This window comes from Nostoc cycadae WK-1 (assembly GCF_002897135.1).
GTDB lineage: Bacteria > Cyanobacteriota > Cyanobacteriia > Cyanobacteriales > Nostocaceae > Nostoc_B.
Genome location: NZ_DF978422.1, coordinates 478,492 through 530,542, shown reverse-complemented (window position 1 = coordinate 530,542; position 52,051 = coordinate 478,492). Strand labels below are relative to the sequence as shown.

Annotated in this window: 50 protein-coding genes; 22 read left to right on the top strand and 28 right to left on the bottom strand. The window is 39.8% G+C overall.

Annotated elements, in window-relative coordinates:
* The coding region (locus NCWK1_RS04355) for a leucine-rich repeat domain-containing protein (protein WP_146033940.1) at positions 1-516 on the bottom strand (516 nt) is incomplete at its 3' end.
* A 378-nt stretch (positions 517-894) separates the two neighbouring features.
* Here NCWK1_RS04355 and NCWK1_RS04350 point away from each other — a divergent pair.
* From NCWK1_RS04350 to NCWK1_RS04325, 6 genes are all read left to right on the top strand, one after another.
* Positions 895-1,182: a TIGR02450 family Trp-rich protein gene (locus NCWK1_RS04350; protein WP_103123847.1), complete on the top strand. Its 288-nt coding sequence runs from the start codon at positions 895-897 to the stop codon at positions 1,180-1,182.
* Positions 1,183-1,758: 576 nt separating this feature from the next.
* A complete protein-coding gene (bchL, locus tag NCWK1_RS04345) occupies positions 1,759-2,625 on the top strand; it encodes a ferredoxin:protochlorophyllide reductase (ATP-dependent) iron-sulfur ATP-binding protein (RefSeq protein WP_222838762.1) in 867 nt (288 codons plus the stop codon).
* A gap of 31 nt (positions 2,626-2,656) precedes the next feature.
* Positions 2,657-3,436, top strand: a complete 780-nt coding sequence (locus tag NCWK1_RS04340) for a DUF5331 domain-containing protein (protein ID WP_096579905.1) — start codon at positions 2,657-2,659, stop codon at positions 3,434-3,436.
* Between the two features lie 328 nt (positions 3,437-3,764).
* Positions 3,765-5,168 (top strand): ferredoxin:protochlorophyllide reductase (ATP-dependent) subunit N, encoded by a 1,404-nt coding sequence (locus tag NCWK1_RS04335; protein ID WP_103123846.1) that lies wholly within the window; start codon positions 3,765-3,767, stop codon positions 5,166-5,168.
* Between the two features lie 844 nt (positions 5,169-6,012).
* The gene (locus NCWK1_RS04330; protein ID WP_103123845.1) at positions 6,013-6,378 is read left to right on the top strand and encodes a Mo-dependent nitrogenase C-terminal domain-containing protein; all 366 of its coding nucleotides are present in this window, start codon (positions 6,013-6,015) and stop codon (positions 6,376-6,378) included.
* A 22-nt stretch (positions 6,379-6,400) separates the two neighbouring features.
* Positions 6,401-6,673 (top strand): cupin domain-containing protein, encoded by a 273-nt coding sequence (locus tag NCWK1_RS04325; protein ID WP_103123844.1) that lies wholly within the window; start codon positions 6,401-6,403, stop codon positions 6,671-6,673.
* A gap of 174 nt (positions 6,674-6,847) precedes the next feature.
* On the opposite strand, the gene psaK is transcribed toward NCWK1_RS04325, so the two are convergent.
* Positions 6,848-7,108, bottom strand: a complete 261-nt coding sequence (psaK, locus tag NCWK1_RS04320; protein WP_096579914.1) for a photosystem I reaction center subunit PsaK — start codon at positions 7,106-7,108, stop codon at positions 6,848-6,850.
* A 252-nt stretch (positions 7,109-7,360) separates the two neighbouring features.
* Entirely contained in the window at positions 7,361-9,466 is a 2,106-nt protein-coding gene (locus NCWK1_RS04315; RefSeq protein ID WP_103123843.1) for a M3 family metallopeptidase, read from the bottom strand.
* Positions 9,467-9,713: 247 nt separating this feature from the next.
* Here NCWK1_RS04315 and NCWK1_RS04310 point away from each other — a divergent pair, with 247 nt between their 5' ends.
* Complete coding sequence (locus NCWK1_RS04310) at positions 9,714-10,502, top strand: dienelactone hydrolase family protein (protein WP_103123842.1); 789 nt, start codon at positions 9,714-9,716, stop codon at positions 10,500-10,502.
* A 104-nt stretch (positions 10,503-10,606) separates the two neighbouring features.
* Here the strand turns inward: NCWK1_RS04310 and NCWK1_RS29390 are convergent, their stop codons facing one another.
* The gene (locus NCWK1_RS29390; protein ID WP_187308047.1) at positions 10,607-10,759 is read right to left on the bottom strand and encodes a hypothetical protein; all 153 of its coding nucleotides are present in this window, start codon (positions 10,757-10,759) and stop codon (positions 10,607-10,609) included.
* Between the two features lie 408 nt (positions 10,760-11,167).
* Here NCWK1_RS29390 and NCWK1_RS04305 point away from each other — a divergent pair, with 408 nt between their 5' ends.
* From NCWK1_RS04305 to NCWK1_RS04270, 8 genes are all read left to right on the top strand, one after another.
* Positions 11,168-12,565: a nicotinate phosphoribosyltransferase gene (locus tag NCWK1_RS04305; RefSeq protein ID WP_103123841.1), complete on the top strand. Its 1,398-nt coding sequence runs from the start codon at positions 11,168-11,170 to the stop codon at positions 12,563-12,565.
* Positions 12,566-12,569: 4 nt separating this feature from the next.
* Positions 12,570-13,169, top strand: coding sequence for a nicotinate-nucleotide adenylyltransferase (locus tag NCWK1_RS04300; RefSeq protein ID WP_103123840.1), 600 nt, complete (start codon positions 12,570-12,572; stop codon positions 13,167-13,169).
* Positions 13,130-13,876: an NUDIX hydrolase gene (locus NCWK1_RS04295; RefSeq protein ID WP_096579924.1), complete on the top strand. Its 747-nt coding sequence runs from the start codon at positions 13,130-13,132 to the stop codon at positions 13,874-13,876. The genes NCWK1_RS04300 and NCWK1_RS04295 overlap by 40 nt, the downstream gene beginning before the upstream one ends.
* 84 nt (positions 13,877-13,960) lie before the next feature.
* Positions 13,961-15,667: an NAD+ synthase gene (locus tag NCWK1_RS04290; protein ID WP_103123839.1), complete on the top strand. Its 1,707-nt coding sequence runs from the start codon at positions 13,961-13,963 to the stop codon at positions 15,665-15,667.
* A 252-nt stretch (positions 15,668-15,919) separates the two neighbouring features.
* Entirely contained in the window at positions 15,920-16,825 is a 906-nt protein-coding gene (locus NCWK1_RS04285) for a peptidoglycan-binding domain-containing protein (protein WP_103123838.1), read from the top strand.
* Between the two features lie 318 nt (positions 16,826-17,143).
* Positions 17,144-17,644: a helix-turn-helix domain-containing protein gene (locus NCWK1_RS04280; protein WP_103123837.1), complete on the top strand. Its 501-nt coding sequence runs from the start codon at positions 17,144-17,146 to the stop codon at positions 17,642-17,644.
* Entirely contained in the window at positions 17,629-18,216 is a 588-nt protein-coding gene (locus tag NCWK1_RS04275) for an IS630 family transposase (protein WP_340641195.1), read from the top strand. The genes NCWK1_RS04280 and NCWK1_RS04275 overlap by 16 nt, the downstream gene beginning before the upstream one ends.
* On the top strand, positions 18,188-19,108 hold the full coding sequence (locus NCWK1_RS04270) for an ABC transporter ATP-binding protein (protein ID WP_103123835.1): 921 nt from the start codon (positions 18,188-18,190) through the stop codon (positions 19,106-19,108). The genes NCWK1_RS04275 and NCWK1_RS04270 overlap by 29 nt, the downstream gene beginning before the upstream one ends.
* Positions 19,109-19,110: 2 nt before the next feature.
* Here the strand turns inward: NCWK1_RS04270 and NCWK1_RS04265 are convergent, their stop codons facing one another.
* Positions 19,111-19,791: a tetratricopeptide repeat protein gene (locus tag NCWK1_RS04265; RefSeq protein WP_096579932.1), complete on the bottom strand. Its 681-nt coding sequence runs from the start codon at positions 19,789-19,791 to the stop codon at positions 19,111-19,113.
* 426 nt (positions 19,792-20,217) lie between these two features.
* Here NCWK1_RS04265 and NCWK1_RS04260 point away from each other — a divergent pair, with 426 nt between their 5' ends.
* The gene (locus NCWK1_RS04260; RefSeq protein WP_096579934.1) at positions 20,218-20,544 is read left to right on the top strand and encodes a YbjQ family protein; all 327 of its coding nucleotides are present in this window, start codon (positions 20,218-20,220) and stop codon (positions 20,542-20,544) included.
* 337 nt (positions 20,545-20,881) lie between these two features.
* Positions 20,882-21,517 (top strand): hypothetical protein, encoded by a 636-nt coding sequence (locus NCWK1_RS04255; RefSeq protein WP_096579936.1) that lies wholly within the window; start codon positions 20,882-20,884, stop codon positions 21,515-21,517.
* 63 nt (positions 21,518-21,580) lie between these two features.
* Here the strand turns inward: NCWK1_RS04255 and NCWK1_RS04250 are convergent, their stop codons facing one another.
* The 4 genes from NCWK1_RS04250 to sufR form a co-directional block, all read right to left on the bottom strand.
* Positions 21,581-22,165 (bottom strand): YbhB/YbcL family Raf kinase inhibitor-like protein, encoded by a 585-nt coding sequence (locus tag NCWK1_RS04250; protein WP_103123834.1) that lies wholly within the window; start codon positions 22,163-22,165, stop codon positions 21,581-21,583.
* A 31-nt stretch (positions 22,166-22,196) separates the two neighbouring features.
* Positions 22,197-22,514 carry a YciI family protein gene (locus NCWK1_RS04245; RefSeq protein ID WP_096579940.1) on the bottom strand — a complete coding sequence of 106 codons (318 nt, stop codon included), beginning with the start codon at positions 22,512-22,514 and terminating at the stop codon, positions 22,197-22,199.
* 40 nt (positions 22,515-22,554) lie between these two features.
* Positions 22,555-22,815, bottom strand: coding sequence for a hypothetical protein (locus NCWK1_RS04240; RefSeq protein WP_103123833.1), 261 nt, complete (start codon positions 22,813-22,815; stop codon positions 22,555-22,557).
* 139 nt (positions 22,816-22,954) lie between these two features.
* A complete protein-coding gene (gene sufR / locus NCWK1_RS04235; protein WP_103123832.1) occupies positions 22,955-23,656 on the bottom strand; it encodes an iron-sulfur cluster biosynthesis transcriptional regulator SufR in 702 nt (233 codons plus the stop codon).
* Between the two features lie 225 nt (positions 23,657-23,881).
* Between sufR and sufB the strand changes: the two genes are divergently transcribed.
* The 4 genes from sufB (at position 23,882) to NCWK1_RS04215 (ending at position 28,830) form a co-directional block, all read left to right on the top strand.
* Positions 23,882-25,321, top strand: a complete 1,440-nt coding sequence (gene sufB, locus NCWK1_RS04230) for a Fe-S cluster assembly protein SufB (protein WP_096579944.1) — start codon at positions 23,882-23,884, stop codon at positions 25,319-25,321.
* Between the two features lie 77 nt (positions 25,322-25,398).
* Positions 25,399-26,187, top strand: coding sequence for a Fe-S cluster assembly ATPase SufC (gene sufC, locus NCWK1_RS04225; RefSeq protein WP_096579946.1), 789 nt, complete (start codon positions 25,399-25,401; stop codon positions 26,185-26,187).
* Positions 26,187-27,533, top strand: a complete 1,347-nt coding sequence (gene sufD / locus NCWK1_RS04220) for a Fe-S cluster assembly protein SufD (protein WP_103123831.1) — start codon at positions 26,187-26,189, stop codon at positions 27,531-27,533. The genes sufC and sufD overlap by 1 nt, the downstream gene beginning before the upstream one ends.
* Before the next feature lie 34 nt (positions 27,534-27,567).
* On the top strand, positions 27,568-28,830 hold the full coding sequence (locus tag NCWK1_RS04215; protein ID WP_103123830.1) for a cysteine desulfurase: 1,263 nt from the start codon (positions 27,568-27,570) through the stop codon (positions 28,828-28,830).
* A 94-nt stretch (positions 28,831-28,924) separates the two neighbouring features.
* Here the strand turns inward: NCWK1_RS04215 and NCWK1_RS04210 are convergent, their stop codons facing one another.
* The 18 genes from NCWK1_RS04210 to NCWK1_RS04125 all read right to left on the bottom strand — a co-directional run bounded on the left by NCWK1_RS04210 (position 28,925) and on the right by NCWK1_RS04125 (position 49,184).
* On the bottom strand, positions 28,925-30,256 hold the full coding sequence (locus NCWK1_RS04210; protein WP_103123829.1) for a sensor histidine kinase: 1,332 nt from the start codon (positions 30,254-30,256) through the stop codon (positions 28,925-28,927).
* Between the two features lie 259 nt (positions 30,257-30,515).
* Positions 30,516-31,511, bottom strand: a complete 996-nt coding sequence (gene cheB / locus NCWK1_RS04205) for a chemotaxis response regulator protein-glutamate methylesterase (RefSeq protein WP_103123828.1) — start codon at positions 31,509-31,511, stop codon at positions 30,516-30,518.
* 3 nt (positions 31,512-31,514) lie between these two features.
* Positions 31,515-33,755 (bottom strand): hybrid sensor histidine kinase/response regulator, encoded by a 2,241-nt coding sequence (locus NCWK1_RS04200; protein WP_103123827.1) that lies wholly within the window; start codon positions 33,753-33,755, stop codon positions 31,515-31,517.
* Positions 33,755-34,468, bottom strand: a complete 714-nt coding sequence (locus NCWK1_RS04195) for a chemotaxis protein CheW (RefSeq protein WP_103123826.1) — start codon at positions 34,466-34,468, stop codon at positions 33,755-33,757. The genes NCWK1_RS04200 and NCWK1_RS04195 overlap by 1 nt, the downstream gene beginning before the upstream one ends.
* Before the next feature lie 47 nt (positions 34,469-34,515).
* The gene (locus NCWK1_RS04190; protein WP_103123825.1) at positions 34,516-36,183 is read right to left on the bottom strand and encodes a methyl-accepting chemotaxis protein; all 1,668 of its coding nucleotides are present in this window, start codon (positions 36,181-36,183) and stop codon (positions 34,516-34,518) included.
* Positions 36,184-36,487: 304 nt separating this feature from the next.
* A complete protein-coding gene (locus NCWK1_RS04185) occupies positions 36,488-37,726 on the bottom strand; it encodes a CheR family methyltransferase (RefSeq protein ID WP_103123824.1) in 1,239 nt (412 codons plus the stop codon).
* A 21-nt stretch (positions 37,727-37,747) separates the two neighbouring features.
* Positions 37,748-38,218, bottom strand: a complete 471-nt coding sequence (locus tag NCWK1_RS04180) for a chemotaxis protein CheW (RefSeq protein WP_103123823.1) — start codon at positions 38,216-38,218, stop codon at positions 37,748-37,750.
* An 84-nt stretch (positions 38,219-38,302) separates the two neighbouring features.
* The gene (gene cas2, locus NCWK1_RS04175) at positions 38,303-38,593 is read right to left on the bottom strand and encodes a CRISPR-associated endonuclease Cas2 (protein WP_103123822.1); all 291 of its coding nucleotides are present in this window, start codon (positions 38,591-38,593) and stop codon (positions 38,303-38,305) included.
* A 48-nt stretch (positions 38,594-38,641) separates the two neighbouring features.
* Complete coding sequence (cas1d, locus tag NCWK1_RS04170; protein WP_103123821.1) at positions 38,642-39,646, bottom strand: type I-D CRISPR-associated endonuclease Cas1d; 1,005 nt, start codon at positions 39,644-39,646, stop codon at positions 38,642-38,644.
* A gap of 80 nt (positions 39,647-39,726) precedes the next feature.
* A complete protein-coding gene (cas4, locus tag NCWK1_RS04165; protein WP_103123820.1) occupies positions 39,727-40,320 on the bottom strand; it encodes a CRISPR-associated protein Cas4 in 594 nt (197 codons plus the stop codon).
* Positions 40,321-40,401: 81 nt separating this feature from the next.
* On the bottom strand, positions 40,402-41,229 hold the full coding sequence (gene cas6 / locus NCWK1_RS04160; protein ID WP_103123819.1) for a CRISPR-associated endoribonuclease Cas6: 828 nt from the start codon (positions 41,227-41,229) through the stop codon (positions 40,402-40,404).
* A 40-nt stretch (positions 41,230-41,269) separates the two neighbouring features.
* Positions 41,270-41,881, bottom strand: a complete 612-nt coding sequence (locus NCWK1_RS04155) for a 2OG-Fe(II) oxygenase (protein ID WP_103123818.1) — start codon at positions 41,879-41,881, stop codon at positions 41,270-41,272.
* Between the two features lie 24 nt (positions 41,882-41,905).
* Positions 41,906-42,571 (bottom strand): type I-D CRISPR-associated protein Cas5/Csc1, encoded by a 666-nt coding sequence (gene cas5d / locus NCWK1_RS04150; RefSeq protein ID WP_103123817.1) that lies wholly within the window; start codon positions 42,569-42,571, stop codon positions 41,906-41,908.
* A 3-nt stretch (positions 42,572-42,574) separates the two neighbouring features.
* Entirely contained in the window at positions 42,575-43,627 is a 1,053-nt protein-coding gene (gene cas7d / locus NCWK1_RS04145; protein ID WP_103123816.1) for a type I-D CRISPR-associated protein Cas7/Csc2, read from the bottom strand.
* Positions 43,627-46,608: a type I-D CRISPR-associated protein Cas10d/Csc3 gene (gene cas10d / locus NCWK1_RS04140; protein ID WP_103123815.1), complete on the bottom strand. Its 2,982-nt coding sequence runs from the start codon at positions 46,606-46,608 to the stop codon at positions 43,627-43,629. The genes cas7d and cas10d overlap by 1 nt, the downstream gene beginning before the upstream one ends.
* Before the next feature lie 3 nt (positions 46,609-46,611).
* Positions 46,612-48,612 carry a type I-D CRISPR-associated helicase Cas3' gene (gene cas3 / locus NCWK1_RS04135; RefSeq protein WP_103123814.1) on the bottom strand — a complete coding sequence of 667 codons (2,001 nt, stop codon included), beginning with the start codon at positions 48,610-48,612 and terminating at the stop codon, positions 46,612-46,614.
* A gap of 88 nt (positions 48,613-48,700) precedes the next feature.
* Positions 48,701-48,901 (bottom strand): DUF433 domain-containing protein, encoded by a 201-nt coding sequence (locus NCWK1_RS04130; protein ID WP_422730833.1) that lies wholly within the window; start codon positions 48,899-48,901, stop codon positions 48,701-48,703.
* A 76-nt stretch (positions 48,902-48,977) separates the two neighbouring features.
* Complete coding sequence (locus NCWK1_RS04125) at positions 48,978-49,184, bottom strand: hypothetical protein (protein ID WP_103123813.1); 207 nt, start codon at positions 49,182-49,184, stop codon at positions 48,978-48,980.
* Positions 49,185-49,633: 449 nt separating this feature from the next.
* Here NCWK1_RS04125 and NCWK1_RS04120 point away from each other — a divergent pair, with 449 nt between their 5' ends.
* Positions 49,634-50,500, top strand: a complete 867-nt coding sequence (locus NCWK1_RS04120; protein ID WP_103123812.1) for a WYL domain-containing protein — start codon at positions 49,634-49,636, stop codon at positions 50,498-50,500.
* 7 nt (positions 50,501-50,507) lie between these two features.
* On the opposite strand, the gene NCWK1_RS29385 is transcribed toward NCWK1_RS04120, so the two are convergent.
* Positions 50,508-52,051, bottom strand: a 1,544-nt coding sequence (locus NCWK1_RS29385; RefSeq protein WP_187308046.1) for a hypothetical protein, incomplete at its 5' end; no start/stop codon positions are given.

The window sequence follows — 52,051 nt, the reverse complement described above, 5'->3', positions numbered from 1 at the left end:
GGTTAAATTAGCGAGCGCCTCTGGTATCTCGGTTATTTTGTTGTTATAGAGGATAAGAGTAGTCAGATTGGATAATTTAGCGAGCGCCTCTGGTATCTCGGTTATTTTGTTGTTATAGAGGATAAGAGTAGTCAGATTGGTTAAATTAGCGAGCGCATCAGGTATTTCAGTTAGCGCTACTCGAATTAAAATAAGTTCCTCTAAATGTAGTATTTGCGTTACCACATCGGGAATACTCTCTAATGGATTGCCACTAATATCCAACTTACGCAAATTAGGCAAACCTAATAGTTCGAGAGGAAGGGTTTTTAAATTATTGCCGGAAATCTTTTTAAGAAAGCGGCCTCCTACTCGTTCATAACCTTCAACCTTCTTTCCCAAAATCAAAGACTCAAGCTGCTGCAACTTACCAATTTCCCCAGGTAACTCAGTCAACTTTTGCCCCGACAAGTCTAACTCTCGCCAACCCTCAGCCGCCGCTTGCTTTATCAGTGCCAACAACTCATCCTGCGTCATAATTCCAAGCCAAAGGGTAAAAGGAAAGAAGACTTTTGAAGATGATTTTAGCGGATGAAGGCAAAATTATATACCATAACTTTGTAGCGATAGCTCATTGAGATGATGGCTAAAGGCGATCGCATATTATACCTGTGATTAATTCTTGGCATTCTTTATCAAAACGAGCGATCGCATCTATAATTTTCCGCCAAGAGCGATCGGACTTTGACTACTTAACACTCAATTAGAACCACACAAACTTTGCGCTTCTCTGCGTTTACCTTTGCGCTACTTTGCGTTTAAACTTTCACCATCTCTTACTGACATTCACTTCACATTATCAGTAAGCCAAGTAAATAAAGCATAATTTTAACTATGGACTATTGACCATTAACAATGACCAAAAAGCAAAAATTTCCTTACCTAGTAGGTTCTAAATGGACAGCACAGCAAAAAGTAGACGGTTGGCGACACTTTCAAGTCGTTAACCGCAAAAATCAAGGTAAGTGGGTTTATGCCGAAATGGTTGCTTCCTGTGACCCCAATGTTCGCTTCTGGATTAACGCCAAACTCTTACAAGACTGTTCTCAGTGGCTGGCTGGCTGGCAATCATTACAAGAAATGGAAGCAATTTATCACAATTCTAATTTTAGTGAGACACCTTTAGTTGAGCTTAAAGACTAAAGACTAGAACCGACACATAGCTAATTGAGCATAAATACTCAAAACACAGAAATTTTAGTTAAAAGCATTAATTTTATAATTTTTCACAAATGAATTATTCAGCCTGAAAAATCAGTACTCAGATAGTCCATTCAGTAGCAAAGTAAGGCTAATTTCGTCTCTAAAAAACTTTCATTGCCAGTTTTAGTATCAGATTAGGCATTTATCTCTTGACTGCCAACCCTATACCCATCGCCATTAGGCATCATCATCAACAGATTCTATAGAAACCATATAGAAAGAGAGTTTCCATATTTTTGTTTATTGCAACTATTTTTATATAAATTAAAACATAAATTTTTATAAAAAATATTTTTAGAATAAATAAAGGTTTTAATAACTAATTTTATTTATAAAATGATTAACTGTAACCTTATAAGCTTGATAGCTAGGTTTTTTATATTTTAGCCCCCTTTATTTTCTATGTAATTTCGACAATAATGACACTCAACTACCTCACACATTGCCATCGGCGGCTAGGTGAAGGCCAATGTTTGAGCCAAAAGTTTGATAAAAAACTATAAGAGGCAAACAACAGTGAAACTAGCAGTCTACGGAAAAGGCGGTATTGGCAAGTCAACAACTAGCTGTAATATATCTGTCGCTTTAGCCAAACGGGGCAAAAAAGTACTGCAAATTGGTTGCGACCCCAAACATGACAGCACTTTTACCTTAACAGGGTTTTTGATTCCTACAATTATTGATACTCTTCAGTCAAAAGACTATCACTACGAAGATGTTTGGCCAGAAGATGTCATTTACAAAGGCTATGGCGGTGTTGATTGCGTAGAAGCTGGCGGCCCACCTGCGGGTGCTGGGTGTGGTGGATACGTAGTTGGCGAAACCGTAAAATTACTGAAAGAACTCAACGCCTTTGATGAGTACGACGTAATTTTATTTGATGTACTGGGTGACGTAGTTTGCGGCGGCTTTGCGGCTCCTTTGAACTATGCAGATTACTGCATGATCGTTACTGATAATGGTTTTGATGCTTTATTTGCTGCGAATCGGATTGCTGCTTCCGTCAGAGAAAAAGCTCGGACTCACCCACTGCGTTTAGCAGGGTTAATTGGCAATCGGACTTCCAAGCGCGACCTGATCGAGAAATACATAGAAGCAGTCCCCATGCCAGTTCTAGAGGTTTTACCATTAATTGAAGATATTCGCGTATCTCGCGTTAAAGGCAAAACATTATTTGAAATGGCAGAGTCAGATCCTTCCCTGAACTACGTTTGCGAGTATTACCTCAACATTGCCGACCAAATTTTAGCTCGGCCAGAGGGAGTAGTCCCAAACGACACACCAGATCGGGAATTGTTCTCTTTGTTATCTGATTTTTATCTAAATCCGCGTAAACCACAGGTTCCTAATCCAGAAGAGGAATTAGACTTGATGATTGTATAAATCACCAAGTTCTCAGGATGAGGAACGGAATATGGCTTTCTTTAATAGTTTTACAGATTCGATCAGACAAAAGTGGTTGCAATTCTTCCAGGCGAATCGTGACTGGATCACCTTGCACATGGAAGTAGAGTCAGTGTACACCCCTGATGGCGGGAAGCGACCACCTTCTTACCTCATCCTGGGAGTCGTGAACGCGCTAGAGCCAAAACTAGCGCAGTTAATGATGCCATTTTCCAAACTGAATGCTGACGCTGACACCTTAATTGACGTGTTGGAGTTGCATTTTGACCCAGATATCGCCCTTGGTAATCGCTTGAGTAATCCTCCAGTAGAACCAGAAACCAGCCAATACGAGTCAACAGTAGTTGTTGCAGATGATAATGCTGATGACAATGTTGACGATGAAACTTTAGCAATTTCTCACCTTAACGGTTTTGCCTTAGATGTCAGTGATTCACAGGAAAACGACAATGGATTAAGTGATATTTCCTTATCCAATGGCCAGAACGGCAAACATGAGTTTCCCGCAGCGATGCCTTTGGCAACGTCTTCCACGAACGCACCAGAGACTGATGATTTTGGTGATGTTTCTTTTGATAGTGATCCCACATCAACAACCAAGCTAGATGAAGAAATGCTTGGTGATTTAAACACACCAGATGAAGCGGCTTTTAGCGATGTTTTGTCTGATGTCTGGGGTGATGAAACCGGATTGCAAAAGGGTGAAGAAAATAATGATTTTTTAGGGGAAGAATTACCAACTGGTGTTTTTGATGATTCAGAAATTGCCCGTCTCTTCCCCAACAGTTAAAAGTTGCTGTTTAAGTTGAATTTAGGGATTACTCACTGGTGCTATGTGCCGAAAAGCAGGGAAGAGCCACTGCATTGCGGTGAACAGCAGTCCGTTGAGAGGCTTTGCCGACTTGTACCCCTACGGGGAAGCAAGCTACGCGCAGCGTCTTTGCCAGGAGAAGGAACTGCGAACCCGAAGGGAGGTAAACTCCGTTGTTGCCAGTGGCGTTAGGGAGTGAGGAATAGAGAGTGGGTAATCATCCTCTCACTGCTATTCACTCCCCAACTCTTCTTGTTGCTGACCCTATATTCATCTGCCGTTAAATAACAATGGGGAGAAAACCAAAATGACTGTCGCTCAACAACCAGAAGCTTTAAACTTTGAGTGCGAAACTGGGAATTACCACACTTTCTGCCCGATTAGCTGCGTGGCGTGGTTATACCAAAAAATTGAAGATAGCTTCTTTTTGGTGATTGGGACAAAAACCTGTGGCTATTTTCTCCAAAATGCAATGGGGGTAATGATTTTTGCTGAACCCCGTTATGCAATGGCAGAGTTAGAAGAAGGTGATATTTCAGCACAGTTGAATGACTACGAAGAATTAAAGCGGTTGTGTGATCAAATAAAACGCGATCGCAATCCCAGTGTGATTGTCTGGATTGGCACTTGCACCACTGAAATTATCAAAATGGACTTGGAAGGTTTAGCACCTAAGTTAGAAAGCGAAATTGGCATTCCTATTGTTGTAGCCCGTGCCAACGGCTTAGATTACGCTTTTACCCAAGGTGAAGACACCGTTTTAGCCGCAATGGCTAATCGTTGTCCCAGCCAAGCACCAACAACAGAAAATGAAAAAAATGAACGTAATGCCATTCAAAAGCTGCTCAACTTTGGCAAGAAAAAAGAAGATGTAGTTCAAGAAGAATCAGAATACGTAGATCATCCACCTCTAGTTCTTTTCGGTTCCCTACCTGATCCTGTTGTTACCCAGTTAACCCTAGAATTAAAGAAACAAGGCATCAAAGTTTCTGGTTGGCTACCTGCTAAACGCTTTACTGAATTACCAGTGCTAGAAGAAGGGTATTACGTTGCTGGTGTTAACCCCTTCCTCAGCCGCACTGCTACCACCTTAATGCGTCGCCGTAAGTGCAAATTAATTGGCGCACCCTTCCCCATCGGCCCTGATGGTACTCGCGCTTGGATAGAGAAAATTTGCTCAGTATTTGGCATTACACCCAAAGGTTTAGATGAACGGGAAGCACAAATCTGGGCAGGTTTAGAAGATTACGTAAAACTCATTCGTGGCAAGTCTGTATTCTTCATGGGCGATAACTTGCTAGAAGTTTCCTTAGCACGGTTCCTGGTGCGCTGTGGAATGACTGTACAGGAAGTTGGCATTCCTTACATGGATAAGCGTTACCAAGCTGCGGAATTGGCATTTTTAGAGAAAGCTTGCCAAGAAATGGGTGTACCTTTACCCAAAATTGTTGAAAAGCCAGACAATTACAACCAGGTACAGCGCATTTATGATTTAAAACCAGACTTAGTAATTACAGGTATGGCTCATGCTAACCCCTTAGAAGCACGCGGCATTAATACTAAGTGGTCAGTAGAGTTTACCTTTGCTCAAATTCACGGTTTTGGCAATGCCCGTGACATTTTAGAATTAGTTACTCGCCCACTGCGTCGGAATAACAATTTGAAAGACTTGGGTTGGGATAAGTTGGTGAGAGAAGAAGCCAAGATTTAAGATTGACTTTGTGAATAATTTCATACAATTATGATTTTTGAGGCGAACTAAACAAAGTTCGCCTTTTTTATTTTTGTTCACCCAAAAATGCAGAGATAGAGAAGAGTGCAGAAAGGTTACGTTATTTTTTAGTATTGCATACACTAAAGTGAGCCGATTGATTTAAGTATTATGTGAAGATAGCGTGAAGATTTTACACTATTGGGCATAGATATTTATTTCAAACATAGCTGGTTGTTAAACATCTCTTATCCTGACTACTTCATAATTAACCATCTTGATAGATTTAATTTGCGTCCCTGATGTTCTGTTTGGTTACTTACACAACATTATTAGTCTCTGCTTATGAAACGATTTTGAGGAACTAATTAAATAATATTTGGGTCTACTTATGTAGCCTACATAACAATTTATTTGATACTCAATATCCTAAAATTATTTAGCTTTCGGAGGTAATTCCTGAGAAGTCTAGCTGAAGTCAGAATAAAGCTGCGCTTTCGTTCGCAAAAGTCACTCTCTGGATACTGTATAGTTTCCGAACGTGTGATCTAAATTAAATATATGAAATTGCTATTTCCTGTATCAGCAATCAATAAGTTAAAAAAATCCCACTTTTATATTTTCTTTGTTATTTTGTAGTTAACGGGACAGTTCTCCACCATACGGTGGGTTTAAATATCAATTAAGTCAACGTTTACTCGCATTTTGTAAACCAAATAAGCATTTTGTGCTTACAGAAACTTATCTCTGCAAGCGCGAAATAAACTGCTGGAATCAATTGCGAGAGCAGACTAAAATCTGTAGCCTGCTAGTGTATCAAACTCAGAAAAAATCACTAACGATCATGCTCAAAACAAATAATCTATCTATTATTCTGACTGCTTTCATTCAGCCTGAAACTTTAGAGCAAAATGCAAAATTAGCTCACAAAAACCCCTTAGCATCATCTCGACATGATATTCTGCAACCATTACGTCAATGGCTGGATGAACTCGAAATTCAAAATCGTAAAGTAGCACACTTTATTGCTAAATTGATTCCAGCACAGTGTCCTTTCGAGCGTGATATTGTTTTATTCGGCCGCACAATAGCTCACATTCCACCTATGTGCAAACTGAATCCTCTTTATGATCAATTTGTTGGCTTGCGTTTTCGGGCGTTGTGTTATTTAGTAGATCACTGTGGCGAAGATATTCAGTCCTACTGTTAAACGCAAACTGAGAACACAAAACATGGAAATTAAAATTGAGCATCAACCCAGTCAAGAATATTTGCAAGATTTGGGAGTGTTCAAATGGGCGATTTGGCAAAAGGAAGTCTCCAAGTTTCCCTGGACTTATGATACTGAAGAAACTTGCTATTTTTTGGCAGGTGATGTGATTGTTACGCCGGATGGCGGACAACCAGTGCAGATGGGTAAAGGAGATTTGGTGACTTTTCCTGCTGGTATGTCTTGTATGTGGGAAATTATTAGCGACGTAAAAAAGCATTATTATTTTTTTTAATACAAATAGGCTATTCAGACATATAGTGTTGAGTGATAAGTCTTGACATCAGATATGATATCAACAAGGTCTGGCTCTATTCTTGTAATTAAAAAAGAGCCAGAAATGTTAATTTCTAGCTCAAATTGTTGAGACAAAACAGTATTGAACTAAATGCAAACCGAGGTATAAAACTTAGAATCTACCCAGGTTATGCAATCCTAAGATGATACCTACACCTAAAATGTGACCAAAGGCTGTCGTTGCAAGTAGCGCAGGTACACCAAAACCACCAAAGAAATTTGCTGAAGGTAAAGCTGGCTCAGAATTGGGATACTTAATGCTAGATTTGCCAAAGGCAATAGCTATGACGTTAGCAAGAATCATGATGATGCCAATGGAAGGACTCCATTGTAGGGGTGCGGTTGCTGCTGCTAATAATGTGGAAGTCAGCACTAGATTTACTCCTGAATGTGTGAATGATTGAAATTATCATCGGGAAATCTAGGAAGATTATTCAAGGAAAACTCCTATTTTGCAGCAATATTTAACAGTTATTCTAAATCCTTAATATAAACAACTACCTAATTATTCCTACTGAAGGAGATGTTTATGGTAATTAGTAATACCTACAGCAAAGTATTAACAAAATACCCAACTTTAAAAAAAAGTTGGGTATCTAAATCTAATACCAATTCACCAACTTCTCTAAGCTGCTGTGTTTAACAAACCATTATGCCGTAGCAACGAAACTGTACTGGGTTCCCGTCCCCGGAAAGCTTTGAATATTTCCATTGGGTGCTTGCTACCACCAAGCGCCAGTACGGTATCCCGGTAGCGTCTACCTGTTGTTTGAACTGCTGCTTCATCATCTAAGCCAGCTTCTTCAAAGGCGGCGAAAGCATCAGCACTGAGTACCTCAGCCCATTTATAGCTGTAATAACCTGCTGCATAACCACCTTCAAAGATATGCCCAAACGCACACAAGAAAGAATCTTCGGGTAGGGGTGGTAAAACTGTTGTTGTCTTGGCAATACGCTGGCGCACTTGTGCAGGAGTTTCATCACCACCAGGACGATAGCGATCGTGTAGTTCTATATCTACAGTGCTAAAGTGAATTTGCCGCAATGTGGCGCTACCACTCATATAATTGCGGGAGGCTAACAGTTTTTGGTAATAATGCTCTGGTAAGGGTTCGCCAGTTTCATAATGCTTGGCCATACCAAACAAAGTTGGTCTTTCATAGCACCAGTTTTCCATGAATTGGCTGGGCAATTCTACAGCATCCCACTCAACATTGTTGATTCCGGCGGCGCTGGTGTAATCAACTTTGGTAAGCATGTGATGTAAACCATGACCAAATTCGTGAAATAAGGTCTCTACTTCATAGAAGGTCATTAAACTAGGCTTGCCATCCACTGGTGGAGTTTGGTTACACACCAAATAGGCTACAGGCAAACGGACAGAGGTTGCACCATTATCATTAATTTTGCTGCGGTTAATGCAGACATCCATCCATGCACCGCCGCGCTTCTCCGCAGGACGGCTGAAAGGATCAAGGTAAAAGTAGGCGATGGGTTTACCTGTTTCATCGGCAATTTGGAAATATCTGACATCCTCATGCCAAACTGGTGCTTGCCCATCAGCTGGGGTGACAGTGACACCAAACAGCCGCTTAACTAGTCCAAATAAGCCGTCTAAAACTTGGGGTAAGGGGAAATAAGGACGTAATTCTTCGGTTGTAAAGGCAAATTTTTCTTCTCTTTGGCGTTCTGCCCAAAAGCTAATATCCCAATGTTGTAAATCTGTGGCTTCTGGTGCGCCTTTAGCAGCAGCAAAGGCTTTAAGTTCGGCTAATTCTTTGGTAGCCGCATCATAACTTGCACTCCGCAGTTCTTCGAGTAGTGCTTCTACTGCTGCTACATTAGGAGCCATTTTACTCGCAAGGCTCAATTCGGCAAAGTTTTTGTAGCCTAATAAATTTGCTAGTTCTTGCCGTAATTCCAAAATCCGCACAATTAAAGGATTATTATCTAACTCACCAGAAGAAGCGCGGGTGATATAAGCTTTGTACAGATGTTCACGCAAGTCTCGGCGGGTGCTGTGCTGCATAAACGGCCCGTAGCTGGGAAAATCTAAGGTGATGCGCCAAGGGCCATTTTCGGGGGTGGCGTTTTCTTCACCAGCGGCACGGGCAGCTTGGGCTGCTAGACTGAGGGAACTTTGGGGTAAGCCGTCAACTTCTGCTTGAGTTGTCAGGGTTAAGCTATAAGCTTTGGTGGCATCTAATACATGGTTAGAGAATTTTGTCGATAATTCTGCTAACTCCATTTGAATGGCATTATAGCGATCGCGTGCTTCTCCTGATAAGCCTACACCAGACAATTCTGCATCTCGGATGGCAGAGTCAACAATGCGCTGTTGGGCTGGTTCTAGGGTTGCCCAGGTCTCACTAGCCCGGAGTTGTTTAAAGGCGTTGTAGATAACTTGACTTTGACCCAGTTTATTGCTGAACTGTACGACTTCGGGTTGGACAGTTTCATAAGCTTCGCGCAGCTGGGGACTATTCTTCACTCCCATTAAATGACTGACTATGCCCCAAGTCCAGTTCAGCCTTTCTGTGAGTTTTTCTAATGGTTCGACTAAACCGTTCCAAGTCGGCTGGACATTAGTTTCTATTGTAGTAAGTTGCTCATCCAGTTCTTTTAACAACTGAGTGAAGGCTGGAATTACTTGTTCTGGTTGTATCTCGGTGAAGGGCGGTAAGCCAGTACCTTTAAGCAAGGGATTTTGGGGAATAGTGGCTGCACTCATAGGGTTATGTTAATGCCGATAAATATCCATATATCTTCTAATGTAGCGATCGCTGTGATTTTTAGCTTTGCCAAAATGCCGAAATAACCGAATATACATAGCAGAGAATAGGGAATAGGTTACAGGTTACAGGTTACAGGTTACAGGTTACAGGTTACAGGTTACAGGTTTATTTTTTAGGCCTATCGTTTTTGTCTTTTTTCCAGGCATAATCATCCCAGATTAATTTTTTCCTAGGTGTCCTGTGATGAAATTACAACTATGCGCTTTGATTACACCTGTTGCTGTATTGTTGGCTGCTACCCAAACATTAGCCGCGATTAAAACCAAGAACGTTGAGTATAAGCAAGGAAATACGGTTTTACAAGGCTATTTAGCTTACGATGATGCAATTAAAGGTAAACGTCCTGGGGTTTTGGTGGTGCATGAGTGGAATGGACTGCAAGCTTATGCGAAAAAACGCACCGAACAATTAGCCAAGCTGGGTTATGTTGCTTTTGCTGCGGATATTTATGGTAAAGGTATTAGACCAAAGAATCCTGAAGAGTCGGGTAAGCAAGCGACTATTTATCGGAATGATAGACAATTGTTGCGCGATCGCGCTAATGCTGGGTTAAAAGTATTACAAGCCAACCCACTAACTGATGTTAAACGCATTGCGGCGATCGGTTATTGTTTTGGCGGTGGTACAGTCTTAGAACTTGCCCGTAGTGGTGCAAATATCGCCGGAGTAGTCAGTTTTCATGGCAATCTCGATACACCAAACCCTAACGATGCTAAAAATATCAAAGCCAAAGTTTTAGTATTACATGGTGCTAATGACCCATTTGTTCCAGCCGAACAAGTCACAGCTTTTGAAAACGAAATGCGCCAAGCAAATGTAGACTGGCAGTTAATTTCTTATGGTGGTACAGAACACGCTTTTACTAACCCAGAATATAAAGGGGAGTTAAAAGGAGCGCTATATAACCCTATTGCTGATAAACGTTCTTGGGAAGATATGCGGCAATTTTTTGCAGAAATCTTTCGGAAATAATCTGGGGAAATAAAAAGTTAATATTTTCCCTATTTTCACACAATAAAAAGGCTTAAGTTTTTAGCTCAAGCCTTTACCTCACTCATCTTGAAATATTTCATGTTCTACCAAATATCAGCTGTTCCTTTCTTATAAGGTTCACCCGTAAAAGGTTGCACCCCAGTATTAGGATATTGATCATCTGTAGGGCCAAAAATTCGCATTGCGGCTTCAGAGATATACTCGGTTATCCTAGCGATGATATTGGAAATACCCATATTTTTAGACTCCTGATTTTTGAGTCAATTTAATTGTTATCTTTCTACTTTAATGCGATATTCTCCTATCGCTCAGACTCTCAATATATTGAGAGTTTACGCAATACTTTTTTAAATAGCTTTGCAATACTTTAGGTTGGGAAAAAAGTTTAAACTTTTGCTGCAATTCTAATTATAACAGAACTCTTGATTACACCTGTTTCTCTTATAGATATGGATGTTTTAGAGAATTTGATTTATGGAAAATAAACTATTAAAAAAGATTAAATATTGGCATAACTTATGATTATTCTCATCTGATTATGTTGTTTTGATGAAGTAGACAACTTAATTTTTTTTAGGAGTTGACATTATTTATGGTAAAAACTACCATAATAGAAAGCAGCATTCTTGTAAGGAAGCTCTTACATGACAACTATCCCAGACTTGGGCAGCTACCAGCACCAAGACCTGACAATCTCTGCGGCTGATTACAGCTTGCTTACAGACCTTTACCAGCTAACAATGGCAGCTTGTTATGTAGGTGAAGGAATAGAACAAAAAAAAGCGAGTTTTGAGTTATTTGTAAGGCGATTGCCAGAAAATTTTGGCTATCTCATTGCAATGGGACTAGAGCAAGCTCTGGCATATTTAGAAAAGTTAAGTTTTACTCATTCACAAATTGCCGCGCTACAGGCGACAGGAATTTTTGCCCATGCAAGCGATCGCTTTTGGTCTTTACTTGCTGATGGTAAGTTTACTGGTAATGTCTGGGCAGTTCCCGAAGGCACAGCCGTATTTGCTAATGAACCATTTTTGCGAATCGAAGCGCCGCTGTGGCAAGCGCAACTCATAGAAACTTATCTATTAAATACACTCAATTATCAAACTTTGATTGCCACCAGGGCGGCGCGTCTACGTGATGTTGCTGGTGAACAAGCGAAACTTTTAGAGTTTGGTACACGTCGGGCATTCAGTCCTCAAGGGGCTTTGTGGGCAGCACGGGCAGCCTTAGCGGGGGGATTAGATGCCACCTCCAATGTGTTAGCAGCGCTACAACTAGGTCAGCAGCCAAGTGGTACGATGGCTCACGCTTTAGTTATGGCGTTATCAGCAATGGAAGGTAGTGAAGCAGAAGCTTTTACAGCATTTCATCGCTATTTTCCCGGTGCGCCATTGTTGATAGACACTTACGATACCATCGCAGCGGCTGAACAGTTGGCAATAAAAGTCAAAACCGGGGAAATGGAATTATCGGGTGTCAGATTAGATTCTGGGGATTTGATAAGTTTATCCCAACAAGTGCGATCGCTGTTACCAAATGTGCCAATTGTTGCAAGTGGCGACTTGGATGAATGGGAAATTGCCCGACTCAAGGCGGCTGGGGCGGCTATTGATGGTTACGGCTTAGGAACGCGACTCGTTACAGGTACACCTGTCAATGGCGTATATAAACTGGTAGATATTGATGGCATTCCAGTCATGAAAAAGTCCAGTGGTAAGGCGACTTATCCAGGACGCAAGCAGATTTTTCGGTCATTTGTCGGCGGTAAGGTCAAAACTGATAGGTTGGGGTTAATTACAGAAACGCCGTTATCAGAAACACCTTTATTGCAATTGGTCATGAAAGAAGGTCAGCGGGTGCAATTGCCAGAAAGTTTGGCGGAAATTCGCCAGCGGACTGCGGCGACAGTAGCAAGTTTGCCAGAGGAGACACGACGGTTAACTAATCCTGTGGCTTTACAGGTGGAGATTTCTGCTGGGTTGCAGAAGTTGACTGAGGAGACTAAGGAACTAACCGCAAAGAACGCAAAGGGCGCGAAGTAAGATCATGAGAATTGCTTTATTTGGTACAAGTGCTGATCCCCCAACCGCTGGGCATCAAGAGATTTTAAGATGGTTGTCAGAACGTTATGATTGGGTGGCAGTTTGGGCGGCAGATAATCCGTTTAAGTCGCATCAAACCCAGTTAGAACATCGGGCGGCGATGTTGCGACTGTTGATTGCGGATATGGATGCGCCAAAGCATAACGTTGCAGTCACACAAGATTTAAGTAGCTGGCGGACACTAGAAACAGTAGAAAAAGCTAAACAGCATTGGGGCGAAAAGGCTGAATACACCTTAGTAATTGGCTCAGATTTGATCAATCAACTACCACGCTGGTATAGAATTGAAGATTTATTACAGCAAGTAGAACTATTGATTGTCCCAAGACCGGGATATGGAATAGCAGAAACTAGCTTAGAGGCAATCAAAAAACTGGGAGGAAAAATTGCGATCGCCACCCTCACAGGTTTAGATGTATCCTCAACAGCTTATCGTGAACATGGAGATACTGAAGCCCTCATAGCTCCCATTGTTGCTTATATTCATCAACAGCATTTGTACAAATGCCAGGACGCAACCACAAAAAGATTCCAACTCCGCTAAATCAACAACCTTTGGCTGATTTTAAGGTAGGTGTTGATAATGTAATTTTTTCTGTAGATACTGCTCAAAATCGACTTTTGGTTCTCCTCGTCATGCGACAGCAAGAACCATTTTTAAATTATTGGAGTCTTCCGGGGACATTAGTGCGTCAAGGCGAATCTTTAGAAGATGCAGCCTATCGCATCATGGCAGAGAAAATCAGAGTCAACAATCTTTATTTAGAACAGTTGTATACCTTTGGCGGGCCGAACCGTGACCCCAGAGAAGCAACAGATAGTTATGGTGTGCGTTATCTATCAGTGAGTTATTTTGCCCTCGTCAGATTTGAAGAAGCCGAATTAATTGCTGATAAAGTTGCGGGAATTGCTTGGTATCCCGTCAAGCAAGTGCCACAATTAGGATTTGACCATAATGAACTTTTAACCTACGGTCACAGACGACTGCGAAATAAATTAGAGTACAGCCCGGTAGCTTTTGAAGTTTTACCAGAAATGTTTACTTTAAACGATTTGTATCAACTATATACAACCGTTTTAGGAGAAAACTTCTCTGATTACTCTAACTTTCGGGCGCGTCTACTCAAGTTAGGTTTTTTGTGCGATACCGGAGTAAAGGTATCACGCGGTGCAGGTCGTCCAGCGAGTTTATATAAATTCGACGCTGAGGCTTTTGCACCCTTTAAAGATAAACCTTTGGTGTTCATCTAAAAGTCCAGAGTCAATAGTCAATAGTCCATAGTAATTGATTTTGACTCTTGACCCTTGACCCTTGACCATTGACTATTAACTAATATGAAAATTGCGATCGCTCAACTTAATCCGACAATTGGTGATTTACCTGGAAATGCCCACAAGATTCTAGAAGCAGCACAACAGGCGGTAAAAACAGGCGCACGTTTATTGTTAACCCCAGAACTTTCTTTGTGTGGTTATCCACCACGGGATTTATTATTAAATCCGAGTTTTGTCTCTGCTATGAGTATGACATTACAACAATTAGCCAGAGATTTGCCACCGGAATTAGCTGTGTTAGTCGGTACTGTTGAACCAAATACGAAATCTCATATCACTGGCGGTAAAAGTTTATTTAATAGTATTACTTTATTAGAATCAGGCAAAGTCAAGCAAATTTTTTATAAGCGGCTGTTGCCTACTTATGATGTATTTGATGAAGACCGCTATTTTGAACCAGGGTTACAACCTAATCATTTCACTTTAGATGATATTCATATTGGCGTAACTATTTGCGAAGATTTATGGAATGACGAAGAATTTTGGGGCAAACGGAGTTATGCCGTCAATCCTATTGCAGACTTAGCAATTTTAGGCGTAGATTTAATTGTTAATTTATCCGCTTCACCTTACAGCGTTGGCAAACCACAGTTTCGAGAATCGATGTTGAAACATAGCGCGGTGCGTTTTCAACAACCGATGATTTACGTCAACCAAGTAGGCAGTAATGATGATTTGATATTTGATGGTTATAGCTTTGCCTTGAATGGCCAAGGCGAAATTGTGTGTCGCGCCCGTGGTTTTGCTACTGATTTGATAAATGTAGAATTTAACGATAAACAACGAGATTTAGAGTTAAGTTCTTTAATCCCTGCTTGCGAATCAGCAGAAGAAGAAATATGGCAAGCTTTGGTTTTGGGTGTGAAAGATTATGCGCTGAAGTGTCGCTTTTCTAAAGTAGTATTAGGTTTAAGTGGTGGCGTAGATTCGGCATTAGTAGCAGCGATCGCCACAGCCGCATTAGGTCAAGAAAATGTCCTCGGTGTTCTGATGCCTTCCCCTTACAGTTCCGAACATTCTGTAAGTGATGCGTTGGCATTAGGTGAAAATTTAGGCATTCAAACCAAAATTTTACCCATAGGCGAACTCATGCAAGGCTTTGATCATAGTCTAGCGGAATTGTTTGCAGGTACAGAATTTGGCATTGCTGAAGAAAATATTCAATCGCGGATTCGCGGTAACTTATTAATGGCGATCGCTAATAAATTTGGCTATCTCTTATTATCCACTGGTAACAAGTCAGAAATGGCCGTCGGTTACTGCACCCTCTACGGCGATATGAACGGTGGGTTAGCCGTGATTGCTGATGTGCCAAAAACCCGCGTTTATCAAATTTGCCATTGGTTAAACCGCAACGACGAAGTTATCCCGCAAAATATCCTCACCAAAGCCCCCAGTGCTGAACTCAAACCCGGTCAAGTTGACCAAGATTCTTTACCACCCTACGAAGTTTTAGACGACATCTTGCAACGCTTCATTCACGACCATGAATCAGCCGCCCAGATAGTTGCAGCAGGTCACGACCCCATAATTGTAGACAGAGTAATTCAAATGGTTGCCCGTGCTGAATTTAAGCGCCGCCAAGCACCCCCAGGCTTGAAAATTACTGACCGCGCCTTTGGTACAGGCTGGCGAATGCCCATCGCTAGTAGTTGGGTAGCTATTAAAAACGCCTATCAAGCCATACCTGTTTCTACCCCTACTTAACAGAAGGTGGGCATTGCTTTGATTTTGACAACATATTCCCAGGTTTTACGAAAGCAATGCCTACCCTAAAAATTAGATTTTATAAAAAATACAGAATTATTTTTGCGTAAATTACTGAAATTGCCTTGAATCGTAAAGTAATACTAAAATTCACGGCTGAAATTTTTAGCCGCGAGTATAGTTTCAGACAATATTACCCATGAGGGAAATGTTGTTTATACCTAGTTAGAACTCAACGAAGATAGGTGCAATATGAAATTACAAGATTTCTTAGGTAAAGAAGAAAAATGGGGATTTGAGGCGATCGCTAAAGATGAAGAGTTGACTCGCCAAATTCAAATATTATTAATTGGCTTAGGTTTATTAGAACCACCTGCTGATGCTAAATTTGGCCCTGTGACAGCTGCTGCAATCAAAAAATTTCAAGAGTTAAAAAAAATTGATGAGCCAGATTATATAGGTGCATTTACAGCCAAAGAATTAATTGAAACTAAACCTGATGAATTACCTAAACCAGCCTTAAAATTAGGTAACGACATTGCCAGCAAAATTGTGAAGTATATGCTGGCACAAAATTATCAAGTTTTTACTGGCGCTAAAGAATACAACATTGTTTATGTTGAAGGTATAGATGGTGACTGGAACCTGAATAGTGACACACCCAACGCCTTTAACGATCGCCGTATTGTCATTGAAGTCGTTAATGGTACTCCTAAAATTGTCGATCACTGGCAAGCTACCACGGAACCAGGCAGATATTACACCCTAAACCCCATGAATCCTGGAGGTGCAGCCAGAATTAAGTTTGGACAATACAAAGCTTGGGCTGTTGGTTTACATGGCAATGCAGAACGTCACGAAGCATTAGTACAAGTTGCACCAATTACTGTTCACCGCGATTTCAACAAAGATTATCAACGCACAGGCGACAAACTAGATACAGGTCTTTTCTACGTCAATCAACACTGGGGCTATGATGCGCCTAGTAATGATATCAAAAATGCCAGTGCTGGTTGTCTTGTAGGGCGGATGCGCCAAGGACATAGAGAGTTTATGTCAATTATTAAACAAGACCGTCGCTATGTAGCTAATAATGACTATGTATTTTATACAACAGTAATTCCTGGCGATGATTTATTGAAGAAGTTTCCGGGATAAAATTTAAACTCTGGATATCTCCTTCAATATGGGTGTGTCTTAATGAGAACAGACACACCCATCAATAATTATTAAGCCCACAAGAACGACAACAAAGATAAATATTTACTCAGCACTCAGCGAGAAGTTGCGTGCTGAGAGAACTTGCGTGCGCGGGGAACCCGCGTTGAGCAAACTTCGGTGACTCAACACTCAACGAATGATAGTCTATGTGATGAACTGATATAAGTAAGTTATCCATGACTGCTGCTGTTCTGTTATACCAATTCACTAAAAGTGTGATACAGATGATTTAGGAATAAATATGAAAGGGTGAAAATGGTTGGAGTCACCAAAGTCGAAATAAAAGAATCAGTCCAAGAATTGCATGAACTGCTCTTAAAACAGAAAACAGCATCAAGCCGTGAACGAATTCAAGCTTTGTATTTGCTGAAGATGGGGCAAGTAAGAACAGTACAGGATGTAGCTGTGGTCGTGGGCAGAGAAAGGGTGACAGTGCAGAGATGGCTAAAGACTTATACAGAATCAGGAATAAACGGTCTGTTGTCAGTAAACAAGAGTACAGGAAGACCGCCAATTATTAATGGTTCAGCTAGAGAACAACTTTTAAAAGAACTCGAACAGCCAGAAGGATTTAAAAGTTATGAAGAAATCCGAACATGGTTGAAAGCACAAGAGGGAGTAGAAGCGTCATACAAAGTAGTACACGATACAGTACGTTATCGAATGAAAGCAAAGTTAAAAGTACCAAGAGCAGTAGGGGTAAAACACAACGAAGAAGCAGAATTGGAATTTAAAAAAAACTGCCACAATACTTAGAAGTCATTAAAAAACACGTCATAGAGCCAAAAGATAAACACAAAAAAACTAGATACTGGTGTGGTGATGAAAGCCGTGTAGGATTAAAAACAGAACCAGGAAGACTAATCACGCTTCGTGGCGTTAAGCCTATTGGCATTATGCAATGGAAGAGAGAAAACTTCTATTTATACGGATTAGTAGAACCATTAACTGGAGAGTATTATATCTGGGAATTTTCTCATTTAAATACAGCTTGTTTTAGCATTTTTCTAGAGCAGTTTGCGAATACATATTCTGAAGAGATACATATTATTCAATTAGACAATGGTGCTTTTCACTTAAGCCAGACTCTTCAAATACCAGAAAATATTATTCTCTTATTTCAACCTCCCCATACTCCGCAAGTTAATCCAATTGAACGCTTATGGGAAGAAGTCAAACGGAATTTGAGTTGGGAATGCTTTGCTAATTTGGACGAGTTAAGAACAGTTATCTGGCAACGTCTTGAGGAATTAAACACATCAATTGTTGCTTCTATTACAGGTTGGGGTTTTATTCTGGATGCTTTATTTGTATCAGGCTTTTCGTGAATTGGTATTAGAGAATGTCTTCAAGTTTTACAAAAATATTCCTGTAGTTAATGATTTATCATTTGCGATCGCACCTGGAGAAATCTTTGCGCTACTTGGCCCTAACGGTGCAGGTAAATCAACCACAATTCGGATGTTAACTACATTAACAAAGCCGTCTCAAGGACATCTAGAAGTAGCTGGTTATGATGTTGTCAAACAACCAATACAAGCCAAACAGAGTATTGGTGTTGTATTGCAGCAAACTAGTGTGGATGGCGATTTAAGCGTCTGGGAAAATATGGAACTGCATGGGCGGCTACATCATATCGCCAACCCACAGCGACAAAGACTGATTAATCAGTGGCTAGAGTATGTGGAACTAGCAGACAGAAGAGATGATTTAGTAAAAACTCTGTCTGGAGGAATGAAACGACGATTACAAATAGCCAGGGCTTTACTACATCGACCACAAATTTTATTTTTGGATGAACCAACTGTTGGACTAGACCCTCAAACGCGCCGACGACTTTGGGAAATTATTCGGGATTTAAACAAGCAAGGAATGACAATGTTACTCACGACTCATTATATGGATGAAGTCGAGTATTTATGTGGAGCTTTTGAAGGAACTAGGCCGGGACGCATCGGGATTATGGATAGTGGCAAACTTATAACTTTAGGAACGCTCCAACAGTTGCGTTCTGCTCACGGTGAAGGTTTAGTAATGAAACAATTGGGCATTGCCGAGGCGGGTAATGACAGCGCCCGACGTTGGGAATATTTATTTTTCCCTTCTTTAGAAGAAGCAAACACTTATCTGAATCAACAGCCAGATAAAACTGGAATGATGGTGCGTTCTTCTAATTTAGAAGATATTTTCGTGGAACTAACTGGACGACAGTTAGATTGATTTCAACCTCCTAATTCCTGCAACATTGCTTCCACTCTGGCAACTCCATCGGCGTTATTCTGACGTTGGTATAAACTACGAGCTTTTTGCAGTAAGCTGTTTGCTTGCTTTGTCTGACGACGTTGTTTAAACATCGCTGCCATAAACTCATATATTTGAGGATTGTTTCGATCTATGCCGATCGCTTGCTCATAAGCCCAATTAGCTGCTTCATAATCGCCTAAACGAGCTTGGGTAACTCCTAACCCCAGATAAGCATTAATATTGTTACGGTTCAGTTGAATAGCGCGACGATAAGCATCTCTCGAACCTTTAGTGTCACCCAAGTTAGCTTTGATGTAACCTACAGCATAAAAGAAATCACTATTGTTGGGGTCGAGACCGAGGGCGCGACGATATGCAACTAGTGCAGCTTGGTAATTTCCTTGTTGGGCGTACAAATAACCCATACCAGAATGTACTTTAGCATTCTTCGGATCAAGGGCAGCGGCTCTTTGATATGTAGCGATCGCGCCATCATAATCACCAGCATCAACTTGTCTGCGACCTTCTTCAAACAGTTCCTTTAACTCTGGGTTTTTTGCTTGCGCGACTAATACCTGAGCCTGAACTCTCGCAGGGATAGCAACAACGCTACATCCTAATAACAGAACACTAACTATAAGTGATATGCGTTTGTACACAGTAAATTTCCTGAACTTCTAACAAACTTTTTTCTTGTACATTAAAACAAAAATATGGATTTTTGAAAACTGTATTTATTCTGTTTTACGAAATATTAATATTTTTTAACTCTTGGGACGTAAAATACACAAGTCTACTAGAGTTTCTACTGAATGATAGATACCTCTAGTATTAATTATTCAGTATACTCCTCATCTCAACCTCTAGACTATTAATTGCCCACTTAAGTCTTTTTTTGTGAACAATTTTATTTGACTAAATATTGCCTCAAGAATTCTCATCTTAATCACGACAATATTAAAATTCTGTATCAATTTTTATCTTACTTTCTAGTACTCAGTTTGATTTTGAGTCAGCAGTTACGTCAATAATCACAATCTCAGACGTACAATATTCTTTGACCTGCTCACCTGTAAAATTAGTCTATGATTTTAACTACAACCGATGTGATTCAAGGTGCAGTGATTGATTCATATTTAGGTATTGTAACTGCGGAAGTTGTTTACGGCAGCAATTTCTTACGAGATTTTTTTGCCAGTATTCGAGATGTAATTGGTGGAAGAACTGGTAGCTATGAACGTTTATTTGAAGAAGGACAAAGAAAAGCACTCTCAGAACTAGAACAACGCGCACAGCGGTTAGGCGCAAACGCTGTCATTGGTATTGAAATCGATACAGGTACAATCAATGTTGACCAGTCTGGAGTTTTAATGCTGATTACTGCTACAGGTACGGCAGTCAGAATGCGTTAGTTTTTCATCTCACACTAACACAAATTTTTTAATAATATATTGAGAATCGCTAATAGGTAATCACTCTGACAAAATTACTTATTAGCGATATTTTAAAAAATAAATTAATTTTGATAATTTTGTCTAAATTTTATTATTTAATTAGAGTAAAATTTACAGATATTCAGCCTTCAATTTAATATTGATTCAATTTTCATATTTATTCTTACCCTAGATAGATAAAACAAGTCTTTCTGTTGATAGATATTAAAAAGTAGAAATAGCAATTTAATTTTAGACGTAAGCATGAATATAGCGAAATAACTTTACTAAAAAATAGTTAAGGAGCAAATAAACTATGTCATACGTAAATCGCACAGGTGACGATATTGTTACTGATCCTGCTGTAGTAAATAGAGTTGCTGATTATCATGACCGTGTTCGCTGGGGGCCGATAATTTCTGGGGTGTTAATTGCTTTAGCTACCCAGCTAATTTTGAGTGCCTTCTTTGCAGCTATTGGCGCAGGTAGAGTAGCAGATTCAGGTGCGCCTAGAACAATAGCACCTGATGTGGCTGGTAATGTAGGAATTTGGTCTACCGTTGCCTTATTATTGTCACTATTTATTGGTGGATGGATCACAAGTCGTGCATGTGGGCCGATGAACCGCAATACGGCTTTGCTAAATGGAGCCATTCTCTGGGCTACCACTTTGGCACTGAGTTCTTGGCTCTTGGCGAGTGGGGTAACTGGTGCTTTTGGAATTGCGGCTTCTAATGCAGGAGAAGTTATCAACCAAGTACAACAGCCTGGTGGTTTAGCTGTACCACAAAATGTGCCTAATGTCAGCGCTCAACAAACTCGTGATGCTGCTGCTGCAACTTCCAAAGCTTTGTGGTGGTTCGTTCTAGGTTCTTTACTGAGTTTGGCTGCTTCATTAATAGGAGCTATCGCTGGCGTTCGTAGCCCTCGGACTAACACTTATCGTTCTTAGAGAATATTTTTTCTGCGTATATTTTAAAAGCACCTTAACAAAGGTGCTTTTGAGATTTTGCATTTAATGTTTGTATTGTCCAATCAATTCTGCTTTTGCTAAAACATGACCTTTCATTGCTGTTAAAACTTGTGTTTTCGTCGCACCTGTTCTTAAACCTAACTTTTTATCTAAAGCATAAAGTTTGAAAAAGTAGCGATGAGTTCCGCTGGGTGGACAAGGCCCACCATAGCCCAGCTTACCAAAATCATTTTGTCCCTGTACTCCTTTCAAATCTGGGGATGTAATTTGTTCAGGTAATTGACTAACTGTAGCTGGAAGATCATAAACCACCCAATGAACAAACGTTCCTCCAGGTGCATCAGGGTCATCAACAATTAAGGCAATACTTTGTGTATTTTTTGGTACTTCATTCCAGGCTAAAGGCGGGGGAATATCTTCACCATCACAGGTATATTTAGACGGAATTAAAGCATTACCATTAAAGGCTGTGCTTTCTAGTTTCATGCTTTTTATTTCCTGACGAGATTGCTGGCGATCGCTGGACTGAATCTTGGTATTATTAGGATGGCTACAACTCATCATAGATAATCCTAATAAACCAACTATAACAATGCTGTAATCTCTAAAAAATCTGTCTCTACGCATAATTAAGACAGGAAAATTTTGTGACCAAAAGTTAAGTTTTATCCTTAGAAAAGCGATCGCGCCCAATATGCACTTCCCACTCTACAACTCTGGCGGAGTCTGCTAACATCCCATCTCGCGCACGCGGGCTACTATTAACAATAACTTGAGCCTGTTCCAGATTCTCCGCCTGAATCACCCAAAGTCCAGTTCCATCATGGGGAAAAAACGGCCCGCAGCAAAGTAGTATACCTTTTTCTTTTTGCTCAAGAAACCACTCCTGTTGATTTTGGTCATGTTCTGGGTGAAATTTTTTGTAATCGTAATATTCAGGAACGGTTGCAACTACAACAGCAAAAAGTTTAGACATGGTGTTTTGTGCAAATTTATTTCAGATTGTAAATTGCTAATTACCACTTTAAAAATGAAGCTTCAATTCCTTGTTCTCTCCTAATTTTGCTGTCTTTCTCAAACCAACTAATTATTTGCTGGGTTGTTAAATCTTCAACAGTAACATTGTATTCTTGAGCGATTTGCTGCAAGAGTTTATGAGATGAAATAGTTAATCTTGTTAAAAACTTTTCTGGTGAAGACAGCAAAGCTGCGTCAACTTTTGCTGATTCTTCCAAGGTTAAAAATTGGGTTGATGGTTGCTGTGATGGTAAATCCATAAATTAGTCAATAGTCATTTGTCAATACTGCTGAGTCAGATAAATTTCCTCTGAACCCTTAGCTGTTGACGGGATAATGAGTAAAATCTATCACTAATTTGGCTATTAACTCTATCCTAATTTGGATGTGAATGAGAAATTAATTCCGCGGTTGCTGGCGAGCCTGGACTAAATAGCCACAGCGATGTTCACCGTTGATAATCCAGTGGGTACGTTCTACTATACAGTCTGGTAGCACAGCTGCAAACATTTCCAATTCGTGACCGCAGACGCTAGGAAAAGACTCAGCAACGTTGGAAATGGCACAATTATGTTCTATTAAAACAAAGCGATCGCCTTTATCGGCAGAATTTGGCTCATCTGGTTCCACAGAGTGATACTCTGCCATGAATCCTTCCGCTTTTCGCAATTGAACTAAAGTTTCTACCCGTTCTTTTAAGGAACCTTTACCGACGCGATCGCGATACTCTTGGGCTTTGCGTTCCCATTGTTTTTGTAAAATTGTCTTCATTTTGTCGTGACCGACGGTTTCGGCTAAGGTATCCAGCAGCGAAACTGCAAATTCACCGTAACCATCACCAAAGCGATCGCTGGTTGTGCGATGTAGGCGATCGCGTCCTTGACGACTCAGTTCATAAATATGTTGTGGCCGCCCCATCCCCGCCTGTGCAGTCGATGAATAGGTAATCAATTCCTCCGCCTCTAAATCTTTGAGATGACGACGAATTGCTTGCGGGCTAACATTTAAAACTTCCGAAAGCTCCAAAGCGGTTGCTTGTGAGTGTTTTAGCAGATATTCGAGAATCTCTTGCTTGGTTGAGGACTGCTGGGTAGTCGCCATCTTAGTCCTAAAATTTTTTGAGAAAATTTGACTTTAACAACATTGTTGTTGTTAATTTAGCGTAAAATGAAGATACATTAAACAACATGGATGTTGTTTTAATCTCCATCTTTATTCTAACAGCCGTGTGAACCACTCGATAACGCGAGATCGGCATCGGCTAGAAACCAGCCCGTCTTCCATCCTTCAAGAGATCCATTTACGGAACACGAGAGACTACTACCGATGAGTGCCACTGTCAAATCCCTAGTCAACCAACCTTACAAGTACGGCTTTATTACAGATATCGAAGCCGATACCATCCCGCGTGGACTTAGTGAAGACGTTGTTCGCTTGATTTCCGCAAAGAAGAACGAGCCGGAATTCATGCTCGACTTTCGTCTGAGAGCCTATCGCCAGTGGCAAAAAATGACGGAACCAACCTGGCCTAACGTCAAATATCCACCAATTAATTATCAGGATATCATTTACTACTCTGCGCCGAAGCAAAAGAAAGAAAAGCTCAACAGCTTGGACGAAGTAGATCCGACACTACTGGAAACCTTTGAAAAGCTGGGTATTCCCCTTTCTGAACAAAAGCGCCTCGCAAACGTGGCGGTAGATGCAATTTTTGATAGTGTTTCCGTCGCTACAACTTTCAAAGAAAAATTAGCTAAAGATGGCGTTATCTTCTGTTCTATTTCTGAAGCCCTGCGGGAACATCCAGAATTAATCAAAAAATATTTGGGTAGCGTTGTTCCCATCGCTGACAATTATTTTGCTGCATTAAACGCCGCCGTATTCAGTGATGGTTCTTTTGTCTACATTCCTAAAGGCGTGAAATGCCCAATGGAACTGTCTACCTACTTCCGCATCAACTCTGGCGATACGGGACAATTTGAACGGACTTTGATTGTCGCCGAAGAAGGTAGCTATGTTTCTTACTTGGAAGGTTGCACCGCACCAATGTATGACAGCAACCAACTCCACGCCGCAGTAGTTGAACTGGTGGCTCTGGATAACGCAGAAATCAAATACTCTACCGTGCAGAACTGGTACGCTGGCGATGTTAACGGTAAAGGTGGTATTTACAACTTTGTTACCAAGCGCGGCTTGTGTCAAGGTGTAAATTCTAAAATTTCTTGGACGCAGGTAGAAACTGGTTCAGCTATTACTTGGAAGTATCCTAGCTGTGTGTTGGTGGGTGATAACTCTGTGGGTGAGTTCTACTCGGTGGCGCTGACAAATAATATGCAGCAAGCCGACACCGGGACGAAGATGATTCATGTTGGTAAAAATACTCGCAGTACGATTATTTCTAAAGGAATCTCCGCAGGTAATTCTAGTAACAGTTACCGGGGTTTAGTGAAGGTAAATCCAAAGGCTGAAGGGGCGAGAAATTATTCTCAGTGCGACTCGATGTTAATTGGGGATAATGCCCACGCTAATACTTTCCCTTACATTCAAGTTCAAAATAATACAGCGAAAGTTGAGCATGAAGCTTCGACTTCTAAAATTGGCGAAGATCAGCTATTTTTCTTTGCTCAAAGGGGCATTTCGGCGGAAGATGCGATTTCGATGATGATTAGCGGCTTCTGTAAGGATGTGTTTAATCAGCTACCAATGGAGTTTGCGGTGGAGGCTGATAAGTTGTTGAGTCTGAAGTTGGAAGGTAGTGTGGGTTAGGTTTTAAACGCAAAGTGGCGCTAAGGTATGCGCTAAGGTGCGCGGAGAGAAGAGAAGAGAGAGAAGAGAGAGAGAAGATGATTATTGAAAATAGTGCAGTTGTGCTGTCGGTGAAGGATTTGACCGCTGAGGTTGGTGGTACGCCGATTCTTAAGGGTGTGAATTTGGAGGTTCGCGCTGGAGAGATTCATGCAATTATGGGGCCGAATGGTTCGGGAAAGAGTACGTTTTCTAAGGTGTTGTCAGGACATCCGGCTTATACGGTGACTGGCGGTGAGGTGATTTTCCAAGGACAAAATTTGTTGGAAATGGAGCCGGAAGAACGGGCTAGGGCTGGGGTGTTTTTGGCGTTTCAGTATCCGTTAGAAATTCCTGGTGTGAGCAATTTGGATTTCTTGCGGGTGGCTTACAATTCTCGGCGCAAGGCGCAGGGGTTGGAAGAGGTAGACGCGTTTGATTTTGATGATTTGATTGAGGAAAAGTTGGAAGTTGTGAAGATGGATGCGGCTTTCCTCAGTCGGAGTGTGAATGAAGGGTTTTCTGGTGGTGAGAAAAAGCGGAATGAAATTCTGCAAATGGCGCTATTAGAACCAAAGTTGGCAATTCTGGATGAAACAGACTCTGGTTTAGATATTGATGCACTAAAAATTGTCGCGCATGGGGTGAATCAGCTGACTAATCCAGACAATGCGACGATTATGATTACCCACTACCAACGTCTGTTGAATTATATTGTGCCGGACTTTGTGCATGTGATGGCGCGGGGCAGAATTCTCACCAGTGGCGGTAAGGAACTGGCGCTGGAATTGGAGTCGCGCGGTTATGACTGGATTTTGGAGGAAAGTGCTGTTGAGGTGGGTGTGTAATGTCTATTCAAGTTTCTCCTAGTGCTATTCCTAACTCGGATGCAGTCAGTTTGGTGTCTTCTCTGTTAGATAGAGATGCTTATTTGACTGGGTTGTTAAATCAAGTAAGTGTAACTGAAGCGGAGGGGTTACAGGAATTACGCCAACAAGCTGCAAACTGGGTACGTCACTCAACTATCCCCACCACCCGCGAGGAAGAATGGCGGTTTACTGATTTGTCTGAGTTGCGGGGTGTGGAATTCCAGAAAGCACAGCCAGTTAATGATATAGAAGCATTAAAGGTAACTTGTCTAACTGATAATCGATTGGTGTTTGTTAATGGTGTTTATGCGCCGGAGTTATCTGCTGTTAACTTACCAGATGGTATTGTTGTAGGTAATTTAACTGGTTTAACAGTTGAAGGCGATCGCATCCGCAAATATCTCGCTCAAGCTGAGGGCGCTTTGGAAGTCTTCACAGCTCTCAACACTGCTGGTTTAACGGATGCAGCAGTTGTATGGGTGAGTAAAAATGTCGTAGTTGATACACCTATTCATCTGCTGTTTATTTCGGTTGCTCGCGAGACGGCGACTATTTCTCAGCCGCGTTGTTTGGTGGTGGCGGAAACTGGTTCGCAGGTGACTTTGGTGGAGGAGTTTACGAAGCTTGCGGCGAGTGGAACTTACTTTACCAATGCGGTGACGGAAGTTTGGGTTGGAGAGAATGCTGCGGTAAATCATACTAGGGTTGAGCTAGAAGGCGCAGAGGCGTTTCACATCGGTAAGACGGCGGTTAACCAAGCTCGTTACAGTCGCTATACCTGTAATGCTTTGAGTTTAGGTGCAAAGTTATCGCGGCACAATTTAGAGATTTTGCAAACTGGTGAGCAAACTGAAACAACTCTCAACGGTTTGGCGATGATATCTGGGAAGCAAGTAGCGGACACTCACAGTGCGATCGCTCTCAATTATCCTTATGGTAAAAGTGAACAATTGCACAAATGTATCGTTGGCGATCGCGCTCATGCAGTGTTCAATGGTAAAGTATTTGTACCTAAACCAGCACAGTTAACTGATGCTGCTCAGTTAAACCGCAATTTACTACTATCGTCAAAGGCGCGAGTAGATACCAAGCCTCAATTAGAAATTACCGCCGATAATGTCAAATGCGCTCACGGTGCAACTGTGAGTCAGTTAGAAGATGATGAAATCTTCTATTTGCAAAGCCGGGGAATTGATGAAAATGCAGCGCGGAATTTATTAATTAACGCCTTCGCTGCCGAAATCATCAACAAAGTTCCTATTGCTTCCCTGAGAGACATATTACTAAACACCGTCACTAGCTTTAAGTCCCTAAAAAATGACTAATGACTATTGACAAATGACACTTGACTAACTACCAATGACTTTTACAGCTACCAAAACCCTCGCCGATAAAGTCCGCGCTGACTTCCCGATATTACACCAGGAAGTCAACGGTAAACCTTTGGTTTATCTCGACAATGCGGCGACATCACAAAAACCTTTGCTTGTATTAAATGCCTTGCGGAATTATTACGAGCAGTACAATGCCAATGTGCATCGCGGCGCTCATACCTTGAGTGCTAAAGCGACAGATGCTTATGAAGCAGCACGCGATAAAATTGCCAAATTTATTAATGCTGCATCTCGTCAAGAAATTGTCTATACCCGCAACGCCAGCGAAGCAATTAACTTAGTTGCTTATAGCTGGGGAATGAATAATCTACATCCCGGTGATGAAATTATTCTGTCGGTGATGGAACACCACAGCAATATTGTGCCTTGGCAATTTGTAGCGCAAAAAACTGGTGCAGTACTGAAATTTGTTGGACTAACACCAGAAGAAACTTTGGATTTGGAACAGTTTAAACAACTGATTTCTGAGAAAACAAAACTGGTGTCAATTGTGCATGTTTCTAACACTTTGGGTTGTATTAACCCAGTGAAAGAAATTGCTGATATTACTCACAGATACAGTGCGAAATTCTTAGTTGATGCTTGTCAAAGTGTGCCTCACATGAAAGTCGATGTTCAAGACATCGGCTGCGATTGGTTGGTGGCTTCTGGACATAAAATGTGTGCGCCAACGGGGATAGGCTTTTTATATGGCAAGCTGGAATTGTTGGAAGCTATGCCACCATTTTTTGGTGGTGGAGAAATGATTGCAGAGGTGTATTTAGATCATTCTACTTATGCTGAATTACCCCATAAATTTGAAGCCGGGACACCTGCTATTGGGGAAGCGATCGCCCTCGGTGCTGCGATAGACTATCTATCAAGTATTGGTATGGATAAAATTCATGCTTACGAAGCCGAGTTAACCGCTTATTTATTCCAACAATTAGAAAAAATCCCCCAAATTCGGATTTACGGCCCTAAACCCGATGCTAACGGAGAAGGTAGAGCCGCTTTAGCTGCATTCACAGCCGGAGATGTCCATCCTAACGACTTATCTACATTATTAGATCAAGAAGGCGTTGCTATCCGTTCTGGACATCACTGCACCCAACCATTACACCGTTATTTAGATTTGCCAGGAACTGCACGGGTGAGTTTTTCTTTCTACAATACCCGTGAAGAAATCGACATATTCATCAAAGCTCTAAAGGAAACCCTTGACTTCTTTGCTGGTATCTTCGGTTGAACTGATTCAACATTTCCCGAATAATTGTGTCAATGCTCAGTCTCATACACGGCTGATAATTGGCACAATTTTAGTTTTGGGAGAAATTCTGCGATTAACTATTGATACTGATGGGAATTTCGATGATGAATTCTGCGCCATCACCAGGTTGAGAATTGACAGAAATACTGCCATGATGACTTTCAATAATTTGATAGCTAATTGCTAAACCTAACCCTGTACCTTTATTAATAGGTTTTGTGGTAAAAAATGGGTCAAATATTTTGCTGTGGATTTCTGGTTCAATTCCAGAACCATTATCGATAATACTAACTTTGATAGTTTGTGCTTCAGTGATTTCAGTTTTAATAATAATTTGCTTTTGAGCCTCAGACTTTTTATTGTATAATAAATCATCTATAGCATTATTAATAATATTAAGGAATACTTGATTTAATTGTGCTGGGTAACATTCCACCAGTGGTAACTTTCCATAGTCTTTGATTATTTCTATTTCTTGTTTTAGCCGATGATTTAACAGAAATAGAGTACTTTCAATGCCATCATGAATATTTACAGCTTTTTTCTCAGCTTGATCAAGCCGAGAAAAGTTTCTTAAAGACAGGACAATTTCTTTAATTCGATCAGTGCCTATTCTCATGGACGAGAGAATTTTTTGAAAGTCTTCAATGATAAAGTCTAGGTCAATATCACCAACTTCATCTTCCATGAATTTTTGAGCTTCAGGATACTCTTTTTGATACAATTCTATCAACTTTAAAAGAGTATGAATATGTTCGTGGAGATAATGAAAATTGCCGTGAATAAAACTAATGGGATTATTGATTTCATGGGCTAAACCGCCAACCATCCTACCCAAACTAGACATTTTTTCTGTTTGAATTAGTTGCACTTGAGTTGTTTGCAACTTATGAAGAGTAGTTTCTAGTTCTTGTGCTTGGAGTTTGGCTGTTGCAGTAGCAGTTGAGAGGGCTTTGAGGTTGTTATAAGCTTTGGAATGATAACGAATGCGAGCAATTAATTCAATGGCATCTGGTAATTTGATTAGATAGTCATTAGCTCCCGCAGCAAAGGCTTCTGCTTTGAGGATTGGTTCTTCCTTGCTGGATAGCATGACTATGGGAATTTCACGAGTTGATTGATGAGAACGAAACCAACGCAGCAGCATTAAACCATCTATTTCCGGCATGATTAAATCTAACAAAATCACCGTTGGCTCCAGGGCAATGGCGTTTTGTAGTGCTGCTGATGGTTCGCTAAGGTAATTAAAAGTAATATCTGTTTCGTTAGCAATCATTCTACTGATTGCTTCACCAAATATTGCCTGATCATCGATTAATAAAATTTTGACATTTTCTGTGTGCAACTTTAATTCACTAACTCGTTCTGATGATGTTAACTGCATACTTAATTGAGGTAATAACATTTGTATTTTCTGTCTACAAAAGTGAAGCTATCTAGCTGGTTAATGCAATAGTTAATTAAGTAAAAAAGTCTTTATAGATAATTTTATTGTTAACTTATTATAACTTAATACAAATAAATGTGAATATGACTTTAGATATAAATAATCTAATATTAAGACCTGAAAAAACTCAATTCATATAATTAAAAATGAACTGAATTAAGTATATTCCCGCAATAAAAACAGTGAATTTACTATAGTAAAACTCATTTTATTTAGCTCAATTTGCAGATATCCGTAATATCTTGGTACAAGCATGAGCGATCGCCTCAACTGGCAAAACTTCCACGGCAGCTTTTAAATCTACCGCTGCTTTTGGCATCCCATAAACAATGCAAGTTTCTTGGTTTTGAGCAATTGTGTGCCAGCCTGCTTCGCGTAAAAGTTTTAAACCTTGAGCGCCATCCTTTCCCATCCCAGTCAGCAACACCCCAATTCCTTGCTCCATCCAATGATCTGCCACACTTTTAAATAAGACATCAATCGATGGCCGATAGAGACAATTGGATGGTTGTTCATCATAGTCAAAACTCAAGTTAGAACTCATAACGAGATGATGATTTGTCCCAGCCAAGAGAATTTTTCCTGGTTGCGGTCTAGAACCTATACTGGCTATTTCCACAGGTAAGAGAATTTGTTCATTCAACCAAGTTGCAAAACCAGGCGCAAACTGAGCATCTAAATGCTGCACAATCACTACAGCGGCTGGAAAATTTTGAGGAAATTGCGCGAGAATCTTCACCAAGGCTTGGGGGCCGCCAGTGGAAGCACCAATGACAATGAGTGGTGGTAATAATTTGGAGAAAAGTCTAGATTTTTTGGCTGTTCGCAGTTGGGGAGATTTGCCAATTAATTTGGCGATGGTGGCAATTTTCTTTAATAGACCTGTACTACCCTCAGCAGGTGTATTGATGGCATCTAGCGCCCCATAGGTCATGGCTTCCAAAACATTAGCCGCATACAAATTCACATTAGCCGTGACGATGATAATCGCACAAGGCGACTGACTCATAATTTGCCTTGTGGCTTCCACTCCATCCATACAAGGCATCAAAACATCCATCAAAATTAAATCAGGGGTATCAACAGCACATTTGCTAACAGCTTCTGCACCATCGTAGGCAACCCAAGCCAAATCATACTCCGGCATTGTGGCTAACATCCGTCGCAAGGCTTCTACCACTATCCGCATATCGTTGACAATGGCAATTCTCATTACTCATCCTTGACCAATTAAGTCAATTACGGCTTGTAATAAAGTGTCATCATGAAAGCTGCTTTTGGTGAGATAGTAGTCTGCACCTGCTTCCAAGCCTTGAATTCGGTCTTCTTGGCGGTCTTTGTAAGAGACAATAATTACGGGTATCTGTTTTAACTTAGCATGAGTTTTGATGTGATGGGTGAGTTCAAAGCCGTTCATTCGGGGCATATCAATATCTGTAATTACTAAGTCATAATCACTGCCGCGCACTGCGTTCCAACCATCCATTCCATTAACTGCCACATCAACTTGATAACTGTGATTTTCTAAAAGTTTGCGTTCCATTTCCCGGACGGTAATAGAATCATCAACTACTAATATTCGCTTGTAAGTTTTGGTTGATGTCTGCCGCTTCGCTTGATTTATCTGACTAAGTTGGCCACTCGCAACAACTTTGGCAATAGAACGGACTAAATCTTCGACATCGATAATCAAAACAGGAGAACCATCATCCATGAGGGCGGCGGCGCTAATGTTGGGAACTTTACCCAGGCGCGGATCTAAAGGCCGGACAACTAAAGTGTATTCGCCGATAAATCGGTCAACAACTAATCCATAATGATTGAGGCGATCGCTAATCACAACTACTGCTAGTGAGTCGGGATTGACCACAGATGCGGGTAACTCTAAAACTTGACGGGCGGAAATTAACTCTACGGGTTGGTTGTCTAGCAAGAAAAACGGGCGATTTTCTGAGGTAGCAATATCTGATTTAGCTAACATCAGCACTTGCTCAATTCTTGTTAACCCAAAGGCGTAAGGTTCATCCCCAATCTCAACTAACAAGGTACGAACGATAGATAGGGTAATGGGTAACTGCAAGTACAAACTCATACTTTTTCCTGGTTGGGAAACTGCCCGTACAGTACCGCCAACTTCCTGCACTGTATTATGGACAATATCTAAACCTACACCCCGTCCAGAAATTTCCGTGATTGTTTGTGTGGTAGAAAATCCTGGTAATAACAGAAATTCCATTAATTCAGCTTCGGTCAGTTGAATTGCCATATCTGCGTTGACTAGTTGTTGCTTGACAACTTCCTGACGCAAAAACTCGATATCAATTCCCTGTCCATCATCAGAGACAGTGATCAATAGCATCCCCGCACGATGGACAACTTCAATCACAATTGTGCCTTCTTCTGGTTTACCTTGAGCTAATCGTTCTGGCGGAGATTCTATCCCGTGATCAACGGCATTACGGAGAAGTTGAGTTAAGGGCGCTTCCAATCGCTCAAGGATATCTCGATCTACCAAGGTAGACTTACCTTTGATTTCGAGCTTGACGCGTTTACCCAACTGCCGAGAGAGGTCGCGTACCATACGCGGAAACCCTTGCGAACCCTCAGCAAAAGCACACATCCGCGTGGCAATGACTTCTCGATAGGAGCGATGAGCAAGGTTGCCAAAACGTTGCGAAAATGATTCTAATTCGTTGTGCCGATCGCTAATTAAATGCGTACATTCGCTGCTTTTTTGATGTACGGTACTTAAATGTTCTTGAATGTGTTGATCAATTTGGCGATCGCTTAATAGTTCTTGTAACTTAGTAACAAGCTGGGATAACTCGATTTGATTAGCTCTGACTTGCAAAAATGAGTCGGTAAATGATTCTAACCACTTATTGGCAACTATTGTTTCTCCCGCTAATCCCATCAAGCGATTGAGATTATCTGTACTAACTCGCACTGTGCGGTTTTGCGTACTCACTAATGCTTCTGGTGTGATTTCTGGTTGTAGCGATTCTCTCTGGGGTGTTGGCTGTAGAATCTTGACTTGGGGAATAATTGCCGGGATAGTTACAGCATTTGAAATATTGGCGATCGCACTCACTAAAGATTGAATATGAGGATGATTCCCTTGTTGCAAATTGGGGTTGTCGGCGATGTTTTGCAGCATATCGACCCCTTGCAACAACAGATCAACGCAATCCGCTGTTAAATTAACTTTTCCAACTTGCGCCCCACTAAAAAAATCTTCCATCACATGGGCTAGGGTGACAGCTGGTTCAATTTGGACAATTCTGGCAGCGCCTTTGATACAATGGGCTGCCCGCATTAAGGCTGCTAACTCTGATTTGGGATCAGGGTTAGTTTCTAGGGCCAACAAACAGTTATTTAGCACCACAACTTGGGTTTTGACTTCCATGTTGAATAAATCCAACAAAGACATTTGGCTGAGATCGGAGTCTTCTATCATTACTGCGCTTTCCTCGCCAAACTGGTAAATAAGAGTTCATCATCCAAATAGCTAACAGTGTGGGATGTCGGGAAATTTAAAGGTTGCCAGGAAAATAACCCTTTAGTGTAAGTTTGGGTGGTTTGGGTGAGCCTTTTAAAAGCGTCGCGTAATTCCCGACGATGAAATCGGTGAACACCATATATTTCATCAACCGGAAATACCCAAGCGTTACCCGCCTTTTCAATGACGGCCATGCGAGAATGTGATACTGGACTCAATCCTTGTCGGGGAGTATCGCCAGATTCGATATTCAACAAGTGGCTTAAGGAAACACACAACAGCAATTCCCCACGAATATTGATTAATCCGCGTAAGACTTGGTTTTGTCGATGGGGTAGGGTATGAATCACACTCGGAGGCGTGGTTTCTTTGAAAACCTGCGCCGGTAGCGCCAGCCATTCTTGATGTAAACGAAAAATCACAACTGTCAAAGTTTCCTTTGTCCGCAAAGCGTATGTAGGTAGATGGGAATTTTTTTCCGTGGGAGATTCCGCCAGTAATTGTGTCCACTCATGACGATATTTTTCTGGCGTTGGGCGTTCTAGTAGGTAGCGACCAGCCGCCGAGTAAACTGGACAATTGCGACAATGAGCATGTGTAGCTAATTCCGCACAAGTGCGATCGCCTTCAATCCCAATTACATTCCAACAACTTTCAACTTGAGTGGTCATAAGTCAATGGTCAATAGTCATTTGTTATTTTTCCCCTTGCCTTTTGGTTAAGCTGCTGCATCAACTGGCGTGAAGGATGCAGAATCATCGCTTTTGACTTTGAAGATAGAAACTTCTTGACGTAAGCCACGAGAAACTTGATTAAGTTGGGCGATCGCCTGATTAATTTCCCTGAGTGAATCAGTAGTCTGGACTGAGGTACTACTTAACTGCACCATTGCTTCACTAATTTGTTGCGCTCCTAGTGACTGCATTTCCATTCCCTTGTTCACCGATGCAAAATAGGGATTTAAATCTTGTACTTGCTGAATAATTTGCCCAATCTGCATACTAATATTGCTGACATCTGTCACACTGCGTCCAACTTCCGCGGCAAATTTGTCCATTTCCATCACCCCTGTCGATACAGAAGACTGCATCTGTTTGACCATCTGTTCTATATCTAGGGTGGACACTGCGGTTTGGTCGGCTAATCTGCGAATTTCTCTAGCGACCACGGCAAAGCCTAGACCATATTCCCCAGCTTTTTCCGCTTCGATGGCGGCGTTTAACGATAACAAATTGGTTTGGTCGGCAACTTTGGTAATTGTCAGGACTATATTGTTGATGTTGTTCGCTTTTTCGCTGATCATGCCCAATCTGTTGGCGATGATATTTGTTGCTTGTGCCAATTGACGCATACTAGTTTCCATTTGCCGCAAATCTTTTTGACTGGTGTTGGCGGCGCTGGTTGTCGTTTGCGACATTGTGACCACTTGTTCCATTGTGTTGACTAGTTCTTGGGATGTGGCGGCGATTTCTTTGGCTGTGGCTGTCACTTGATTTGTTGATGCTACTTGTTCTGTCAGTGTTGCTTCTAATTGTTTGCCCGCAGCACCGACAAGAGTAGCAGAGGTGGTAACTTGAATACCTGAGCTTTGGACTTGACGAATCAAGGTATTTAGCTTTTGCAGCATAGTTTTAAAAGATGCCAAAATTTGTCCAATTTCATCTTTAGTATTAAAGTCACTCTCCGCCAAAGAGGAAGTTAAATTACCAGTAGAAATCTGATTTGCTATAGTTACAGCAGTTTCAACTCTGTTGCCTAAAGACTTAGAAATTACAGCAGTGACAAAAACGGCGATCGCCACAGTCGAAAGTGTTACCAACACTGCTAATAAGCTCATCAAGTTGAGCATAATTTTTGTCCCTTCTATCTGTTGCTTCATCATTTCTTTTTGTCGATTAGCAAACTCCTCATTTATTTGCCGAAACTTATCTGCCATATCTCTGGATTTTTCGAGATATTGATTGATTAAGTCTTTATTTTTCTCAAAATTTGGAGTTGTAATTGTAAGCTTAACTAAACCATCAAACTCCTCCAACATATTTTGCATTACTTGTAATCTTTGATTTTGTAATTTATCTTCAATCACATTAGATGAGCGATTGAAGCCATCCTGAAAACTTTTGTGAAAAATTCTGTATCTCTCCAGGGCATCCTGATGTTTTTGTGGATCAAATAAATATCGCCGAATTGCCAAATTCATATTAGCTATGCTCAAAGCCATATCATTTGTGCCGATAATTGCTTCGTTTGATCTTCCTACTTGTCTATAGATGATTCTTGTCTGATTGCTAGTGGCATAAACTATGACACTAAACACAAAAATCAAAACTGTGGGTATACAAAATCCTAATAATGTTCTGTCTTTGAGTTTCCAGTTATCTAACATTTTTAGTTTTTTAAATTTAATAATGAGGAAGTGTAAGCTTAATAATATAAATAAAAGTATTAGTCTAAAATATTTTTATTTTACAAATAAAAAATAAAAATAGGCATTAGATAAATAGTCAGAGACTCATATTAAAACTATCAAAGCTCACAAATACTAAAATTCCCAAATTCAAAACCAAAGTAACAATTAATATATTTAAATTTTGGTAAAGCTTATTAATTTACTTAAATAAAAGTAAATTTTTCTCAATATAATTCGATGGCAGTCATAATCTTACAGAATGTAGGTTAAGGTAGTTTTTTTAACGTTGTAATCTGTAGATGCGCTGCCAAAGTAAACTAGCACCAGCCCTATCTCCCTGCTGTTCTTTGAGTAATGCTAAATGAGTCAATGCTGCTTCATGATTAGGTTGTAGATAAATTGCTTTCCGAAAAGATTGTATAGCCTGCTCATTCTGCCCCATTGCTTGCTGCACTTCACCCAGCAGAACATAAGCCTCAGCATTCATTTGATTTTGATTGAGGTAGTCGTTGCATAGTTTTACTGCATCCTCTAAGCGTCCTTGATTAGCCGCAGTTTTTGCTAGGTCTAATAAGTTGGTGTTGAAGTTGTTTGCTTTTATTGGTGTCTGGTAATAAATTTCTGCCTTATTCTTGATAGGAATTTCTGTGGAGGTTTGGGTTGGTAACTGAGAATAAATTGTTGATTGATAATTAGTATAATTTTCTTGCTCAAAATTGTGGGGTTTAATTAACTTTTGATAGGCGATCGCAGAAAAATGCCGCACAGATACCAACTGAGTTTTCATCAGTAATGCAGCTTCAGCAGAGGCAACAAATAATAATCCGCCTGCAACTATTAACCTTTCTAAAATGTGAAGAGTTTGTTCTTTAGTCTGGTGATCAAAGTAAATTAATAAGTTACGACAAAAAACTACATCATAAACTTGTGTATTAACTAAAAAATGCGGATCTGCTAAATTGCCGTTGATAAAATTGACTGATTTTTTGACTGATTCTTGCAGATAATATTCTGAATTTATAGATTGAAAATAGCGCTCATGAAACTCAAAATTACTACCCCTAAAGGAGTATTTATCGTAAATTGCTTTTTGGGCTTTTAACAAGCATTTTTGGCTAATATCAACAGCATCTATACGAAATTGAGCAGATGTTAATCCGGCTTCTAAGAGAGCGATCGCAATTGAATATGGTTCTTCACCTGTGGCGCAAGGTACACTCAAAACCTGCAACACTTTTTGGGAGTTTTGTGGCAACCATTCTGATAATACATAACTTTTGAGCAACGCAAATGATTCCGGCTCCCGAAAAAACCAAGTTTCTGGTACAGTCACGCTATCAATTAGTGCTTGCCATTCTTGTGGAGAATCTTGCAAATAGCCTAAATAGCTGGACATCTGCGATATACCACAATTTACCATTCTTTGATAAATAGCACTAGCGATCGCACGAGAACCAATTGAGTTAACATCTAAACCAATTTTGCTTTTTAGTAAAGCTTCGATGACAGATTGCGCCATTATTCCTGTCTTTCAACTAATCTAAATAGCTGTGTTTAAAAGATTTTCTGACAAGAAATGTATTAGCTCGGTTTCAGATAACAAGTCTTCAATTTGAAGGCAATGAATCATCCCTTGTTTATCTAAGAGCATTTTGCCTAAGTATGGCACTGCATCTATCTGAAAGTGAGAATCAACCAACTCACTTTCAGATAGATGCAATGTTTCTACAACCTGTTCTGCCATCAAACCTAAAATATGTTGAGTATGATTACCTCTACAATATTTAACTAATATAACTCGCGTACTCAAGTTATCATTACAGGGTTTACTCTGCATCAATTGGCATAAATTGAGGACTGGTACAATGCGACCACGGTAGTTAAATACACCAGCTATGTGTTCTGGTGTGTGTGGCAAAGTTTTGAGTAAAACCATTGGTATAACTTCGATAACCTCTTGAGAGGCGATCACATATCGTTCATTACCAATTTTGAAAAGTAACATGAGCATAAATATATTTCCTGATGTTACTTACTCAAGTTACCCATTTTATTCACTAAACGAACTTAATTTCGATATTTACCCATCCGCGCATTAAGCAAAGAAAATGGTTTCGTCGCGGGGTTGTTCACCACCGATGCGTTCAATTTTATCAAAACAGCAAGCACAGAGAAAATAAAAGCGGATGCTGTCGGTGTCTGGTTTAATTAATTTGTGCAAACGCGATCGCAATTTGGCATATTGAGTCTCGGTAAGCTGGCACTCAAAAACGCTATACTGCACCCACTGTCCATAAGACTTCAGGATTTTGTGAATTTTGGTGCGACGTTTGTCTTCCGGGACATCGTAAGATACAACAACTTTCTTTTTTAAATTGTCTTTCACTAAGACCTTCCCCCTGTAACCTCTAACCTCTAACCTCTAACCTGTCACCTATTTCAAAACCAGTGGTGGATATTTTTCTGTTTCACCCATGAGATATTTCGCCAATAACCGCGCTTGTAGTTCAAAAGCTTCTTGATAAGTGCATTTGCGCCCCATGACAGGATGTTTAAATTCAGATTGTTTTTTCTGTGCGTACAGGCGCAAGAATGTTTTTCGTCCTTCGGGTGTAAGGGAAACTGCACCGCTTAAGGGTTCGGTGACAAAATCTGCGGGTGTTAGCAGTTGCTTATTTAAGGTAGATAAAACTATTGCATCTACTATTAGAGGGCGAAATTCTTCCATTAAATCTAGGGCTAGAGAGGGTCTACCATAGCGATCGCAATGCAGATATCCTAAATATGGATCAAACCCAACTATATTAATTGCCCCCTGTACATCATGGCGCAATAAGGAGTAGCCAAAACTGAGTAGGGAATTCACCGGATCTGTTGGCGGACGACGCAGGCGATGAGAAAATTGAAATTCTGCATTCTTAATTAGTTGATTAAAGCAACCAAAATAAGCTGCACTACCAGCACCTTCTAAACCACGTAATGAGTTGATGTTGTGAGTTGTATCAATGGGTGCGATCGCTTGTTCTAATTGTGTAATCTTCTTAGATAAATCTATGTCTGGACATTCTCGTTGGCGACGAGTAAGAATCTGACGATAATTTTTCAATTTACCACGTACAAATCCTTGGACAGCGTGAATTGCTTGGGCTGATTCCCCTGCGGCTTGCCATTGGGCTTTTCGGACAAATATGTTCTTAGTTACTTCAGGTTCTATGCGTCCTAAATAACGACCATTTTCTGTCAAGAATGTTACGGGAATACTACGTTCTAAAAGTTCGGAAATGACGGCGGGGGAAACTGTAGCGCGTCCTAAAACCACTACACCATCTATTTTGATTAGTGGTACATCTAAAATTATCTTTTTCTCGAATTTGACGCTGAGACGTTCATCAATTTTGCCAATGAAGGCATCTTCTTGGGTGATGTAAACTGTACCCATGATTGTTTCCTTATGAGAGGGTGAAAGAGAGTTTTTTAACGCAGAGTGGCGCGGAGTTTTCGCAGAGTTTCGCGGAGGGTTTAGCTTGCTTCTTGATAGCGTTTTACTTTGTCGGCTGATTGGGGTAGGCATTGAGGAGATAGGCTACATCCATCACAGCGTGTTGTTTTGATGGCTTTGGGCATTGCGCCTGTAAATAATAGCATTTGGACGGCTTCAATTGTGGCGATCGCACTTTGCCGTAATTCTGCGTCAATTTCTACTAATTGGCGTTGGTGAGAATGGGCATAATAAATATAGCCAGTGTTAATAGATTTGCCTGTCATTTCTTCTAAACACAAGGCTTGAGCGCAGACTTGCAATTCATCATTATCCCATTCACCTTTGCGTCCGCGTTTGTATTCGATGGGATAGCATTCACCGTTTTCTAATTCAACTAAATCTGCTTTGCCAATCAGTTTGTATTTATCTGATTTCAACCAAATCGCCCGGATTTGCTCAGTTTCTTCTCGCTGTCCTTCGCCTACAGTATGGACGCGATCGTGTAAACTTGTGCCTTCGATTGTGTATTGGTTATCAATAAATTCGCCTGCACAAAACATCCGCCAGCAGCGATGCGAACAGTAAGCATATTGGTTTAATGCTGCGATCGGAACATATTCGATATCGTTCATAATTTATGGCTGAGTAAGTTGTGGATTTGATTTATTCACGCAGAGGCGCAGAGAGAAGAATTTATTCCCTAGCTTCTTTTCTCAAATTCGACGCATCATACCTAAACCCATTGTTGTTTTCCGTCCAACTCCTGCGTATAATGCAAAGTTAGTTAAAGCGTTGATTTGCTTAATTTGTATGGGTTCAAGTTCACCTAATATTCGATAATTAACTTCGCCAATAATGCCAATAAATTTGCTGCGAGAGTCGGCTAATATTTCTGTGTGGATGTTCACAAAAGAAGGAAATATTGATTCAAGAGCAATAGAAGAAAATTCTATACCGCTATATTTATTCCACCGCGAAAGTAGAGAATTGAAAACGCATTCTCTGGTAGGAAGGGTAGTATCATATTGTCCTTGGCGGAAGGCGGTGGGTGTGGCGAAGGTAAAGTTAAAAGAACGTTCAGTTTCACTAGCTTCTTCGTACAATTGGCTGTAGGTGCAAGCATTTGCCCAAGGTTGGGTTGATTGGGGTGTGCCTTGAATGCTGGTAATATACAAGTCAGCCGGGCCAAGATGCCAAGGGTGATTAGGATGGAGATTTAGCCATAGTTGCGTTAACTTACCAAAAAGTGTGTCATCTAATAAAGAGATACGCCACCAGCAGGAAGTTCCGGCGGGGATTGGTTTTTGATGTTCCCACTGTAATTTAGATCCTCCCTTCAAAATGGGGGAGTTAGTTCTACTAATTTGTAAGGGGGAGAGGGTGAAGGCTTTGTCTGCGGTAGAATCATGTAAGCGATCGCCTAATTCTCGATCTACAGAACTGACAAGGGTTAAAAATAGAGCGTGTAAATGTCTACCTGTGAGATACTGCTGTGGAATCTGCAACTGAGGAAGCAGGTTAAGAACTAGACTGTGGGGCATACTTTAAAAGTTAAAAGTCAAAAGGCAAAAGTCAAAAAAATTACTTGCGTTTTTTTGCTGTAGATTGAGCAACTCTAGACTCTACTGTAAACTCTGGTATTTCTACGAGTTCAGCATCGCTTAAAGTATACTGTTCGCAAACTAAACTCAGGCGATTTCCAGGGGTTTTCACAGCGTTGACAGAATGAGTTAAATCACCTTGAAAGTAGAGTAAGGTGTTCATCTGCGGCTTAATTTGTCCCAATTGGCGTTTGTGTGATTTGAGTACCAGTTCACCCCCTTCCATATTGTCTGGTACGCGCACGTAGAGAACGCTGACAAAGGTAGGTGGTTCAACGGTTTTGCAGTAGGAACGCAAAGAACGATCTATATGCGGATCGACGCGAGAACCTTCTTTGAGGAGTAAGGGGTTGAGGTAAAAAGCGTTACAGTTAGGCTGGAGAGCCAAATCGAGGTAAGGTTTGAAGTAGGGGAATGTTTGCTCTACTGTGGAGATGTGCGATCGCCTGAATACCACAGAAAATCCTTTAGTCCCAACAAAATCGCGGTTGAGGTTGTTGACAGCAAAATAAGGACAAGCATGAATTTCTCCCCACAAGTTATTGAGATAGTCGCTGGGGAAGGCGTTTGGTTGTTGTTGATAGTGTTTCACGAGTGGGGAGAGTTACCGTAATAATTAACCTCGAAAATGATACTCCATCCGCGCCGGAATTTTGATGTCTTTCATCTCAGTAAATTGATAATATTGCCCTCGCATTTGGACATTTTGAATTAGACTAACTGGAGGCATATTTACCACATCGTAACTAATTACTTGATTAGTAAACATCACATCCAAAGGATTTAAAGGATATTTACAAGTGAATAAACCTTCAGTAGTTTGAAGTTGAGGTAATTGTTCAACTGTCACCTCAGCCTTACTCATCCACTTACCTAAACGAATCCATTTTGGTAATTTGAGTTCTTTTTGGCAAATGACAAAAAACTCAAATATACTTTCCGGTTTTAACTCTCTAATACGTCCAAAAGTTGGGATATTTTTGCTAATTTTATCCATTTTGACATGATAAGAGAGATTAGCAAATTTATAGGTGTGCGTCACATAAGCAGATTCTAAAGGACGTGCAGGTGTAATATAAATACCTTGCTGATTGAGAGGTTCTAAATCTCTTTCGTAATGGGGTATATGCTCTGCATCGTAATAGCTACTTTTTGCTAAACCAAGAGCATAAGTCAGAGCATAGTTATGTAAATATTGCTCTGTTACATAAAGCCTACCTAACTCACGAGTAGCAAAATACAATGGGTCTTGCAAGGTAAGGAGAAGACGGTAAATTTGCATACATTAAGAGTCCTCCCCTTCATCTGTCTTGTTTTTATTCCTTCTACTTCTGCTGCTATTAGTATTTTCTGATTTTTCTTCTTTCAGAACACCTGCTGCTTTTGCATAGTTTAGAGTTTCTTCTGTCAATGAATTCATCCATTGTTGGAAACTAGCTTCATCTGCAAGAATAGAATGAGCTTCATTTTGAAGAGATACAAGAGCTTCTTTTGCTATTAACTCATAAAAAACTCCGTCTTCTTGAATTAATTCATTTACAGCTTTCTCGGTAGCTTTTTTGAGAAAATCAAGTCCATAAGGAGGTAAAATGTCTCCTATAATGTCGTAAATTTTTTGAGTTAATCGCAAATTGCTGAAAATTTCCCCGTCAGCAAATATGATCGCCACAAGCTTATTTCGCATTTGTCCAGTGCGTGTGGTTTGAGCGCCATAACGTTTGGTACGGTACAAATTATTCAACAGGTATAAAAAAGTATTTGGTGTCGGGTCACGTAATGTAACTACACTAGGAAAAGGCACTTCTGGCAATACATGGTCTTGTTCACTGAAACGGTTAGTCGTGTCTGTTCCTTGCGTCATAGTCCCATCTTCATAAGGTGCGTTCAGCGTAAAAGTTCCGTGGGACTCTTCATATTTGGGAACAGCGTAAGCTGAATCTATAAAAACTTTGGATTTCTCCGAACCAGAATTATCCGCGCCACCTTTACCGACAGCATAACCATAAATAACGCAGTCAGGACAAACTCCGCAAGGATTTTCATTGTAAGCACAGTCTTTATTATGTTGGGTTTTGATATGATTGTAGATTTCATAACGCCGCAATAATTCACGTCCTGTTAAACGTTCAGGAGTAGTTTGTTTACGTTTAAAAAGAACTAAACGACTAATTACTTGTGGAGCATTTATTCCGGCTCTAACTCTGGCTACATTTAGTTCTCCATCTGTTTTAAATACTGCATAAGAGTCAGTTTCTCGCAGAATTATAAAGTGAGCATATTTTGCTCCAGGAATGCGAGGAATAGATTCTTGAAAATGTTTTTTGTATTGCTCAAACATTAATTTGACTCCTTATTTTCTGATTTTTGTGCTTTTTCTTCAGGCTTTTTGATGTACTGTTTGATATACCAAGCCTCCGCTGCATGACGAATAAGATTGATATTTTGTCTTAAAAGTGATCTTTCAGACCTACAATAGTTCTTAAATACTTCTTTGACAAAGTATTTAGCAAACTCTTCAATAACAGCTTGACGCAGGTTTTTATCCTTCACAGCTTCCGATGGGATATAACCTTCATTATTGTTATTTAGTACACCATCTACTAGAGAAAACAAGTAACCTTCTATCATTAATTGCAGATCATCTTCAGAAGTATTGGGCTGACTTTCCAAGATAACTTTTGCAGCTATGTTTAAAGGTCGGAGTCTTGTGTAAGCTGAGGAATTCTTACCTGAAGCTCGATAAAAACGAGCATATTTATCAACTAAGTATTGAATCATGTTCATGGGGTTATCTTCTTGATAATAATCAATCAAAAGTTGGTAATAATTCAGCAACTTTTTAGCAACAATAATTGCTGGATCACTAAGCTGATTTGCTTTTTTCTTGCGTTCCTCCTTTTTGATATTTTCAAGGATGCGATCTGCATAGTGAAACACATATAAAGGGCTAGTATCCAAAGACTGAGAAACATTATTTAAAGCATTCCAGACAGGAAAATTCTTACTACGGTATGCTTGGGATGTCAGAGCATACACAGCAAAAGCCGCAGGAATAGCATTTGTTAACTCATCAAGGCGGAAACTAGATTTTCTGATGCTATGTTGCCAATAGGTATGTATACCATCCAAAACCGCAGTTTCTTTAAAATCTGCTCCTGAGTCGTATGGTGGAAGAGTTGAACGACTAGCAACTACTTTAACCCCAAAAGTTAAAGGTGCAATTAGCGTTAATAGTGCTGGTATATGCCATACCTCTGTATCAGTTGGTTTCTTAAATAATGCTGGAATTCCTAAAAGATAATAACCGTGCATCTGTCCTTCTAGATATTCCACTTTTTCAAGTCGCCGCTTCTCATTTTCTTTAGAATCAGCACCTACCCTAAAAACATCTGCACGAGGTATATATTTAGGGTTATAACTATGTTTAGCTAATTCTTTATCTAAATCAGAAAATACATTTTGAGCAAAGCTTTTATAGGCTCGATTCATTATCAGAGCCGTTTCTGGTGTAAAGTAATAATCTGGGTAAAGATGCAGGTAAACAAGATCATCATCGGCTTCTAAACTCCGGCGTAAAGAATAACTGCGAAGTAGTTTTTCTACTTGACAGACTGTACAAATGCCACGTAAAGACTCTTTAGAAAGGCTAGTCACTCGCTTGTTAGTATAACTAGAAAATTCCTCTCGTACATCAAAGGCACTATTACAAACAGCACATATTGGTTCACGTTTGCGATTGGCTTTATTACGATGGTAACGATTTAACTCTTTTTCAAAATCATGTTGTTTATCACTATCGCTGATATCTAATACTTGAGCAATATAAGCATCAAGAAAAGCAAACGGTGTTAATTGTTCTGGTTTACCCCATTCTGTGATAACTTGGCGGATAGCTTTTATCATTACATTTTCAAGTTCAGCATCATTTAAGCTGCCATTTTTACCGATATAATGACCAGCTAAAAAATACCAACCATGAGGTACACCACCAAGAGCAGGTATGCGCTGTAAAGCTTCTACATATTCGTTCATATCCAAAGCATTAAGTAAAGCTTGGATAGCCTTCTCTTCACTTACTCCGTAGTATTCTTTGAGAATGTCTACTAATCCTCTAACTCCTTCTGCTAACCTATCTACCTGTAAATTAGCGGGATAATTCCAATCTAAATTTACTAATTCAGGAAGTAACTTAATTTTTTCTCTCCTCTCACCAGTTACAGAAGCTCGCTTTTCACCAAGTATATTAAAAACCTGACGGATAAGAGTTTCTGCTGCAAGTTCAACATCAGCCACTTCTTTCATATCTGGTTTGCAACTGATAATACCTTTGGGTTGACGAGAAATTAAACTATTCAAACCCTTAGCAGCAGTTTTTAAGATGTGCGATCGCACTATTTCTGCAAGGTTTGATAAATCTGGTTTCTCACTATCCTTTAGTACAAAGTAGGTAATGCCATCAGGGAAAAATAAAAAGGCTATCCATCCAACTTCCCTTGATTTCTCTAATACTGCATTGTGGATTGTTTGAGTTAATAGTCCTCGATTTTCGATAGTACGATGATGGCGAATAACATATTTATCTTTTAACCTGCGTCTTACAATTGCCCGAATATTTTCTTGATATAAACTATCTGGACGATGAGCCATAGAAGCTAATAAGTCAGCAAACCGAACAAATTCAGCTAAATCCATCAAGTGTTCAGGAGCTAATTTGATTTCTTGAAAGTTAGCAAGAGTCAGATTTGCTCCTCTTGCATCTTCAGCATTTTGAGCAAGAAAAGCTATGTCTTGCCAATATTCACTGCTAATAAATTTCCATAGTCCTAAAGTTTCAGCCCAAACATCAAAATAATGATGGTATTTATCCCATTCCTTACCATCCATCCGCACGTTACCTAATTGCGTGAGTACAATTTTGTTGAGATCGTGCAGAGTAACTGCTGCTAAATATAACCGTTGCTCAAGCTCATCTAAATTTGCTAATTTAACTAGAGTCCAACCACCAACAGCCGCATTTAAAAGGTGTATAGCTAAACTTTGGTCTTTATGTTCAACTAATTTAGTGAGAATCTTGTCTTTTTTATCTGGTTTTACATTAACAGCCAATTTTTCAGCCGCTTCTAAACTCATTCCTTTTGCTGGCTTGAGGCTGAAGTAATCAAGAATATTGGGAAATACCTTTTCTATCCAATCTCTCAAAACTTTATCTTCAGCCTTATTCAAAGTATCTAATGCTAGAACTACTAACGGAGGCTCTTTTTCCGGTATAACTGGTTTACCATAATCATTAGGCTGTAACCAATCAAAATTATCTATCATTTTTTACTCTCCTGCAAAAAATATTTCATTAGTTTTTTGCCAATAAAGAAGACTATCTAAAAGTAATGCATCTAAACCAAAAGCTACAGGATATTGTTGACGACTCAAATCCAATACTTTATGTAGTTCAAATAACGCAGGTAATCTATAAATACGACGCAATGCTTTAATATCGTATTTACTAGGGTCTGCAACGCAAGTTGTAAGAGGTAAATATTCAATTTGTTCATTTATTTTTTTAATTTCTCTATGGCGACTCTGGATAAAAAATCCTTTCCTTTCTTGTGCCATGTTGAGATTTAACCTATCCAAATAATCTGTAAAAGTTACTTCTACAAGCTCATAGCTACTTAAGTATTGTGTGATCTGTGCATATAATCCCAAATTATTTTGATAAAAGGGTTCATTTAAATCTCGACTAATTTCTTGAGCTTCATCTTCTGAAATAAGTTTAAAATCTGATCCTGCAAGTAAACGTAATAAACTAATACTCCTGACTGCATTTGTATCTGGATCATTAATCCATATATCTAACTGTCCTGCACCTCGAAAAGTTTCCAAATCCTCAATAATAATTTTGTGTTCTTTGAGTTCATTCAGCCTACACCATTTGGGAGTTGCACCAACAAGCCGCGTGGCTTCCTGAGAATAACGCTCAATCAGAGTTTGATATTGATCCTTTTGTTGACTAAGAAAACAATATCTAATTGTTGAGAGAACACAACCCCAACGGCTTAAATATCCCTGAAATTCTTGAGGCTTTTGATATACTTTCTCCCTAACAGTTTGAAAGAAAGTTTCTCTCTCTACTTCAGTTTTATTGCTATAAAACTCAGAAAATTTATCTTTTACCCAATTTGGAACTAAAGCTATTACTTGGTAAGTGATAAATCCATCATGTCTTCCTAGTCGGCCTAAACGCTGAATAAATGTCCCAGCATCTAAAGATTCGTAAATTAAAAAATTTATGGCAAAGTCTACACCTACATCAACTGTGGAAGTTGCAATAATCAATTGTTTATTCATTGCATCTTCTCTAATTTTTGCACCAGTGAGACCTGTATTTTCTCCTATGCTTAAGCCCAAATTAGCATTCTCTAAAGTTCTGACTATTCGCTTGGCGGCAAATACGCTGTTAGCAATGATAAGTCCTTTAGATTTAGGATATTGAGAAAAGAATTGCTTGATGTATTCTAAATTTTCAAAAACCCAATTTTCAATTCCCCCATTGCTTTGCTCAGAAGTAACTAAATCTAAATCCACTTCATATAAAATTCTTCGATGAGTATCACTTCTTTTTAAATCATGATCATATTCACCCTTAATAATTTTTGAGGTAATCCCTGCTTTATCAAGCACTCTCAATAAAACATTATCTGGGGTAGCAGAAAGAAAAAGAAATTTTGCTGCAAAACGCTCTCCTAAACTTGCTCTGTTAAATGCAATTCCATCCAAAACATTAGCAATTTGTGGTGCATTAAAAATGTGGAACTCATCAAAGACTATATAGCGGTATTTATTAAACCAAGTTTCAGCTAAACGAGCTTTGTTACCCCCTCTGCGATCATAGTGTAAACGATGAATTAAAGTGAAAATGTCAGGGTTGGTTGCGACTATCTTATTATCATTAGCAAAGTTTCTTAATGTTTCCAGTTTATTAAAGCCTTCTGCACTTATATATGAAGCTAATTTAGCTCCTGAGAGTTCTCCTATTTGTAAATCAATATTAAATTCATTTTTCCATTTTCCTATTTGTCTGGCTTGATCGCGAATAAGTTCATTTGTCGGATAGTTAAATAAACCTTGTCCAAGTCCTAATTCACGTTCATAAAATGCTGGAAGAAGAGCAGCTAAAGTTTTACCGTCACCAGTTAGAGCAGTATCAAAGACAACTTGATAATTTTTTATAGCATCCCAAACTTCTTGTTGATGGGTAACAAGTTTAATATGAGAAACTGAAGTTTGGGAATATTTTGACCATGTGGAAAAGAGTTTTATTTTCATAAATTAGCTTAGATACTTAAAAAGTGTAGATAGTCTGACATAGCTCTACTCAAATTAAATTAGTAACAATCTACAAAAGTATTCCTTATCATCTCTGCACTGCAATACAAGCTAATATGTCTTCTTTTTTTATGCCAGGATAAACTTCAAGGATGGTATCAATTGTTTCTCCTGCGGATAAAAGGTCAAGAATTAGAGAAACCCAAATCCGATGTTCACGAATACAAGGTTTACCAAAATAAATATTTGGGTCAATAGAAATTCTAGACAGCAAATTATCATCGGTCATAGTTATTGACCTCACTAGCGGCTTTTTCAGAAAATGGGAGTAGCTGTAACTACCCCCAATATGTGAGAAATATTATTTATGCGATCGCTTTCAGCTTGATGAGCAGTCTATACTCGTGCTGTTGACCTTGAATACGGCGTTTATCAAACTGATAACCACGCTTCTTGAGAGTGTGCATAGTTGCAGAAAATCGATGGCTAATTTTTTCTACTAGCTCCTCTGTAGAATGCCAGCAAGTATCTGACATCAGTTGAAGCATCCGATCTTGAAGGTTGTTTTTCATTAGAAATTACCTTGATAGGTTTGCGCCGAAGAAGCCATATCAGTGCTAGCCTATGAGATACCACTCAACATAGGATAGGTGAACTGAAACAGCTTTGTTTCGGTTCTCATTAATATAGCACTAGAATATTGTCTGTAGTAAAAAAGTGATTAACAAAATACAATCAAAAAAATTTTGAACGAGATTTTTTTAAGATGTATACTTAAGAAGCCTTGAGATTCAAACCTAATCCCTATCAGGGATTGAAACTGTAGGAAAGATGTGATCAAGGCATTAATAGAACTCCTAAATCCCTATCAGGGTTTGTTAGCCAGAGCAAGACTCTGGCTTTTTTTATATTCTTTTCAAATGCCTTATATTGTGTCCGTGACTGGTTGTTAAAAACTATATTGACATGCAAAATAGAAGTTGACAAGAGAGTTTACGAATAAAGTACACGGACATTTTCAATGAGTCGAAAAGGTCAGTCCATAACGCTATCGGTATCAGAACGCGATAAAGCCGAATTAGAAAACCTGGCGCTGGAGTTTGGTATGATGTGGGGCGATCGCCCGAATATCTCCAAATTAATAGAAGCGATCGCTCGTCATCAATTAACCATTGGTAAAAATAACGACTGGTCAGAATCGCGTATCCGTGCGCTTGACCGAGCAATGCGAGTATTAGCAGACATTGGACAAAATGAGCAGGCGCAGATAATCGCACAATTGTTACTTGAACGTAGCGAACTACCTATACCTCTGCGAACCGACATCGAAAGTTTTTTAGGAAACTTACCCCCGCAGTGGCGTTTAGAAATAGACCGTTACATCTTACGCAATCAACCTTTTCAACTGAGTTATCAAGATGCCAGACATCACGTCTGGAATTTTACTGTGCTTTACGCCAAAGTTACACCACATGAAAAGCGTCAATATCTTGATTGTTGGTGTGAGGAAACAGAGGGAAATTTGGATGTGGAAGAACTACAGCACAATTGGTCTTTGCGTTTAGACCGTATCCAAGATGCTGCGGTTTTACCTATTGCTGGTGAGTGGCGTTCAGGGTTAGCAGAGATAGATGTAGAAATGTATCTCTTCGCAGGTTTAGCCTTTGCGTATCAACCTAAACCAGAAGACAAAATTAATGAATGGCTACCAGATACAAAAAAAGTGCGGCGAGTTGTGAGGCGTGTCTCTAGTACTTTTTGGTTTATTCGAGAGGTAATGCAATATGCACCAGATTGTGTGATTGTAGCACCAGAGAATGTGCGATCGCTCATCAAAGAAAAACTCAAAACCCTCTGCCAGCATTATGATATAGACGTAGATTCCTGAGATAAATTTACCAAGGTAAACGCCCGGAATAATTATTTCCCCGGCGTTCGCGTTCTATATCCAAACGCTGTTTAAGCATTTTGTAAATTTCTCGCGCCAGCGCGGCCAAATTTTCTAATTCGTCTTTTGAAGTAGAATCTTCATTCGTCAGAGAATCATTCCGATTCTCCTCAATTGAATCACTTGAGTCTGAACTTTTAAAGCGTGTTTGGATAACTTGACTAGAAGTTTCAGTGTTGGAAAATTCAGCCTGATTTATAGTTTTAATATGTTTGAATTTATTGTTTGGCTGTTTCTTATCTCTGAACATTTGTATAACCCTTGTTGGGCTAATACTATCAACTGTATTTTCACCAAACAATTCAGAAATATTTGACCATGAACTTGGTATATCTTGTTCTGTTGATTTTTGGTTGTGGTAAGTAGGATTGGAAGAAACAAGCACAGAATCAGGACTATTCTGTGAGTCTGTTTCATCGCCAGCTTTAGCTAATATAAAGTTCGATGATGGAGAAAGAGGTTGAAAAATAGATATATTTTTTAATGCTTTAGATAATTGAGGAATTTCTGCTTTTCTCTGAGAATTTTTATCTGTTTCTTTAGTTTGAATAATTGTTGATTTTATATCAGTGGTTGATGGTACCTTTACTACTAGTTGTGATGTAGTTGTTAAGCCATCACTTTTTTGACTAGCATCAGAATTATTTATTGAACTTGTAACAGAATTATTATTTTCTCGTTGCGCTTGGATAATTGCTGAGTTTACATCAGTAATTAATGATGTGTTTTCTGCTGGTTGACTTGTTGTTGATAAACTCTCAATTTTTGGACTCGCAGCAGAATCATGACTATCTCGTTTTACTTGAATTACTGTTGAATCTACACTATTAGCCGATGATGAGTTTTCTGCTGGTTGATTTGTTGCCGATAAACTCTCAATTTTTGAAATCGCAGCAGAATCGTTACTATCTCGTTGCGCTTGGATAACTTTTGATTCTGTAACAGTATTTACTATGACTGGTTGATGAGAGATAGAATTGCTATTTTGCAGTTTTTCTTGAATAATTGTTGAGTCTACACTAGTAGTTGATGATGGGTTTTCTACTGCTTGATTTGTTGCTGATAAACTCTCATTTTTTGAACTTGCAGCAGAATCACTACTATCTCGTTTTGCTTGAATTACTGTTGAATCTACGCCATTAGCCGATGATGAGTTTTCTGCTGGTTGATTTGTTGCCGATAAACTTTCATTTTTTGAAATCGCAGCAGAATTATTACTATCTCGTGTCGTTTGAATAACTGTTGAGTCTACCTCAGGATTTGATGATAGGTTTTCTACTGCTTGATTTGTTGCTGATAAACTCTCATTTTTTGAACTCGCAGCAGAATTATTACTATCTCGCGTCGTTTGAATAACTGTTGAGTCTACGTCAGGGTTTGATGATAGGTTTTCTACTAGTTTAGGTGTGTTTGATGAACTCTCAATTTTTGAACTTGTAGCAGAATCGTTACTATCTCGTTGTGCTTGGATAACTTTTGATTCTGTAACAG

Excerpts from the sequence above, each read along its gene's own strand:
- NCWK1_RS04350 (WP_103123847.1), top strand. The coding sequence starts at position 895 with ATGACCAAAAAGCAAAAATTTCCTTACCTAGTAGGTTCTAAATGGACA.
- NCWK1_RS04340 (WP_096579905.1), top strand. The coding sequence starts at position 2,657 with ATGGCTTTCTTTAATAGTTTTACAGATTCGATCAGACAAAAGTGGTTG.
- NCWK1_RS04335 (WP_103123846.1), top strand. The coding sequence starts at position 3,765 with ATGACTGTCGCTCAACAACCAGAAGCTTTAAACTTTGAGTGCGAAACT.
- NCWK1_RS04330 (WP_103123845.1), top strand. The coding sequence starts at position 6,013 with ATGCTCAAAACAAATAATCTATCTATTATTCTGACTGCTTTCATTCAG.
- NCWK1_RS04325 (WP_103123844.1), top strand. The coding sequence starts at position 6,401 with ATGGAAATTAAAATTGAGCATCAACCCAGTCAAGAATATTTGCAAGAT.
- NCWK1_RS04315 (WP_103123843.1), bottom strand. The coding sequence starts at position 9,466 with ATGAGTGCAGCCACTATTCCCCAAAATCCCTTGCTTAAAGGTACTGGC.
- NCWK1_RS04310 (WP_103123842.1), top strand. The coding sequence starts at position 9,714 with ATGAAATTACAACTATGCGCTTTGATTACACCTGTTGCTGTATTGTTG.
- NCWK1_RS29390 (WP_187308047.1), bottom strand. The coding sequence starts at position 10,759 with ATGGGTATTTCCAATATCATCGCTAGGATAACCGAGTATATCTCTGAA.
- NCWK1_RS04305 (WP_103123841.1), top strand. The coding sequence starts at position 11,168 with ATGACAACTATCCCAGACTTGGGCAGCTACCAGCACCAAGACCTGACA.
- NCWK1_RS04300 (WP_103123840.1), top strand. The coding sequence starts at position 12,570 with ATGAGAATTGCTTTATTTGGTACAAGTGCTGATCCCCCAACCGCTGGG.
- NCWK1_RS04295 (WP_096579924.1), top strand. The coding sequence starts at position 13,130 with ATGCCAGGACGCAACCACAAAAAGATTCCAACTCCGCTAAATCAACAA.
- NCWK1_RS04290 (WP_103123839.1), top strand. The coding sequence starts at position 13,961 with ATGAAAATTGCGATCGCTCAACTTAATCCGACAATTGGTGATTTACCT.
- NCWK1_RS04285 (WP_103123838.1), top strand. The coding sequence starts at position 15,920 with ATGAAATTACAAGATTTCTTAGGTAAAGAAGAAAAATGGGGATTTGAG.
- NCWK1_RS04280 (WP_103123837.1), top strand. The coding sequence starts at position 17,144 with ATGGTTGGAGTCACCAAAGTCGAAATAAAAGAATCAGTCCAAGAATTG.
- NCWK1_RS04270 (WP_103123835.1), top strand. The coding sequence starts at position 18,188 with ATGCTTTATTTGTATCAGGCTTTTCGTGAATTGGTATTAGAGAATGTC.
- NCWK1_RS04260 (WP_096579934.1), top strand. The coding sequence starts at position 20,218 with ATGATTTTAACTACAACCGATGTGATTCAAGGTGCAGTGATTGATTCA.
- NCWK1_RS04255 (WP_096579936.1), top strand. The coding sequence starts at position 20,882 with ATGTCATACGTAAATCGCACAGGTGACGATATTGTTACTGATCCTGCT.
- NCWK1_RS04250 (WP_103123834.1), bottom strand. The coding sequence starts at position 22,165 with ATGCGTAGAGACAGATTTTTTAGAGATTACAGCATTGTTATAGTTGGT.
- NCWK1_RS04245 (WP_096579940.1), bottom strand. The coding sequence starts at position 22,514 with ATGTCTAAACTTTTTGCTGTTGTAGTTGCAACCGTTCCTGAATATTAC.
- NCWK1_RS04240 (WP_103123833.1), bottom strand. The coding sequence starts at position 22,815 with ATGGATTTACCATCACAGCAACCATCAACCCAATTTTTAACCTTGGAA.
- sufR (WP_103123832.1), bottom strand. The coding sequence starts at position 23,656 with ATGGCGACTACCCAGCAGTCCTCAACCAAGCAAGAGATTCTCGAATAT.
- sufB (WP_096579944.1), top strand. The coding sequence starts at position 23,882 with ATGAGTGCCACTGTCAAATCCCTAGTCAACCAACCTTACAAGTACGGC.
- sufC (WP_096579946.1), top strand. The coding sequence starts at position 25,399 with ATGATTATTGAAAATAGTGCAGTTGTGCTGTCGGTGAAGGATTTGACC.
- sufD (WP_103123831.1), top strand. The coding sequence starts at position 26,187 with ATGTCTATTCAAGTTTCTCCTAGTGCTATTCCTAACTCGGATGCAGTC.
- NCWK1_RS04215 (WP_103123830.1), top strand. The coding sequence starts at position 27,568 with ATGACTTTTACAGCTACCAAAACCCTCGCCGATAAAGTCCGCGCTGAC.
- NCWK1_RS04210 (WP_103123829.1), bottom strand. The coding sequence starts at position 30,256 with ATGTTATTACCTCAATTAAGTATGCAGTTAACATCATCAGAACGAGTT.
- cheB (WP_103123828.1), bottom strand. The coding sequence starts at position 31,511 with ATGAGAATTGCCATTGTCAACGATATGCGGATAGTGGTAGAAGCCTTG.
- NCWK1_RS04200 (WP_103123827.1), bottom strand. The coding sequence starts at position 33,755 with ATGATAGAAGACTCCGATCTCAGCCAAATGTCTTTGTTGGATTTATTC.
- NCWK1_RS04195 (WP_103123826.1), bottom strand. The coding sequence starts at position 34,468 with ATGACCACTCAAGTTGAAAGTTGTTGGAATGTAATTGGGATTGAAGGC.
- NCWK1_RS04190 (WP_103123825.1), bottom strand. The coding sequence starts at position 36,183 with ATGTTAGATAACTGGAAACTCAAAGACAGAACATTATTAGGATTTTGT.
- NCWK1_RS04185 (WP_103123824.1), bottom strand. The coding sequence starts at position 37,726 with ATGGCGCAATCTGTCATCGAAGCTTTACTAAAAAGCAAAATTGGTTTA.
- NCWK1_RS04180 (WP_103123823.1), bottom strand. The coding sequence starts at position 38,218 with ATGCTCATGTTACTTTTCAAAATTGGTAATGAACGATATGTGATCGCC.
- cas1d (WP_103123821.1), bottom strand. The coding sequence starts at position 39,646 with ATGGGTACAGTTTACATCACCCAAGAAGATGCCTTCATTGGCAAAATT.
- cas4 (WP_103123820.1), bottom strand. The coding sequence starts at position 40,320 with ATGAACGATATCGAATATGTTCCGATCGCAGCATTAAACCAATATGCT.
- cas6 (WP_103123819.1), bottom strand. The coding sequence starts at position 41,229 with ATGCCCCACAGTCTAGTTCTTAACCTGCTTCCTCAGTTGCAGATTCCA.
- cas5d (WP_103123817.1), bottom strand. The coding sequence starts at position 42,571 with ATGCAAATTTACCGTCTTCTCCTTACCTTGCAAGACCCATTGTATTTT.
- cas7d (WP_103123816.1), bottom strand. The coding sequence starts at position 43,627 with ATGTTTGAGCAATACAAAAAACATTTTCAAGAATCTATTCCTCGCATT.
- cas10d (WP_103123815.1), bottom strand. The coding sequence starts at position 46,608 with ATGATAGATAATTTTGATTGGTTACAGCCTAATGATTATGGTAAACCA.
- cas3 (WP_103123814.1), bottom strand. The coding sequence starts at position 48,612 with ATGAAAATAAAACTCTTTTCCACATGGTCAAAATATTCCCAAACTTCA.
- NCWK1_RS04130 (WP_422730833.1), bottom strand. The coding sequence starts at position 48,901 with ATGACCGATGATAATTTGCTGTCTAGAATTTCTATTGACCCAAATATT.
- NCWK1_RS04125 (WP_103123813.1), bottom strand. The coding sequence starts at position 49,184 with ATGAAAAACAACCTTCAAGATCGGATGCTTCAACTGATGTCAGATACT.
- NCWK1_RS04120 (WP_103123812.1), top strand. The coding sequence starts at position 49,634 with ATGAGTCGAAAAGGTCAGTCCATAACGCTATCGGTATCAGAACGCGAT.